51 protein-coding genes and 1 riboswitch are annotated in these 57,671 nt (G+C 44.0%); of the genes, 25 read left to right on the top strand and 26 right to left on the bottom strand.

The features are described 5' to 3' along the window. The first annotated feature begins 163 nt into the window (after nucleotides 1-163). Nucleotides 164-1,033 carry a LysR family transcriptional regulator gene (locus AB4232_RS05335; RefSeq protein ID WP_009846245.1) on the top strand — a complete coding sequence of 290 codons (870 nt, stop codon included), beginning with the start codon at nucleotides 164-166 and terminating at the stop codon, nucleotides 1,031-1,033. A gap of 127 nt (nucleotides 1,034-1,160) precedes the next feature. On the opposite strand, the gene AB4232_RS05330 is transcribed toward AB4232_RS05335, so the two are convergent. After that, nucleotides 1,161-2,822, bottom strand: coding sequence for a methyl-accepting chemotaxis protein (locus AB4232_RS05330; protein WP_372086487.1), 1,662 nt, complete (start codon nucleotides 2,820-2,822; stop codon nucleotides 1,161-1,163). A gap of 273 nt (nucleotides 2,823-3,095) precedes the next feature. Here AB4232_RS05330 and AB4232_RS05325 point away from each other — a divergent pair, with 273 nt between their 5' ends. Then, nucleotides 3,096-3,608: an RNA methyltransferase gene (locus tag AB4232_RS05325; RefSeq protein ID WP_009846247.1), complete on the top strand. Its 513-nt coding sequence runs from the start codon at nucleotides 3,096-3,098 to the stop codon at nucleotides 3,606-3,608. A gap of 111 nt (nucleotides 3,609-3,719) precedes the next feature. Here AB4232_RS05325 and AB4232_RS05320 read toward each other — a convergent pair whose 3' ends face one another. Then, on the bottom strand, nucleotides 3,720-5,780 hold the full coding sequence (locus AB4232_RS05320; RefSeq protein ID WP_372086485.1) for an alpha-amylase family glycosyl hydrolase: 2,061 nt from the start codon (nucleotides 5,778-5,780) through the stop codon (nucleotides 3,720-3,722). 278 nt (nucleotides 5,781-6,058) lie between these two features. On the opposite strand from AB4232_RS05320, the gene AB4232_RS05315 reads away from it, so the two are divergent. The 4 genes from AB4232_RS05315 (at nucleotide 6,059) to dgcA (ending at nucleotide 10,048) form a co-directional block, all read left to right on the top strand. Beyond that, nucleotides 6,059-6,895 carry an SGNH/GDSL hydrolase family protein gene (locus AB4232_RS05315; protein WP_372086483.1) on the top strand — a complete coding sequence of 279 codons (837 nt, stop codon included), beginning with the start codon at nucleotides 6,059-6,061 and terminating at the stop codon, nucleotides 6,893-6,895. A 119-nt stretch (nucleotides 6,896-7,014) separates the two neighbouring features. After that, nucleotides 7,015-7,905, top strand: a complete 891-nt coding sequence (locus AB4232_RS05310; protein WP_372086481.1) for a LysR family transcriptional regulator — start codon at nucleotides 7,015-7,017, stop codon at nucleotides 7,903-7,905. 91 nt (nucleotides 7,906-7,996) lie between these two features. Further along, entirely contained in the window at nucleotides 7,997-9,004 is a 1,008-nt protein-coding gene (gene dgcN / locus AB4232_RS05305) for an N-acetyltransferase DgcN (protein ID WP_372086479.1), read from the top strand. A 57-nt stretch (nucleotides 9,005-9,061) separates the two neighbouring features. Further along, a complete protein-coding gene (gene dgcA / locus AB4232_RS05300; protein WP_372086477.1) occupies nucleotides 9,062-10,048 on the top strand; it encodes an N-acetyl-D-Glu racemase DgcA in 987 nt (328 codons plus the stop codon). 383 nt (nucleotides 10,049-10,431) lie between these two features. Here dgcA and AB4232_RS05295 read toward each other — a convergent pair whose 3' ends face one another. From AB4232_RS05295 to AB4232_RS05280, 4 genes are all read right to left on the bottom strand, one after another. Further along, entirely contained in the window at nucleotides 10,432-11,316 is an 885-nt protein-coding gene (locus AB4232_RS05295; protein ID WP_082242590.1) for a hypothetical protein, read from the bottom strand. A 76-nt stretch (nucleotides 11,317-11,392) separates the two neighbouring features. Then, a complete protein-coding gene (locus tag AB4232_RS05290) occupies nucleotides 11,393-13,267 on the bottom strand; it encodes an alkyl sulfatase dimerization domain-containing protein (protein ID WP_050652863.1) in 1,875 nt (624 codons plus the stop codon). Between the two features lie 119 nt (nucleotides 13,268-13,386). After that, a complete protein-coding gene (locus AB4232_RS05285; protein ID WP_372086474.1) occupies nucleotides 13,387-14,286 on the bottom strand; it encodes a LysR family transcriptional regulator in 900 nt (299 codons plus the stop codon). Nucleotides 14,287-14,814: 528 nt separating this feature from the next. Next, the gene (locus AB4232_RS05280; protein WP_081324597.1) at nucleotides 14,815-15,036 is read right to left on the bottom strand and encodes a GyrI-like domain-containing protein; all 222 of its coding nucleotides are present in this window, start codon (nucleotides 15,034-15,036) and stop codon (nucleotides 14,815-14,817) included. Between the two features lie 413 nt (nucleotides 15,037-15,449). Here AB4232_RS05280 and AB4232_RS05275 point away from each other — a divergent pair, with 413 nt between their 5' ends. From AB4232_RS05275 to phnE (AB4232_RS05245), 7 genes are all read left to right on the top strand, one after another. After that, nucleotides 15,450-17,423, top strand: coding sequence for a sensor histidine kinase (locus AB4232_RS05275; protein WP_372086472.1), 1,974 nt, complete (start codon nucleotides 15,450-15,452; stop codon nucleotides 17,421-17,423). After that, nucleotides 17,420-18,772, top strand: a complete 1,353-nt coding sequence (locus tag AB4232_RS05270) for a sigma-54-dependent transcriptional regulator (RefSeq protein WP_372086470.1) — start codon at nucleotides 17,420-17,422, stop codon at nucleotides 18,770-18,772. Before AB4232_RS05275 ends, AB4232_RS05270 begins: the two co-directional genes overlap by 4 nt. Before the next feature lie 275 nt (nucleotides 18,773-19,047). Further along, nucleotides 19,048-20,268: a glycerophosphodiester phosphodiesterase family protein gene (locus tag AB4232_RS05265; protein WP_372086468.1), complete on the top strand. Its 1,221-nt coding sequence runs from the start codon at nucleotides 19,048-19,050 to the stop codon at nucleotides 20,266-20,268. Nucleotides 20,269-20,530: 262 nt separating this feature from the next. Continuing rightward, nucleotides 20,531-21,571, top strand: a complete 1,041-nt coding sequence (gene phnD, locus AB4232_RS05260; protein WP_004732989.1) for a phosphate/phosphite/phosphonate ABC transporter substrate-binding protein — start codon at nucleotides 20,531-20,533, stop codon at nucleotides 21,569-21,571. Between the two features lie 129 nt (nucleotides 21,572-21,700). Beyond that, nucleotides 21,701-22,471, top strand: coding sequence for a phosphonate ABC transporter ATP-binding protein (gene phnC, locus AB4232_RS05255; RefSeq protein WP_372086466.1), 771 nt, complete (start codon nucleotides 21,701-21,703; stop codon nucleotides 22,469-22,471). Continuing rightward, nucleotides 22,459-23,283, top strand: a complete 825-nt coding sequence (phnE, locus tag AB4232_RS05250) for a phosphonate ABC transporter, permease protein PhnE (protein WP_372086464.1) — start codon at nucleotides 22,459-22,461, stop codon at nucleotides 23,281-23,283. The genes phnC and phnE (AB4232_RS05250) overlap by 13 nt, the downstream gene beginning before the upstream one ends. After that, nucleotides 23,283-24,086 (top strand): phosphonate ABC transporter, permease protein PhnE, encoded by an 804-nt coding sequence (gene phnE / locus AB4232_RS05245; protein WP_372086462.1) that lies wholly within the window; start codon nucleotides 23,283-23,285, stop codon nucleotides 24,084-24,086. The genes phnE (AB4232_RS05250) and phnE (AB4232_RS05245) overlap by 1 nt, the downstream gene beginning before the upstream one ends. A gap of 175 nt (nucleotides 24,087-24,261) precedes the next feature. On the opposite strand, the gene AB4232_RS05240 is transcribed toward phnE (AB4232_RS05245), so the two are convergent. From AB4232_RS05240 to glgC, 4 genes are all read right to left on the bottom strand, one after another. Further along, complete coding sequence (locus AB4232_RS05240) at nucleotides 24,262-25,041, bottom strand: HAD-IIB family hydrolase (RefSeq protein WP_372086460.1); 780 nt, start codon at nucleotides 25,039-25,041, stop codon at nucleotides 24,262-24,264. Between the two features lie 96 nt (nucleotides 25,042-25,137). Then, complete coding sequence (locus tag AB4232_RS05235) at nucleotides 25,138-25,293, bottom strand: DUF3012 domain-containing protein (protein WP_004732998.1); 156 nt, start codon at nucleotides 25,291-25,293, stop codon at nucleotides 25,138-25,140. Nucleotides 25,294-25,579: 286 nt separating this feature from the next. Beyond that, complete coding sequence (gene hpf / locus AB4232_RS05230) at nucleotides 25,580-25,936, bottom strand: ribosome hibernation-promoting factor, HPF/YfiA family (RefSeq protein ID WP_009846260.1); 357 nt, start codon at nucleotides 25,934-25,936, stop codon at nucleotides 25,580-25,582. A 442-nt stretch (nucleotides 25,937-26,378) separates the two neighbouring features. Beyond that, nucleotides 26,379-27,599: a glucose-1-phosphate adenylyltransferase gene (glgC, locus tag AB4232_RS05225; RefSeq protein WP_065678951.1), complete on the bottom strand. Its 1,221-nt coding sequence runs from the start codon at nucleotides 27,597-27,599 to the stop codon at nucleotides 26,379-26,381. Nucleotides 27,600-27,999: 400 nt separating this feature from the next. Between glgC and ompW the strand changes: the two genes are divergently transcribed. Further along, nucleotides 28,000-28,647, top strand: coding sequence for an outer membrane protein OmpW (gene ompW / locus AB4232_RS05220; RefSeq protein ID WP_012601085.1), 648 nt, complete (start codon nucleotides 28,000-28,002; stop codon nucleotides 28,645-28,647). A gap of 217 nt (nucleotides 28,648-28,864) precedes the next feature. On the opposite strand, the gene AB4232_RS05215 is transcribed toward ompW, so the two are convergent. Further along, nucleotides 28,865-29,584 carry an SDR family oxidoreductase gene (locus tag AB4232_RS05215; RefSeq protein ID WP_009846263.1) on the bottom strand — a complete coding sequence of 240 codons (720 nt, stop codon included), beginning with the start codon at nucleotides 29,582-29,584 and terminating at the stop codon, nucleotides 28,865-28,867. A 250-nt stretch (nucleotides 29,585-29,834) separates the two neighbouring features. Between AB4232_RS05215 and AB4232_RS05210 the strand changes: the two genes are divergently transcribed. Beyond that, nucleotides 29,835-30,740, top strand: a complete 906-nt coding sequence (locus AB4232_RS05210) for a LysR family transcriptional regulator (RefSeq protein ID WP_135382747.1) — start codon at nucleotides 29,835-29,837, stop codon at nucleotides 30,738-30,740. Nucleotides 30,741-30,793: 53 nt separating this feature from the next. Here AB4232_RS05210 and AB4232_RS05205 read toward each other — a convergent pair whose 3' ends face one another. Beyond that, a complete protein-coding gene (locus tag AB4232_RS05205; protein WP_004733017.1) occupies nucleotides 30,794-31,132 on the bottom strand; it encodes a helix-turn-helix domain-containing protein in 339 nt (112 codons plus the stop codon). Between the two features lie 105 nt (nucleotides 31,133-31,237). On the opposite strand from AB4232_RS05205, the gene AB4232_RS05200 reads away from it, so the two are divergent. Both AB4232_RS05200 and AB4232_RS05195 read left to right on the top strand, forming a co-directional pair. Beyond that, nucleotides 31,238-32,005, top strand: coding sequence for an SDR family NAD(P)-dependent oxidoreductase (locus tag AB4232_RS05200; protein ID WP_135382748.1), 768 nt, complete (start codon nucleotides 31,238-31,240; stop codon nucleotides 32,003-32,005). A gap of 135 nt (nucleotides 32,006-32,140) precedes the next feature. Beyond that, nucleotides 32,141-32,794, top strand: a complete 654-nt coding sequence (locus tag AB4232_RS05195; RefSeq protein WP_135382749.1) for a cupin domain-containing protein — start codon at nucleotides 32,141-32,143, stop codon at nucleotides 32,792-32,794. A 75-nt stretch (nucleotides 32,795-32,869) separates the two neighbouring features. Here AB4232_RS05195 and AB4232_RS05190 read toward each other — a convergent pair whose 3' ends face one another. After that, entirely contained in the window at nucleotides 32,870-33,508 is a 639-nt protein-coding gene (locus tag AB4232_RS05190) for an NAD(P)-dependent oxidoreductase (RefSeq protein WP_135382750.1), read from the bottom strand. Between the two features lie 154 nt (nucleotides 33,509-33,662). Here AB4232_RS05190 and AB4232_RS05185 point away from each other — a divergent pair, with 154 nt between their 5' ends. Then, nucleotides 33,663-34,559, top strand: coding sequence for a LysR family transcriptional regulator (locus AB4232_RS05185; protein WP_102344376.1), 897 nt, complete (start codon nucleotides 33,663-33,665; stop codon nucleotides 34,557-34,559). Nucleotides 34,560-34,687: 128 nt separating this feature from the next. Here AB4232_RS05185 and AB4232_RS05180 read toward each other — a convergent pair whose 3' ends face one another. The 6 genes from AB4232_RS05180 to ribB form a co-directional block, all read right to left on the bottom strand. After that, nucleotides 34,688-35,551 (bottom strand): hypothetical protein, encoded by an 864-nt coding sequence (locus AB4232_RS05180; protein WP_017097986.1) that lies wholly within the window; start codon nucleotides 35,549-35,551, stop codon nucleotides 34,688-34,690. Nucleotides 35,552-35,953: 402 nt separating this feature from the next. Next, nucleotides 35,954-37,414 (bottom strand): ABC transporter ATP-binding protein, encoded by a 1,461-nt coding sequence (locus AB4232_RS05175; protein ID WP_372086457.1) that lies wholly within the window; start codon nucleotides 37,412-37,414, stop codon nucleotides 35,954-35,956. Continuing rightward, nucleotides 37,411-38,289, bottom strand: coding sequence for an ABC transporter permease (locus tag AB4232_RS05170; protein ID WP_372086455.1), 879 nt, complete (start codon nucleotides 38,287-38,289; stop codon nucleotides 37,411-37,413). The genes AB4232_RS05175 and AB4232_RS05170 overlap by 4 nt, the downstream gene beginning before the upstream one ends. Further along, nucleotides 38,286-39,299 (bottom strand): ABC transporter permease, encoded by a 1,014-nt coding sequence (locus AB4232_RS05165; RefSeq protein WP_372086453.1) that lies wholly within the window; start codon nucleotides 39,297-39,299, stop codon nucleotides 38,286-38,288. The genes AB4232_RS05170 and AB4232_RS05165 overlap by 4 nt, the downstream gene beginning before the upstream one ends. Next, a complete protein-coding gene (locus AB4232_RS05160) occupies nucleotides 39,292-40,827 on the bottom strand; it encodes an ABC transporter substrate-binding protein (RefSeq protein WP_372086451.1) in 1,536 nt (511 codons plus the stop codon). Before AB4232_RS05160 ends, AB4232_RS05165 begins: the two co-directional genes overlap by 8 nt. 326 nt (nucleotides 40,828-41,153) lie before the next feature. Beyond that, nucleotides 41,154-41,810 carry a 3,4-dihydroxy-2-butanone-4-phosphate synthase gene (ribB, locus tag AB4232_RS05155; RefSeq protein WP_004733029.1) on the bottom strand — a complete coding sequence of 219 codons (657 nt, stop codon included), beginning with the start codon at nucleotides 41,808-41,810 and terminating at the stop codon, nucleotides 41,154-41,156. A gap of 348 nt (nucleotides 41,811-42,158) precedes the next feature. Further along, nucleotides 42,159-42,309, bottom strand: a riboswitch (FMN riboswitch). Nucleotides 42,310-42,692: 383 nt separating this feature from the next. Between ribB and AB4232_RS05150 the strand changes: the two genes are divergently transcribed. Further along, on the top strand, nucleotides 42,693-43,439 hold the full coding sequence (locus AB4232_RS05150; RefSeq protein ID WP_372086449.1) for a phosphatase PAP2 family protein: 747 nt from the start codon (nucleotides 42,693-42,695) through the stop codon (nucleotides 43,437-43,439). 178 nt (nucleotides 43,440-43,617) lie between these two features. Here the strand turns inward: AB4232_RS05150 and AB4232_RS05145 are convergent, their stop codons facing one another. The 3 genes from AB4232_RS05145 to AB4232_RS05135 all read right to left on the bottom strand — a co-directional run bounded on the left by AB4232_RS05145 (nucleotide 43,618) and on the right by AB4232_RS05135 (nucleotide 48,075). After that, nucleotides 43,618-45,522 (bottom strand): methyl-accepting chemotaxis protein, encoded by a 1,905-nt coding sequence (locus AB4232_RS05145; protein ID WP_372086447.1) that lies wholly within the window; start codon nucleotides 45,520-45,522, stop codon nucleotides 43,618-43,620. A gap of 391 nt (nucleotides 45,523-45,913) precedes the next feature. After that, a complete protein-coding gene (locus tag AB4232_RS05140) occupies nucleotides 45,914-46,639 on the bottom strand; it encodes a sulfite exporter TauE/SafE family protein (protein ID WP_372086445.1) in 726 nt (241 codons plus the stop codon). Between the two features lie 224 nt (nucleotides 46,640-46,863). Continuing rightward, nucleotides 46,864-48,075, bottom strand: coding sequence for an MFS transporter (locus AB4232_RS05135; protein WP_372086443.1), 1,212 nt, complete (start codon nucleotides 48,073-48,075; stop codon nucleotides 46,864-46,866). A 639-nt stretch (nucleotides 48,076-48,714) separates the two neighbouring features. On the opposite strand from AB4232_RS05135, the gene AB4232_RS05130 reads away from it, so the two are divergent. Beyond that, nucleotides 48,715-49,329: a YitT family protein gene (locus AB4232_RS05130; protein ID WP_017065874.1), complete on the top strand. Its 615-nt coding sequence runs from the start codon at nucleotides 48,715-48,717 to the stop codon at nucleotides 49,327-49,329. Between the two features lie 126 nt (nucleotides 49,330-49,455). Here the strand turns inward: AB4232_RS05130 and sigZ are convergent, their stop codons facing one another. Together sigZ and AB4232_RS05120 are read right to left on the bottom strand one after the other, a co-directional pair. Next, a complete protein-coding gene (gene sigZ / locus AB4232_RS05125; protein WP_371727806.1) occupies nucleotides 49,456-50,070 on the bottom strand; it encodes an RNA polymerase sigma factor SigZ in 615 nt (204 codons plus the stop codon). Next, a complete protein-coding gene (locus AB4232_RS05120; protein WP_017097976.1) occupies nucleotides 50,054-50,350 on the bottom strand; it encodes a helix-turn-helix transcriptional regulator in 297 nt (98 codons plus the stop codon). Before AB4232_RS05120 ends, sigZ begins: the two co-directional genes overlap by 17 nt. Before the next feature lie 233 nt (nucleotides 50,351-50,583). Between AB4232_RS05120 and AB4232_RS05115 the strand changes: the two genes are divergently transcribed. The 4 genes from AB4232_RS05115 to AB4232_RS05100 all read left to right on the top strand — a co-directional run bounded on the left by AB4232_RS05115 (nucleotide 50,584) and on the right by AB4232_RS05100 (nucleotide 55,795). Continuing rightward, nucleotides 50,584-51,684: a permease gene (locus AB4232_RS05115; RefSeq protein ID WP_029223953.1), complete on the top strand. Its 1,101-nt coding sequence runs from the start codon at nucleotides 50,584-50,586 to the stop codon at nucleotides 51,682-51,684. A gap of 412 nt (nucleotides 51,685-52,096) precedes the next feature. Next, on the top strand, nucleotides 52,097-53,452 hold the full coding sequence (locus AB4232_RS05110) for a diguanylate cyclase (RefSeq protein ID WP_372086440.1): 1,356 nt from the start codon (nucleotides 52,097-52,099) through the stop codon (nucleotides 53,450-53,452). Continuing rightward, nucleotides 53,439-54,755, top strand: coding sequence for a glycosyltransferase (locus AB4232_RS05105; protein WP_372086493.1), 1,317 nt, complete (start codon nucleotides 53,439-53,441; stop codon nucleotides 54,753-54,755). Before AB4232_RS05110 ends, AB4232_RS05105 begins: the two co-directional genes overlap by 14 nt. Beyond that, entirely contained in the window at nucleotides 54,722-55,795 is a 1,074-nt protein-coding gene (locus AB4232_RS05100; RefSeq protein WP_372086438.1) for an HlyD family secretion protein, read from the top strand. Before AB4232_RS05105 ends, AB4232_RS05100 begins: the two co-directional genes overlap by 34 nt. Before the next feature lie 139 nt (nucleotides 55,796-55,934). On the opposite strand, the gene trmY is transcribed toward AB4232_RS05100, so the two are convergent. Next, nucleotides 55,935-56,534, bottom strand: coding sequence for a tRNA (pseudouridine(54)-N(1))-methyltransferase TrmY (gene trmY, locus AB4232_RS05095; protein WP_372049785.1), 600 nt, complete (start codon nucleotides 56,532-56,534; stop codon nucleotides 55,935-55,937). Between the two features lie 257 nt (nucleotides 56,535-56,791). On the opposite strand from trmY, the gene AB4232_RS05090 reads away from it, so the two are divergent. After that, nucleotides 56,792-57,316: a DUF3087 family protein gene (locus tag AB4232_RS05090; protein WP_372086436.1), complete on the top strand. Its 525-nt coding sequence runs from the start codon at nucleotides 56,792-56,794 to the stop codon at nucleotides 57,314-57,316. Between the two features lie 153 nt (nucleotides 57,317-57,469). Here the strand turns inward: AB4232_RS05090 and AB4232_RS05085 are convergent. Beyond that, nucleotides 57,470-57,671 (bottom strand): hypothetical protein (locus tag AB4232_RS05085; RefSeq protein WP_372086434.1); only part of this gene is annotated, 202 nt, incomplete at its 5' end.

Here is a 57,671-nt window from a genome sequence, read left to right as displayed (position 1 = left end):
GGTTCGAACTTTGTAGATTAGGTCGATAGGAGCCTTGTGGGGAATGCGATATTAGCTTCAATGAAGGCCTTTGTATGTGCATGGCGCATATTAAGCTAGGTGACACTGATCTATATCTTCAATACACTGTATGGGTAACCATAGTTCAAAATAGGGTAGAGGCATGGCCAATTGGGAAGGGGTAAGTGAGTTTGTTGCAGTGGCAGAGCGCGAAAGCTTTACTGGTGCCGCACAGAAACTCGCTACGTCAGTGGCTCAAATCAGTCGTAGAGTGGCAAATCTCGAGGAACGCCTCGCAGTAAAACTACTCAATCGAACGACTCGTAAGGTTTCTCTAACAGAGGCTGGGCAACTCTATTATCAGCAGTGTAAGTTGTTGGTCGAAGGTTTAGAAATTGCTGAGTTAGCCGTCACGCAGATGCAATCCACGCCAAAAGGTTTACTGAAAGTAACGGCACCTGTGACTTATGGTGAGCGTCAACTCGCCCCAATACTTCATCAGTTCTTAAAGCTCCACCCACAAGTCGAACTTGAGCTGATGTTGACCAATCAAAAGCTCGACCTTATTGATTCGGGTGTCGATGTCGCTATTCGTCTTGGTCGCTTAGAAGATTCGAGTCTTGTGGCAAAGAAGCTGTCTCAACGCCAACTCTACGTGTGCGCCAGCCCTGAATATATTGAACGTTACGGTGAACCGCATACGCTCTCTGAGTTGAGTAATCATCAATGTTTAGTCGGGGGCTTTGAGCATTGGCGTTTTAAAGAAAATGGGCGACCTCGCTCAGTTCGGGTCAATGGACGCATTAAATGTAACAGTGGCTTAGCCTTACAAGACGCAGCGAAACAGAGTATTGGCTTGGTGCAGCTACCAGAATATTACGTGAGTGAAGATCTTGAGTCTGGCGAATTGGTTGAGGTGTTATCTGATTACCGAGACGATAAAGAGGGGATTTGGGCGCTTTACCCACAGAACCGTAATTTGTCTTCAAAGGTTCGCTTGTTAGTCGACTTCTTGTCTGAGCAATTAGACTAGTTCTATCTGGCAAGACACTATGGACAAGAAAATGGGCTTCAGAACAAAGATTCTGAAGCCCATTTTTATTGATGTTCTATAGCTTTTACTTGCTAAGCACTAAGCACTAAGCACTAAGCATTAAGCATTAAACCGTGAAGCGATCAACCAAGTGGTACAGCTCGTTTGCTCGGCTGTTTAGGTTTTGGCTACCTGTACGGTTTTGGTTTGCTAGCGATGCCGATTGAGAACTTTGGTCTGAAATCACAACAATGCGTTGAGATATCTCTTGGCCAACAATATTCTGTTGTTCAGTCGCCGTCGCAATCAGTGAGTTCATGTCCATGATGGTATCAATCGAATCTTGAATTTTAGCAAGTGCTGCAGCTGCTGCATTTGCTTCTTCTACCGTTTGAGCACTTCTGCTTTGGCTCGAATCCATTGCTTTCACCGCGGCATCTGAAGCGGATTTTAGCTGTTGGATCATTTTGTGAATGTCGCCCGTGCTCTCTTGTGTGCGGCTTGCAAGCTTACGAACTTCATCCGCAACTACCGCAAAACCTCGGCCTTGATCACCAGCTCGCGCGGCTTCAATCGCGGCATTTAGTGCTAATAGGTTGGTCTGTTCCGCGATGTCTTGAATGACAGTCAGTGAAGATGAAATGTTCTGTACATCTCCTTCAAGGCGAGATACCACAGTGTTTGCTTCTGATACTTCACTTGCAAGGTCTGCTACGGAACCTGCAGCAGCGTTGACTATTTGCTGAGCTTCTTTTGCATTGTTCTCTGCAAGTTTAGCTGAGTCAGCGGCTTGGCTTGCGTTGCTGGAGATCTCTTGCGCAGTTGTCGTCATCTCGGTCATCGCCGTTGCTACTTGTTCTGTCTCTTCACGTTGACCTGTTGCTATCTCGTCGACCTGAGCTGCGCGAGAAGACATGCTGCTCGTTTCTGATACAACTTGCTGACCAACATCGCTCACGCTACGAATGATGGTCTGTAGGCTCGCAACAAAGGCATTAAAGTTCTCACTGAGTTTGGCGAACTCAGGCGCTTTGAAGGTTTCCATTCGAGCCGTTAGGTCGGCCTCACCACTTGCAAAGGCACTGATCGAACAGTCAAATTGCTCGAGTGGTTGCATGATTGTACGGTTCACTGCAACAGCGAAAACCGCTACCACTAAGGCAATCAAGCCACAGAAAATTGCAATGGCAGTTAGTGAGCTTTGTAGCGCAGCATTCGAGCTCTCTTTCATGTCACTGATCACGGCGTCAATATCATCGGTATAAAAACCCGTGCCGAGCATTAAATCCCATTGTGGAATAAAGATTGAGTAGCTGAGTTTTGGTAACGCAATGGACTGACCTGGCTTAGGAAAGTAGTAAGTGGTGAATTCCCCAATTTTTGAGTTCTTAATCAGGTCTTGGATTAGGTAATTGCCTTGTTTGTCTTGAAGGTCGTAGTAATTTTTACCAATGCCATCGGTACCTTGTCCGATGACGATTCTTACACCCTTAGAGCTGTAGCCAAAAATATAACCAGATTCACCATATTCTAGAGTTTTTAATGTGGGTAATGCTTCTTCAAGCGTGGCACCTTTTTCTAAGAAAGGAGATATCGAAGACTTAGCCATTTGCAGGTACGCTTTGAGTTCCTTTTCTTTCATCGCCATCATATTGCTACGCGTCGATTCTACTTGTTGTGCGGTTAGCTCAGTGCTCTTCATATACGTCACGCTCATCATCCCAATTGCCATTAGTAGCAAAGGGATAAAAGAGAGAATATAAAGGCGGTTTTTGATGGTGAGGGTCATTAGCACTTCCTATGTGATTGTCTCAGGCAATTTTCAACACATTATTAATGTGGTTTCGAAATGTAAACGGACTTGTTGTTGAATTGTTATCCTAAAACCTTTTTGTTTGATAAATATGATGGCGGTTAGGTTTTGAAGTGATAGGTGGTGCAACTAAGTACTTATCTGTAAAAAGAGCCGTTCGTTTCGATGCTTTTGAATTTGGCGCTGCTTTGGTAGAATGCGACGCTTTGTAGCACCCTGCTATGTCTATTCGTTAAGTGAGAAAGATTCATGAACAAAAGCCATGTGACTATTGGTTTAACTAACCCAAAGAGCCCGACAAACGTTGGCGCGGTTATGCGTGCGGCGGGTTGCTACCAAGTCGACGAAGTTAAATACACAGGGCAACGCTACGACAAGGCTGCAAAATTTCACACCGATACCAAGAGTGCAACGCGTACTATCCCGCTTACTGGTGTCGAGTCGTTTTTAGATAACCTTAATTCAGAAACTAAGATCGTATGTGTGGAGTTGGCTGAAGGTGCAACACCACTGCCACGTTTTAAACACCCAGAGAACGCTATCTATATCTTTGGGCCTGAAGATGGTTCTATTTCTCAAGATGTCGCTGACCGAGCTGACCATGTTGTTTATGTACCAACTGTTGGTTGCATGAATCTAGCAGCAACAGTGAATGTGCTACTTTATGATCGCCTTGCTAAGTCAGATGAAATGGACGAGAGCAACGAGCTGATCAAGAAAAGCCGCGATAACCGTAATCACCTGCAAGTGAAGCAGGGGTAGATATCGTTCTAATCGTGTCTGGTCTCTTAATATCCAATGCAGATTAAAGAAAACCCCTTATTCGTAGGAATAAGGGGTTTTTACTTGGTTGATCTCGGATCTTAGGTTTGGCTATTCAGCACATTTGGAAGCCATAATTTGCAGTGGTTGCCCCGCATCATCGAATTGTAAGCTCCATACATACTGCCCAGCATTCCGAATAGTGATAGCGGTATCTTGACCGTAACCACCTTTAATTAACGAGTTAAGCTGTCCTAACTTTAGGTTAAGCCCATCCGCTGTGAACTGAGGTGACCAAGCCTTGGATGCATATTGCATGCGATAACTGCCCGGTTTTTCAGTGGTGACGACTTGGTAAGTGTTGTCACCTTTATATTCAAACTCTCGTTGACCCACGTGTTTCCAACCTGAATCAGCAAAATTGCCAACCACATAAAGCGGGCTCGAAATAGGGCCTTCAGCTTTTATTGTTGGATTGTCACATTGAGCCATGAAGCCTTGTCCAACTTCATTTCCTGTCGCTAGTATCGCCGCAATTGGCCCTTTTTCACTTGGCTGTGTTATCGACAAGAAACGAGCTTCAAATGGGCTTAGAACGATAGAGTAGTGGCCATCAATAGCTGAGATTGATTGCTTGGATTCAATATCCGTCAGATCAGCTATGGAGCCGACTTTTTCTTTGGTTAGATTTATGGTTTGTTCTTTGTTGGTAACGTTCACTGCGTAGACAACAGCATCGCCTTCATAGGCTTTGTGATCGACATAGGCGACCTCATTGGCCATCAGGTTTGTACGTTTACCTTGTGATAGAGCGGGGTGCGTTTCTCTCAGTTTCATCAAGTTTGTCACGTATTGCTTTAAGTCTTTTTCGTGCGCATTGAGTTGGGCTGTGACACCTTCTACTTTACCGCTAGTACGGGCTACGTGATCATCACACAGACCATTTATAGCACAGTCATCAGTCCATACTTTGTCTGCAAAACCTTCTAGCTGATCGCCAATCTCGTCCCCATAGTAGGTCGTAATTGGGCCGGTATAAGCTGCTTGGAATGAAAATGCCGCTTTATAGCGCTGCCAATACTCTTTGTCTTGTGGAGAAGCGATATCACCGCGCTGTAATAAGTCACCAAAGCGCACAAGGTCATGGTTACCGATCATTAAATTTGGCTTTGCGTGGTCTGGGTATAACGAATGTAAAGACATGCCTTCTGCAAGCCACTCTCCACCTTTGTTCCCCACGCCAGCTTCGTTTACAGCAAAGGTTTCCGTCAGGCGGTAGCGCATCGGGAAATCAAACGCAGAACATAAGGCCGGTGCTTCATTTGAACCGTAGCCTGTTTCAATAATGCGGTTCTCACCTGCCCAAATTTCCGCGACCATATAACCCAGAGGGTTCACGGTTTTACCTTCGCTGTTTACGTATTCGACTTGAGAAGAAGCGGTGTCTACCGTTTCTCTGATTTGACTCCAAGCTTCTTTTGGCACTTGATAAGCTTGATCTAAGCGCCAACCATCAATTTTGAGTTCTTTGATCCAATACTCGGCAACTTCTTGATAGAAGGTTAGGCTCTCAGGGTATGAGACTGGATTATCCTCTCCTAGGGGCAGCTTACCTGTTGGTGACGGCACTACGTTTTTTTTGTGGTGGCCAAATACGCCATCAAAGAAGACATAAAGCCCTCGAGCATGCGCTTCTTCAACTAAGGTTTTAGCTTCTTCCATCGTGCCGAATCTCGGATCGATATTGAAATAATCGGTGGCAAAATAACCGGTTGCATCCAGTCTATCAGCCCAATGGTCTTGGTTTTCGATAGGCTCTGAATTAAAGATTGGGGTTAGCCAAATGCCGTTCATGCCAAGAGATTCAATGTAATCAAGTGAGTCGATAATACCTTGGATATCTCCGTTATGGTGACTGGTTCCATAGCCTGTCCCATGACCAATTGAGTCATCGCCACTGACAAAGCTTTCGACCATCACTTGATAGATCCTCAAGTCATTCACGTCGGCATTCGTATTCGTTTGGCATTGGTATGCTGTTGGTTCTTGAACTGATTCAGGTGCAGATTGGCAACCTGCAAGTAGGATGGCGGTAACGGCCAACGCGGTATTGGATAGAGAAAGTTTCACGTTAAGGTCCTTATTATTATGATTTAACTTATTATTCACCATCCTGATATTCTATAAATCCTCCGTTAAATAGTGGCAATAGGAGTAGACGGTAGGCTGAGAGACTGAGGTCACAATATGTGGCTAATTTCTTATACATATTATGATGAAGTGCTGATTTTTGAGTCGGAACGAGATTTGTACCGGAAGATATTTTTATGCGGTATGTAACCAGCCTTGTAGAGATTAAGTCATTCTTTGTTTCTAATGTTATCTATCCCGTAAGCAATCGGATATTATCTTGGGTTCATCATTAGATAATTGAAGGGTTAGATAACACCATGGAAGACAAGCAATTACTTGCCGCGCTGCAGCAACACCCTGTCCTCGATCTCTATCAGTTATTCCAAGAAGTTGGTCAAAACCGCTCTCTGTATGCATTACTAGAGAGGTTATCTTCCCTTAAAGAACACCACCAACTGAGCACTCGTCTTAGCCCTTTTAAGCCTCACATCGAAGGGTTGCTGGCTCAATTTGATAGCACTACACCGGACAGTGATATTCTCAAAGCGGTTGCTCTTCAGTCTGAGATTCAGCAACGAGGCCACAGTATGAGTCGTTACATCATGACATCGGACAATCACCGCCATTTTTCCCCAAATGCAGACTTAGTGATGTTTGGTGATTCGATCACCGAATGGGCACCTTGGGCGGATATTTTTCGGGATGTTTCGATGGTCAATCGCGGTCTCGCGGGTGATACCACAACAGGCATGTTGCGCCGCATTGATACCACGTTGAATGTGAATCCAAAGCTAGTGTGTTTTATGGCAGGGATAAACGATTTAGCGCAAGGTTATGATGTTGACCATATCTACCAGAACTACATTGATATACTTAAGGTGTGGCAAGAAAATGATATTCAGATTTTGGTGCAATCTACTCTTTATGTGGGCTCCAAACTGCAAGGTTTGAATCCGTCGGTTGAACTGCTCAATAGCAAAATAAGCGAGCACTGCACTCAGCAAGGCATTATGTTTTTAGATGTGAATTCAGCATTGTCACCTAATAAGCTTTTGTCGAATGAGTACTCGTGTGATGATCTGCATTTGAATGCTAAAGCTTACCAAACTTGGGCTCAGGTGCTTAAACCTGCGATAGCTGATCTACTAAAGTAGAGTCACGCAAACAAATAGATAAATAAGCAGCGAGTTAAACAGCTAGACCGATAAACAGCTTAGCTAATACAAGAAAAGCCAACCCCTAGATTTGTTTCGCGAACCATAAGGACATCAATGTGAACCTAAGACAGTTGGAAGTCTTTTACGCCATAATGCAAACCGGAACCGTATCTGGGGCAGCGCGCAGCTTGCATGTGTCGCAACCTAATGTGACTCGTATTCTGGCGCATACCGAGCAACAACTCGGGTTTGGATTGTTCGAGCGTGTCAAAGGTCGGTTGGTACCAACGGTTGAGGCGAAAACCTTGTTGCCAGAAGCGGAGAAGGTCTATCAACAACTGGGGCAGTTTCGCTCTCTGACCAACAAAGTGAAGCAAGGACATCAGCATTTACGTATTGGTGCACCACCGATACTGGCGACCAAATTGCTGACTCCGGTAATAGCCCAAATGTCTCGTGAACAAGAGCTCTCTTTTGAGTTGCTGACTGCAAACCGTGATGAACTGTGTGCTGGGCTGTTAAAGCATGAGCTTGATATTGCTATCGCGTTTGGGGACGAAACACCGCCTGCCATATTAAGTGAAACACTCTTAACTGAATCACTCAAGGTTCTGGTTCCTTCCCACACTGTTGAACAGTTACCGACGGAATTAACCCTTGATGATCTGATCAATTATCCCTTGCCAATCATCGGGCTTGATAGCCGCGATCCATTAGGCCTACTGTTACATCAAAGCCTTATTGCGCGAGATGAGCATTATCACCATCCGATATCTGTGCGTGGATATAGCGCGGCGGCGGAATTGGTGAAGCACCAAGCAGGCTTTGCGATTGTCGATCCGTGGACGGCAGAGCAGTATCAAAATGACGACTCGGTTTGTGTGCTTTCACTGCAGCCGGATATCCAATTTTCGGTCTCGATGCTTTGCGCAGAGCACACCCCTCAGTCGATTTCCGTTAAGCAATTTATCGTTTCATTGAAGAGCCACACTCACCCTATAACTTAAGGTTATAGGCTCGCCATAAATTGGTATTCGGCAGTTTCTAAGTTCTTAATTAAAGTAAACCCATACAAGGATTTATTAATTAGGAATACTCATGTCTATCGCTCAACCTTACCTTCTTTTTCTTGGGGATGTTACCGACCCACTTGCCGCAAAAACAGCTCGTGGTATTCACCAATGGCGACCAGAAATTTGCCTAGGTCAACTTCGTTTAACAGACGATACCGTTTCACTTGGCTTAACGGACATGACCTTGCAAGAGGCGCAAGCACAGGGCGCGAAAACGCTAGTGATTGGCACAGCAAACCCAGGTGGTGTTATTCCTGATTCTTGGCAGTCAACCATAATGGAAGCTGCAGAAATGGGATTTGAGATTGCATCTGGCATGCACCAGCGCTTGAGTGAATTTTCACCGCTTGCTGACATGCAACAGCGAGGATTGACTAAGCTTCATGATGTACGCCATTTTGATGGTGATCTAAAGGTTGGTAACGGCAAACCTCGTCAGGGTAAGCGCCTTCTTACGGTTGGAACAGATTGCTCAGTCGGCAAAATGTTCTCGGCGTTGGCGATTGAAAAATCGCTTAAACAAGCGGGAACGTCAGCTCAGTTTAAAGCGACAGGGCAGACGGGTATCTTGATTGAAGGTAGCGGGGTTTCGATTGATGCTGTGGTCGCGGATTTCATTTCTGGCGCGGTTGAAGCGATTAGCCCGGATTTTACTGACCACTATTGGGACATCATTGAAGGCCAAGGTTCGTTGTTCAATCCGTCTTTTGCAGGCGTGAGTTTAGGGTTATTGCATGGCGCACAAGCTGATGCTTTGGTGCTATGTCACGAAGTAGGGCGACCACATATTCGCAACCTTCCTCATGCGCAATTGCCAACGATTGAACAGACGATCGAAGCTAACTTGCAAGCCGCGCGATTGACGAATCCAGACGTGAAACTGGTTGGCATTTGTTTGAACACGTCGGCGATTAGCACTGAAGACGCTGAGACATTATGCCAAGAATGGACCACACTCTATCAAGTACCCGTGACGGACCCAGTACGTTTTGGTGTACAAAATATTACTGATCATTTGCGACATTCACTTTAACGATTTCATCATTTCTACGTTTCCATTTGTTAAAGCGAACATCAATCGAGTGAAATTATGAAGATTACAGCAGAACCCATTACTATCGCGATGCAAACGCCTTTTCGCATCTCTCGAGGCAGCCGAACTGAGTGTCACGTTGTTCGTGTCTACATTGAGCATGATGGCAAACAAGCTCAAGGCGAATGTACACCTTACCCACGATACGGCGAGTCATCGGAGTCTGTGTTAGCGCAAATTCAACAAGCGTCTAACGCCCTTGAAGCTATGTTTGCACGAGGCGTTACCGATCCCGCAGAGCTAAGAGATCATCTTCAGTCTTTATTGACCGGAGGGGCAGCGCGAAATGCGGTCGATTGTGCGCTTTGGGATTTTGAAGCGCAGCAAAACGAACAGACGTTTCCAAATAGCTTGTTTGAGTTACCTGCTCAAATCGTTACTGCAATGACAGTCTCCATTGGCACACCGGAAGCGATGGCGACACAAGCTCGAGATTATGTGGCGAATGGGGCGAAACTTCTAAAAGTGAAGCTTGATGGCGAGCAGGTAGTAGAGCGTGTTCGTGCAGTGCGAGAAGCGGCGCAGGATGTTCAGATTGTGCTGGATGCTAATGAAGCCTGGACAGGGTTGAATCTCGAAGAGTTGTTCAATCAACTTACTGAGTTTGATATCGCGATGATCGAGCAACCTTTGCCGCAACAACATGATGCGTCACTGGCACATATCAATCACCCGATCCCACTGTGTGCTGATGAAAGCTGTCATACCACTTCGCAACTTTCATCTTTGTTAGGCAAGTATGAAATGGTTAACATCAAGCTCGATAAAACGGGCGGTTTGACCGAAGCCTTGGTACTTGCTGAAGAAGCTCAAAGGCTCGGCTTTACTCTGATGTCGGGTTGTATGCTAGGCACCTCATTGGCGATGCGGGCAGCGCTGCCTATTGCGGTTCAATCTAAAATAGTCGACCTTGATGGCCCTGTGTTACTCGGGCAAGATGTTTCGCCAGCACTGACTTATCGAGATGGAATGATCATTCTTTAAGGTGAGTTAGCGTTCAGTATTGATGATGCAGGTTATAGGTAGGCACGCGAACTTCTGGACAGGAATGAGTTACAATCTTTACTAAATTCGCATGTAACGGATTATGTAGGGTATTAAAAGAATTGCCATGATGTAAAAATGCCAACTCAATAAGCAAGCTAGGTACGCAAACATCGAAGTCTAGGTAGTTGCTTCTTTAACAATAATCCTAATATACAAGCAAAGGCCAATTTCGCTATTCAAAGCTGCATCTTGAAGTTAAACGTGTATGTCACCAATTTAACCACTCTCTTAGAGAGTGGTTTTCTATTTGGCTAGTTACAACAATAAAATTACTTAGCTCCGAGTCATTCGTATGAAAGAGCTACCAACGACTTCGTGAATTAAAATTGATAGTTCATTTCTACGCGCTGATCACCGTCAAAGTAGTCTTGGTCTTGTGTCCAGTTCGCATAATAACGAAGATTCAATCTAGGTGTGAATTGGTAAGAAACGGTAAATTCATTGGTAAATATATGATTATCACCGCCAAAACCTTGCTCAACAAACGCATCAGAACCTGCAATTGAAGTCAGCCACATTGGATTGTAGTTAATCCAAATATTGTCTGTGACTGTGATTCGGCTGTACATTCCAACCACACCATATACGCCAGGAATCGTGTAGCCAATTGAACGGTCAATTTCATAGGTGCCTGATTCTGTATTAATGGCTTCGTCAAATTTACCATTCATGACGCGAGCTCCTAAACCTGCTAGAGGGTAGAGCTGAATAGGTCCCCACTTTGGCAGTGCTTGCATAAGGCTGTATGACGCATCAAGCTGTTCATGTTCAACGTTATAATTTAAATCGATTTGTTGACCACGGCCATTAGTCGTATCAACCGTGAAATTGCGAAAGCGTACGCTATCGATCGAATCGTCGCGCTGACTTGAACCAGCCCAACCTAATTGTTCACCGGCAATGCCTTTCAATTCAATTACATTCATGCCCATGGATGTATCACTGCCAGTGTCGTAAGCCTGACCAATTTTTACATTCAATCCTTTGTCTGTTACCCCAAAACCCGCCTGAGTATATACCGCTAATGGGTCAGACATGTCTTGCACTTGGTCGTCAGAATCAACGGGCGCTTTTGAATCAGAAAGCACGTTGGAATCAGATCGCTGAGCAGTTGCTAAGGTTGATACTTCAGTTTGTTGAGCAAACGCGCTTGATGCAAAGCACAGTAATGCGATTGTTGTCATCGTCGTTATTTTGGTATCCATGTTACTTCTCTCTAAAATCTAGCCGCTCAAAAAAAGCGACTCCTTGCGGAGTCGCTGGGCTCATCAAAAACATTCATTAGTTTGGTAGTACAAGGTTGATATCATTCGCTTTGTTATGGTCAAACAAGCTAAAGAATGTCTCAACAGAATGGCTATCACCGTCAATATTGGCGTGGCTCACATCTCCTGAATGGAAGTAACCCAATATCTCTAGTTTGTTGCCGTTCAGCGTAGCGTCTGCATCAGGATCTTGCTGTAGAGAGAAGACAGCAATTTCATTTCGCACGGTATAGTTCGCTAGCTCTCCTGTATCCGATACAGTAATGTTGATTGATAACTCTTTTCCTTGAGCACGTTCAGCATTTAAGTTGACGCGTTCTGTCTCTAAAATCTTTGTTGTTGGTAAGACTTTAACGATAGCTGGGTTGGCAAAATCCCATGCTACTGAGCGATCTAATGAACCATCTAGCTCTCCCGCATTAGAGATGGCAAAACCTCTCCAGTAGATATTGGTTTGCTCGTAACCCCATTCACGTAATGCTTCTGCTTTTAACGTACGTGCTTCCATATTTTCTGGATCGGCATTATTGACATGCGTAAGAACCTCAGCGGCCCAACCGTAGTTTTCATCTTCGAACGCTTTCTCAGCGATATCGATTACATTGTCTTCGCCACCCATCGCATCGACGTAATCTTGTGCCATATTTTTCACACTTGGGCGCGCCAATTTGGTTGCATCGCCATCCCACCAACCAAGGTAACCGTTATAAATATTACGAACAGAGTGCGCAACAGTGCCGTAGTATTCACCAAGCCATGGGTCATTCGCTAAGTTAGCTGGAAGCGTCACTTTTTCAGCCAGCTCATCACGCTTGATTCCACGGTTAATGTGATAAATAGACTGGTCGTGCACGTATTGAATTGCATCACGATAGTTGGTAATGCGTTCATTAATGAAATCGTGACCCACCCAAGCTCGCATGTGTGAACCACTGTACGTATTCGATTTTTCAGCGTACTCCGACAAGGTATCGATACCTTGATACCACTTTTGAACGTCGCGGTATTTTGTGCCACGCAATGTATATAGGTTAGGGAACGTTTCGCCCTGAATGGTTTCGCTACCATGAACGTGTTTGAACTTCGGGAAATAGATATCTATTTCGTCGTCACCCGCATCACCGTAGGCACCAAACACTTCCATTTCTATGCCTGACACATTAATTTTTAACGGTTCGTCGTTGCTCACCAACACATTTGGCATGAAAAAAGAAACCGGGCCTGCGGTGAAGGTAGGGCCTAAGCCAAAGTGAGCAGGACGCCCTTTTTCACCTTGAGGCAGATACACACTCGCATAGGCAGTGCGTTGCGTTAGGATTTTTCCGGTCACGCCCACATCGTTCACAAGGTTGGGAATAAAGTTATCAGAAGCAATGATTTTAACCTCGCCAGATGCCACTTGCTCTTCTGTTACCCCCCATCCCGCGGAACCAAACGCGTGATCAGGGTGACGGTGAGTATAGATAACAGCTTTAACTGGAAGCTTAGAAAACTGGCTAAATGCCTCCATGGATTCTTTCGCGGCCGTATCATTTTCACCAGGGTCGACGATGATTAAACCATCGTCACCGACAGCAACAAGTGTTGATGCAAGTTGAAAGCCCGAGATTGAATACAGTTTTCCTGGGGCAATCTCTTGGATTTTTGGCGCCATTTGTTTGGCAAACTCAGTCATTGCAACAGGCATGTAGTCTGAGCTTTCTGTGAATGCTTTATTGTGCTCAGCATCTTCCCATACCACTTTTGCTAAATGACTTTGCACCGCTTCATTGGTGAAAAAAGAAGGATCAGAACTGCGAACTAAGTTTTGATCCATCGCGAGTGCTGAACTTGCAGTAGTCGTTAGAAGTGCGAAGCAAATTGATTGTGTTAAAAATTTAGAAGGTTTCATGGAGCATATCTCTCTTAAGCTTGGCGGGTGCGACCATTCGGCCCGTCGATGAGAGAGATATTAAATGTGGACTGTTAATTCATCGATAGCTTGAAACTTAAACAATAATTAAGCAAAGCTTAATTCATCAGTTCGGTATTTTTAACCAAAGCCTCTCGCAGCCATTGGTGCCCCGTATCATTACGCTGAGAATGATGCCAGGTCATATAGACAGGTACAGGCTCTGCTTTAAATGGTAATTCCAAAATCTGATATTTACCCGTTGATAAAACGTTGGTCGCTAACCTTCGTGAATTAACACATAACCAGTCTGTGCAGCCTGCTAATGCCAGCCCAGTTAAACCCGAACCCGTTTTGTAAGCGACTTTACGTTCTGCCAATGGTAGATGAGTGACGGAGTTGAGCGTGTAATTGTCCATTCGTTGAGTTTGCCACAGAACATGATACTCGTTGAAAAACTGCTCGACACTGATGCTGCCTTGAATCCTGGGGTGATCAAGACTCAATACCACAACAAGTTCTTCTTCAAACAGTTTTAAGTTGTGGTAACCGTGCTCATCCAATGGGACGGTCGACAAAATAAGATCCACTTTACGTTGTCGAAGATCATCTTGCCGAGCTTGTTCACTGATGTGTTCAATATCAGCTTCTATCTTGGTGTTTGGTGCAAACTCTGCTCGATACTTGGTTAAGCTGGGAACCACGAGAAGGTCGATATCTTTATGGCTCGAAATTCGAAAGGTCCGACGGCTCGTTAAAGCGTCGAAGTGCTTGCGCGATTTCGCCCCATTGAGCAATAAACTGAGCGGTTCTTGAACCTCGGCGTGCAGCTCAACGGCAAAGTTAGTGGGCGTAATGCCTCGACCTTTGCGAATGAAAAGCGGGTCATTGTATTGTTCTCTTAGGCGATTTAATGATTGGCTCACCGCAGGTGCAGAGATATCGAGTATTTCTGCCGCAAGATTCACACTGCGCGCTTTCATGACCACATCAAAGGTTTTCAGCAAATTAAGGTCCATCACTACGGCTCTAATAACGAGAATGATTAAGTAAAAATTAGCATTCAATGCCATTTATCGAAAGTATTCGTTACTTATTTATGTGTAAAATGCCTTCGAGTGATGGGAGTACCTATGGCATAGGCCGCGAGTGTTTATCATTTTGTCATTGTACGATAAGGCATTTTGGTATGGGGAAACTAGCTTTGTCAGAGGTTACAGTTGCAATATAGAGTGGCGAACAGTTGAAATGCATCACCTCACTTTGTATGGCTGACTATATATAAGTCTTCAGTCCCGCCAACTGGGTTGCTCTGATATAACGTTATTTCAAAAAGTATTCAGGGATCGACATATATTTATATAAAAGCTTCAATACAACTCCCATATTGAATAGGGTTTGATAAGACCGTTGTCCACAACCACTACACGGATTAGAAAAAGTAGTTCAAATACCTCCCCCTAAAGTGTGACGGATAAGTAAGCTAGCTTGGAATGGGGCAAAAATGAGCCAGCCGTGATTGACTGACTCAAGGGAAGCTCTCTCAGTTACTTGATCGGAATATAGATTTCGGTTTTCAAATTCTCAGGTTTAGTTCGTCTTGGGTCTCGATTCAGGTACACCTCAAAGCATGGTTGGTCTCGCAGTTCAAACCCACTGTCTGGTAGCCATTTCAAGAGTAAATAACGGTATGCTTCAGAGAGTTTCTCGTAAGTACCTTTGTGCAAGGCCTTGGCATATTTGCCACCCAAAATTGTCTTGCGATCGATACATCCATCCTATTTCGACATAGGTAGTGTCCTACACTGCGAGACTCCATGATTTTCCATTATTGCTAATTTGTCTGAAAGTTTAGATTCAAGACCGTTTTGCGAATGATAAGCCCAATACGATCAATCTCTATGATAAATGATCAGACTTTATTGGAAGTGCTCGAACTAAAATGCCCTCCGACAGGGATTGATAAAGTAATCACGTTTCTGTCGGTGAGGTCACTTTCTATTATCGCAAAACAGACAGCTCAAGCTTTATATAATAATTGTTATGATATCTTATGTGAAATGTTAATGATTACTCTTCGTTTAATAGTTTCACTAAAGCTATTAGAGGTGAGATTAAATAGGTAAACCACCTAACTGATTGAATCATTGACGGATCCTGTTGATTTTATGATGAGAAGAAGGTGGGGCGAGTGAGTAGTCATGTCTCCGAGGTGATAGAAAACAAAGACAGTTTTGAACGTCCGTTTACGATCAAAATCCCGCGTCGCAAGTGGTTTGGTTGGAAAGGTATTGAGCTGCGTTTGGTGTTGGCATTGGCTATGTTATCGATGACCACCATCTTCCTCTCAGTTGTCTCTAGCTTCACCTTTGACGATTTAAACCAACGCCTTGTTGAATTAAAAGAGAGTGAAATCCCCGCCTTAGATAACGCTGCACGCCTCAATGACATGGTGCGTGTGATTATCACGACCTCATCTCAGCTCAGTGACGCTGAATCTAATTTAGAGCGTAAGCAGGCGATGCTCAAAATTGAAGAGGCCATTTCAGTGATGAATAGCGTTATGGTTCAATTCCCTGATTATCACGCCTATTTTAAAGATCTTATCGCCCAGGTTAATAATAGTCTGAGCCTGTTGTATCAAAGTGAGATTGAGTCCGAACAACTCAATCAAGAACTTCGTAATTTGCTTGAAGGCTTTTATCCTCTATTGCAACAAGCCAGTGACTCACTCGATAGTTTGCCTGACCCAGCCAAAGATCAAATCCAATATACTCAGTTGAAATCTCTGCTTTATTATCAATTAGGCTTAGTAGAGAAGCTGTATAACGACTCAAGCTTTAATGAGCTCGATTACACCAGTTACCGTCTAGAACAAGTCGGGGAAGAGTGGTGGAAGCTCTGGGTCAGTGGTGATTTAAGAAGTGATTTTCCTGAGTTAGATCATCAACTCACAGTGATCTATAACCTTGCCTCAAGTGATAGCAGCTTGTATGGGATGAAAAACAAAGCGCTCGATCATCTCTATCAAGAGCAATACTTCCTGCAAAACAGCCGCGAGCATTTGAACCAATTAACCGTGCAGATCGAAAGCAACACTAGCAAGGTGAATAGCAATATTGACCAATCGATTCAGCTGGCGCAGCTGTCTTTACAATCGAACCAACAACTCTCTCTTTTTCTTTCTCTGTTTAGCGTGTTGGCTGCCGCTGCCATTTCATGGTTCTACGTGCGTAAGAGTATTTTAGAAAGGCTTTTACAGCTCAAAGACAACATGTTCGCGATTTCTACCGGCCATTTAGATACCGAGGTTTCCATTCGTGGCAAAGACGAAGTAACACAAATGGCTAAGTACCTAAAGGTATTCCAGACCACGGCTAAAGTTGTTAAGCAAACCAATCGTAAATTAGAGGCGGAGGTAGAAGAACGTACCTTAGCCGAAGCTAAACTACGAGTGACTCAAGATGAGTTGATCCAAGCAGGAAAACTGGCTGCATTGGGACAATTAAGTGTCGGGATCACGCACGAGATCAATCAACCTCTGACCGCAGTAAACAGTCACGTTCGAAGCGCGCAGCTTTGGTTAGGCAAGCAAAGGCCAGACAGGGCAGAAGAGAACCTAAAAAAGATCGAGATTTTGTTAGACAAAGTGGCTGCGATTACTCGTCACCTAAAGGCCTTCTCACGTAAGAGTGATGGCAAGATTGATAACGTTGAATTGAATAAGGTGATTGGTGATGCGATTGACCTGTTTGCAACTAGGCAAAGTAGAGTCTCGATTCAGTATTCGCCCCAAAGTAGCCAGACGGTTCGAGCTAACAGCATTCGCTTAGAACAGGTACTGGTGAATTTGATCAGCAATGCTCTGGATGCCATAGAACACAGAGAGCAACCAGAGCTCAGCATCTCTACTCAAGAGCATTCGAATACCATCCAGATTTTGGTGATGGACAACGGATTAGGCATACCTGAAGAGGACATTCCGCATCTGTTTGACCCATTTTATACCCGCAAGACAACAGGTAAGGGGCTTGGGCTCGGTTTGTCTATCGCATACAACATCATAAAAGACTTTGGCGGCTCGATTCACGTGGAATCAGTTGAACACCAAGGCACCACTTTTATCGTCACTCTACCGAAAGGTGTAGCCTCATGACTGCAGAAAAACACATAGTTCTTATCGATGATGAAATCGATGTCGTTGAAGCCGTGAGCGAAATGTTGGAGCTAGAAGGGTTTAGCGTCACTGCCTTTACCGACCCTAACCTTGGCCTTAAATCGCTCAAAGCAAACAGCCAGTCGGTTGTATTGTGTGATGTACGAATGCCACAGGTGGATGGGCTTACGTTACTGAGTTCAATTCAACATAGAGCCGCTAACGTCCCCGTATTGTTGATGAGTGGCCATGGCGATATTCCCATGGCGATAGAGGCAATGAAGCTAGGGGCGTTCGACTTTTTAGAAAAGCCACTGAATGCGAGTGAGTTGGTAGAGAAGCTCGATTTAGCGTTGGCACAGTCTCAGCACAATTGCCCAGCAGCTACAGACGGTGATGAGGAAGCTGAGTTACCGATTGAAACGGTGGTTATTGGCCAATCAAAAGCGATGGATACGATACGCAAGCAAGTGCTCGCACTGTCTCATACCGGTGTTGACACCATCATCAACGGCGAAACAGGAACGGGCAAAGAGGTGATTGCTCGCGCGTTGCATCAATTTAGCCGTCGTAAGGCGAAGCCCTTTGTCGCGATCAACTGTGGCGGCATGACAGAGAGCATTATCGAAAGTGAGTTGTTTGGTCATGAAGCGGGTTCGTTTACCAGTGCCAACAAGAAACGCATTGGCAAAATAGAACAAGCCAATGGCGGAACTCTGTTTCTTGATGAAATAGAAAGTATGCCAATTGCGGTGCAAATTAAACTGCTGCGCGTCATTCAAGAACGAATGATTGAGCGCGTTGGTGGTAACGAGTTAATCCCGGTCGATATTGTGGTGGTAGCCGCCAGCAAAGCCGATCTTGCGAGCTTGAGTGAAACGGGGGAGTTCAGAGCCGATCTCTTCTATCGTCTTAATATTGCTAGCTTAAACCTTCCCGCATTGCGTCAACGCAAAGAAGACATTCAGGTGTTGTTCCGCCATTTTGTGATTCAAGCGAGTCATAAATACAAGACGCGTCCGTCAACGATCTATCCCGAACAAATACAGCAGCTATGTCGACACGAATGGCCGGGTAACGTGCGTGAGCTGCGTAATGTCGCTGATCGTTTTGTGTTGGGTATCGTTGGTGATGGTTTCGATCTTCAATCACCAATTTGTGAAACGTCCGGAGAAGATTTCGCCTTTGAAAAACAGATGGAACAGTACGAAAGGAATGTATTGACGGAAGCGCTAATAGAAAGCGCAGGCAACATCAATGAGGTCTCAAGCAAGCTGAACCTGCCACGCAAAACGCTTTATCGAAAAATGAAGAAACACCAATTGGATAAAGAGAGCTTCAAGGCCTAACTGGTTCATTCATTCGCTTAATAAAAGCATAAGACAACAATGACCCATTTAACTTTTAGTCGAATGGTTAATCGTTTCAAGTGATTGTAATAAAAGGGCTTTAACATTTGGCATAAAGCGTGCAATCACTACGTTGTGGCATACGTTCACATGAGGTTATTCGGTGTTGAGTCAAAATATATATGACAGCTATCTATATATGACAGCTATCCAACACCGAATGATCGAATAAAGGAAGTTAGAAAAATAATTGCTTGTTGCAAGGAGATACAAACATGAAGCAAATACTGAAAGGTTCGATTGCTCTGATACTAGGCGTGAGCTCGATGACGGCATGGGCCGCAGCAGAATCAGCCGACTTAGGTCCTCGTCCCCTCTTTTTAGTGAACAATATGGATGAGAGCCCTTTGAAAACCAAGCTGTTGAGTTGCAGTGAAGGACCTTTTCATCGTAGTGATTTTTCTATTGGACATCGCGGAGCTGCGATGCAGTTTCCTGAGCACACCAAAGAATCCTACTTAGCGGCCATTCAAATGGGCGCAGGCGTCGTGGAGTGTGATGTGACTTTCACCAAAGACAAGGCGTTGGTATGTCGTCACTCGCAAAGTGATCTGCACACCACAACCGATGTTTTGGCGCATCCAGATCTCGCTAAGAAGTGTTCAACACCGTTCACGCCAGCCAACCCGGCGACAGGCGAAGATGCGCAGGTTGAGTGTCGTACCTCTGATTTCACGCTGGCTGAGTTTAAGACGCTCAAAGGTAAAATGGATGGTGCGAACCCAAAAGCAACCACGGTTGAAGAGTACATGAATGGCACACCTGGTTGGAGAACCGATCTTTACAGCCAAAGTGGCACACTGATGACGCACGCAGAAAGTGCAGCACTGTTTAAAGAGCACGGCGTGAAAGTGACTCCTGAATTGAAATCAGCCGCGGTAGATATGCCTTTCAATGGATTTAGCCAAGAGATGTATGCGCAGAAGTTGGTGGATGAACTGAAAGAAGCGGGTTTCAAGCCTTCTGAGACTTACCTCCAGTCATTCAACTTGGATGATGTGAAGTATTGGATCAATGAAACGCCGAAGTTCGGCAAACAAGCGGTTTATCTTGATGACCGTGTTTATGAGCAAGCGGACTTTGTCGCGTCTGTTGAAAACATGAAAGAGCTACACGATGCGGGCGTGAATATCATCGCACCACCTCTGTTTGCTTTGGTTGAACTTGATAAGAACAACGAATTAGTGGCGTCTAACTACGCGAAACTGGCTAAGGATGCAGACCTCGACATTATCGCATGGACACTGGAACGTTCTGGCCCGCTAGCGCAAGGCGGTGGTTGGTATTACAAGAGCGTGAAAGATGGCATCAACAATGATGGCGATATGATGAAAATGCTTGATGTGTTGGCACAAGATGTTGGTGTGATGGGCGTATTCAGCGATTGGCCTGCAACGGTAACTTATTACGCTAACTGCATGGACAGCGACGCATAGGCGATTCTGAGAGCGCTTAGCCAAAGAATAATAAGAGAAAAAGCAGTGAACCAAAGGGCCTTCGGGCTCTTTTTTTACCACCGAAATTGACGGGACATAAATGACCCAAATAGACACTTCTTGGTTGGACAGTAATGACACAAAAGTAATTTTCCAATTTAGGGTTGGTTTTAAGTTATTGAAATTAAAGAAGTTGAAAGGTGGCACAAAGGCTGCAATAGCGAAGGTGACTTTCAACAATAAGTAAAAGTAAGGTTTGAATATGAAAATCAGTGTTAAAGGACTGTTAATCGCTAGCTCATTACTACTTCCTTCAATGGCTATGGCAAGCGACTGCTCTAGCCGTGGTGTGTTAGACGATCGATACTGTGATGAAAACCAAGATTTGGTGGCCGATTCACCAAAGAACCCAGATGAGTGGAACGACCCAAGTACGCTTGTGTTTACTTATACGCCAGTAGAAGACCCTGCGTTGTACAAAGATGCGTTTGCGGATTTCCAAGCTCACCTAAGTAAAATTACGGGTAAGCGAGTGATTTACTACACAGTTCACTCGAACTCTGCACAAGTAGAAGCGATGCGTTCTGGTCGACTGCATGTTGCTGGTTTTTCTACGGGCCCAACAGGCTACGCAGTTAACCTCGCGGGTTACGTTCCAATCGCTGTGAAGGGCGATGAGTCTGGCTTCCAAGGCTACAACTTAATCACGATTGTGCGTAAAGACAGCGGCATTAACAAAATGTCTGATTTGAAAGGTAAAAAGGTTGCACACACTTCTGCATCTTCCAACTCTGGCAACCTAGCTCCACGTGCGTTATTCCCAGCGAAAGGCCTAGTGCCAGATGAAGATTACAAAGTGCTTTACTCAGGTAAGCATGACCAATCGATTCTAGGTGTCTTCAACGGAGACTATGATGCGGCACCTGTGGCATCTGACGTTTATGACCGCATGGTCGCAGCAGGTCGTGTCGACGATTCTGAACTGAAGATCATCTACCGTAGCCCACGCTTCCCAACGTCTGCGTTTGGCTATGCTTACAACCTAAAACCAGAGCTAGTTGAGAAGATCAACGAGGCTTTCTTTAGCTACCGCTTTACACCAGAAATGAGCGCATCGTTTAAAGGTGCCGACCGTTTCTCTCCAATCAGCTACAAAGAAGAGTGGGATGTAATTCGTGATATCGCTCATGCGACAGGTACGGCTTACACCAAAACTGGCTTGAAGAAATTGGCTGAAAAAGATGCGGCTAAACGCGCAAAGAAAAAAGCCGCTGAGCTAGCAAAACAAGCAAACAACGGCTAGTTCTTAGCTCTGTTGGAAGGATAAGTTTTAGAAAGACTTAGCCCTTTAAAAACACCTACTTCAACTAAATATCTATGCCCTCGCGGGTAGGGCATAGATCATTCGAAAATTCGCACAAGGAAATGCAGTATGGCCGTAGCAAGCTATGAAGGAATAAAGATAAACAACCTTTTCCACGAATACGTGGCAGGCAAGCCAATCCTTAAAGGCATTAATATTGATATCGATGAGCCAGGTATCATCGCGATCATTGGTCCATCTGGTACCGGTAAAAGTACGCTTCTGCGCTGTATCAACCGACTCAACGATCCAAGCCAAGGTGAGATCATATTTGATGGCGCAGACCTGACTCAACTAAAAGGCCAAGCGCTACGTAAACAGCGTCGACATATCGGTATGGTGTTTCAAGAATATAACCTCGTGGAACGTTTAACGGTTATCGAGAACGTGTTGAGTGGCCGTTTGGGTTACATGACTGCTTGGAATGCATGGCGTCGTAACTACTCTGCGCAAGACCTCGCCAAAGCGTTCGAGTTACTTGAATTTGTTGGCCTACAAGACTTTGCTAACCAACGTGCCGACAGTTTATCGGGCGGCCAAAGACAGCGTGTCGGTATCGCTCGCGCAGTCATGCAAGACCCATATATCTTATTGGCGGATGAACCGACGTCATCACTCGACCCAAAAACCGCGGTAGAGATCATGGAGTTGATGGAGACATTCGCAGAACAGAAAACCATCCCAGTGTTGGTGAATATCCACGATGTGAACTTAGCCAAGCGTTATGCCAAGCGCATCATCGGCATGTGTAACGGTAAAGTGCATTATGACGGTAGCCCTGAAGGGATCTCAGAAGAAGACCTAAAAATCATTTATGGGGGTGAGTCATGGCTGGATTAAACCCAAGCTCGTCGCCAAGCATACCGTCAAACCAGTCGCCAGCGAAGCATGAAAACCCGTTCAAAACCTCATGGACTAACCGTGCAATTATCGCTGCAATCATTGGCTACCTGTTTTACAGCTTTTCGACGTTAGGGCTGACCTTTGAGCGTTTGGTCATCGGTTTTGGTGAAAGTGAGCGGTTACTATCAAGAATGTTCCCGCCAGATTTCTCGCGTACTAATCTACTGCTAAGTGGCTTAGCCGAGAGCTTACAGATAGCGATCATTTCGAGTTTCTTCGGCATCATCATCTCATTGTTTCTTGGCTTACTTGCCGCAAGAAACATGATGCCTTCGATTGTATCGACACCTATTCGTGGCTTCATCGCACTGTGTCGCTCTTTCCACCCAGTGATCATTGCCATTCTATTTGTGAAAGCGGTGGGTTTCGGTGCCCTTGCTGGGATCCTGACTTTGGTATTCGCATCGATTGGTTTTATTGCCAAGCTTTTCGCTGAAGCCATTGAAGAGATCTCTTTTAAACCGGTTGAAGCGATTAAAGCAACGGGGGCGAGCTTTGTCAGCGTCATTCTGTACGCGGTTATGCCACAGGTATTTACTCGTTTCATTGGCTTTGCTAGCTACCAATTGGACTCAAACTTACGTAACTCAACCATGGTTGGCATCGTGGGTGCGGGTGGTCTTGGCGGTACGCTTTTCTCAGCATTCCAACGTTTTGATTACGACTTCGTTGCCGCTATTTTGATCACCATTATCGCATTGATTCTTGTGGGTGAATTTCTTTCCAACATTGTTAGGAGAATCTTCTAATGACAACTGCATCTATCGATAAAGAGTGGCAGCGCTTTACACCAAACGAACGCGTGGCTCGATTTGCCGTTTACCTTAGCTTAGTGTGTGCGATTGTTTGGTCTTGGCAAACCGTTGAAGTGATTCCTGAGTTCCTATACGACGCGCCAGCCCAGTTTGCCGACATGTTCGAGCGTATGGTACCAATGGACTACGCGTTCTATCCTGAGTCGATTCACGCAGCGATGATTGAGACACTGCACATCGCGACGTTAGGTACCTTGTTTACCTTGGTATTTGCTATCCCTTTGGCGCTGATGAACGCGCCAAATATCACTCCGAATAAAGCTTTGAATTGGATTGCTCAATTCTTTCTCGTGTCTTCACGCTCTGTGAACTCATTGGTTTGGGCATTGCTGTTCATCGCACTTTTTGGCCCCGGTGTTCTCGCAGGCATTATGGCAATTGCTATTCGTAGTATCGGCTTTGTAGGGAAGCTGTTCGCGGAAGCAATCGCTGAAGTGAACATGGGGCCTATTGAAGCTTTACGCGCGACAGGCGCTTCTTGGATGAGCGTTTTACTTAAAGGTTATTGGCCACAAGTAATGCCAGCGTTCTATTCCATCGTGCTGTTCCGTTGGGACATCAATGTACGTGAATCTGCGGTATTGGGGTTAGTGGGCGCTGGTGGTATTGGCGTGGTGCTAAACGATGCGCAAAACCTTTTTGAGTGGCAGAAAGTATCAATGGTGTTGGTGAGTATCTTCGCAGTGGTTATCGTTGCAGAAGCAGTGGTGATCCACATCCGTAACAAACTCATATAAACATATGGTGCAATGCAGCGTGTTTTGTGTGATGTGTCAAAGTTAAGAGCTTATCTAGCATTTTGAAGCTCAAACGACCCTAGGTACTTCGGTCTACCTAGCGGTCGTTTTTTTATGTCTATTGAGTGACCTAAGACCTTGTTAGAAGTAGAAGGGCGTGACTCGTTTTAAGTGTCTAGCTTTTAACTGCCAGCAGCGCATCCACAAATTCTGCAAACCCATAGCCACCCGGCTGCGACATCACCTTACTTGGATGATGATCTAACTTATCCCAATAATGCTTGATGTTTGCCACGCCAACGGTGAGTGGCAGTGATTCGAACATCTGTTGATCGTTCATTGAATCGCCGACATAGCAGGCCTGATTTTGGATTTTCTCAAGCGATAAGCCTTTATCAGCCAGGAAACGGTGCACGGCGTTTTTCTTTGAGTGTTCGCCATACCAAGCATTGATATGAATCGAACTTGCCGTCGCGTGTGCGCCTAAAGCGTGTATTCTTTCGAGTACCGCTTGAACAGTTTCAGGATCAACAGGCTTACGGTTTTGGCCGATATCAATCGCGACCTCACACAAGCGGTAAGATTGATCCAAAGTTAGCGAGAGGTCGGGGTAACTCAACAAGATCGCTTCAACTTCTTGTTTTAGCTTTGCTTGGTTCTGACGCACTTGTTCTAGCGGTGTTTCAGATGAGAGTTGTAATGCACCATCTTGCTTCTCTAGTAAGAAGGCGCCGTTCTCTCCTAGCACTGCATCGACAGGCCAAAGCTGCGCAATATGGTCACACCAACCAGCACAGGCTCCCGTTACAGCGACCACTTTGATTCCATTGTCTCTTAGCTTTTGTAACGCAATCAAGGTTTCAGGAGGGAGTGAGCCTTGCCAAGTGAGCGTGTCATCGACGTCGGTTAATACCCAGTTGATGTGTTGCCAGTCATTACCTAGTTGGTGTTCCATCTAAAAACTCACTATTCCATTGATTGTGTTGCTTAGAGTGAGCAGTTCGTCGTTAAACGTCTACACTCAGTGTTGCTAATTAATGCTGAGCTGTGTTTAGAAAACACAATGCTTAGCAAAGTCACCGGCTTCATTGGCAGTCCAGTCGCCTTTCGGTTTCTCTTTCATATCAGTACACCAAGCTTCACTGCCCACTTCTGTACAGGCCATAAGTTGAGTCGCGAGAAATAGAATTAATGCAATTTTTTTCATAATAAACATTCCTTTCTTGTTTAAATTCTTGCTTATAACTGTATCAAATACTACTAGGGATTGTTATAGCAGTCAGTGACATAAGTTGGTCAAAAAGATCTAGGATTGGGCTGTGTTTTAAGGTTGGAAGCGAACGCGTGTTAGACAGTCGCGATACAAAATTAAAGTGATTAATAGGTTGATTGATAAATGGATTGAGGTGTAGATCGAAAAAGCCAGCAACGCATGCTGGCTTTGGAATTCTTGTGCGCTTCTATTCGTCAGTGCGCTTTAACTATTAGTCGAGTTATACCAGTTTCATCTCTTGGATGATGTCTGAAGCAATTTCTGGCTTCGTGCTCGTTGGTTTCTCGTGTAAGTCTGATTTCAATTGTCCCTTACGGTTACTTAGGCCTGCTTCAAGTTTCTTGAGTGCTGAAGCGATAGCTGGATACATAACGTCATCTGTAGCTTTTGCGTTTACACGTACACCTTCGTAGTTGGTGAACACTTCAACCTGGTGTTGACCATGTTCTTTTGTGATGATGATGTCGCAGCTGATCAGTGATGGGAAATGGTTAGATATCTTCTCGAATTTACCTTCGATGTCTTTGCGTGACTCGTCGTTAATTGATACATGATGTGTTTGAACATTTATTTTCATAAATCATACCTTTCCAATGACTGTGTCATTTAAACGTAGCAAACATCGGTTAGTTTAACCAACTGCGATATAGCACATGTGTGATTCACTTCAGTGTTATCAAATAATCTCCCTTTACTCCCTTGAAAGTCCGAAGAACTGATCGCATATTATGTTTCGTGTTTTCAATACATGTTCAAAAATACCTCACTCGCGAAGCATTCCTCTAATCTACCTTGCCAGCCTAGGTTTTATCGCCTTAACCAAACGTCAGCTCAAATACTTATTCTAGTTTAAGTTTTATAAATCATTGCTAGTTTGATGCCGATATTGCTTTCTTATTAAATCACTGCAGTTGATATAAAAAGTATGGTTTATATAAAAAAGCAAAGCTCCGTGAATGCGACTATTGAATAAGGCAACTCTTGGTTGCCTTTATAGCGCCATCTGGTTTTAGCAATAGCTATTCTTCAAATTGGTAAGAAGAGGGCACCACAATGACGCCTTGTTTCGATATGTGAAAGCGTTTAGCGTCGGCAAGGTTATCAATACCGATTTGGGTGCCATCTGGCACTTTGACGTTCTTATCTATGATGCAGTTTTGTATGTGGCAATTTTTCCCAATCTCAACATCTTCAAACAGAATACTATCAATCACAATCGCGGCATTACTGACTTTCACTTTAGGAAAGAAGATAGAGTTTTGCGCAGAGCCGCCTTCGATCACTACGCCATTCGCTATCATCGAGTTGATGAATATTCCTTGGTTTCCTTCTACAGAAGCAATGGTGCGTGCAGGTGGCAGTTGTGGCTCGTAGGTGCGAATTGCCCAATCTGGTTGGTATAAATCTATAGGTGAGGCTGGCTTTAACAGATCCATATTAGACTGGTAGTAAGAGTCGATGGTACCCACATCTCTCCAGTACGCATCTTGGGTCACTCGGCCTTCTTCGTCGCCAAACTTATACGCGTAAACACTGTTGTTGCCGACCAATTTAGGAATAATGTCTTTACCGAAATCATGGCTTGAATTCGGATCTTCGGCATCCGCCAGTAGTGCTTGAGTCAGAACTTCCTTATCAAAGATGTAAATCCCCATTGAAGCCATGCTTCGGGTCGGTCTACCGGGCACGCTGGCGGGGTAGCGTGGCTTTTCGGTAAAGTTATTGATCTCTAGAGATTCATCTATCTCCATCACACCAAATTCTTTGGCTTCATCAATTGAAACCTCCATGCACGCTACGGTTAGATCGGCCTCGTTCTTTTTATGTTGCTTGAGCATTGGCGCGTAATCCATGCGATAGATATGGTCGCCTGATAACACCACTACATGCTTAGCTTCGCTACGAGAAAGCAGATACAAGTTTTGATAAATTGCATCGGCAGTACCGCTATACCAACTATCACCTGTACGCATTTGTGGGGGGACATTGGTGATGTATTCGCCGAGCTCGGGGTTAAGCACCGACCAACCATCTCTTAAATGTTTTTGTAAAGAGTGAGACTTGTACTGAGTCAGCACCAAAATTTGGCGCAGCCCAGAGTGTAAGCAGTTCGCGAGCGTGAAATCGATGATTCGATATTTACCGCCAAAAGGTACCGCAGGTTTTGCACGGTTATCGGTAAGGGGAGAAAGCCGAGAGCCAACACCGCCGGCCAGAACGATTGTAAGAGTGTCTTGCATGGTCAGAACCTCAATGTATTTATGATTATGAACATAGACTTGCAAGCGCTAAGCCAAATGTAACCCATTGAATATTAAACGAGATGAGAATGAATTTTGCGAGATTGCACCAAGTTGATGCGTACGAGGTGTTGGCTTGCTCTATTTTGATCCAAACAGATCCGGGCAAGGTGAATGGGTTAAATTAACAAAATGACGCACGGGAAAGCTGCATTACAAAATTGTCAATAAAATGAAGCAATAAAGTGATCAAGTCGATGCAAATTTACATAAGTTCTCACAAGTTTTCACAAATTGATTTCCATCAATAAAGTAGGGTTATTATATGCTACCTTGCACGCAAAATAAGAAATGATTACTCATTCACCAATAACGATTAAGCCCTCAAAAGGAAATTATAATGAAAAAAACAGTATGTGGTATTGCGGTTGTTGCGGCTCTTATGTCAACTAGTGCTTTTGCTCATAAAGAAGGTGATTTCATCATCCGTGCTGGTGCCGCAATAGTGTCTCCTAACGATAGCAGTGGAGATGTTTTGGAGACATCGGGTTCAAAATTTGGTGTGGATTCAAACACCCAACTTGGATTGACATTTGGCTACATGTTTACAGACAACATCAGTCTTGAGATTCTTGCAGCGACGCCGTTCTCCCATACAATTTCTACAAACCATGGTGGTTTAGGTGATATCGCCGAGACAAAACACTTACCACCAACGTTGATGGTTCAGTACTACTTCGGCGAAGCAAACAGCAAGTTCCGTCCTTACGTAGGTGCTGGTATTAACTACACCGTATTCTTTGACGAAGAGCTTAATGGTGCGGCTAAAGATGCTGGTTTAAGTGACTTGTCCCTTGATGATTCGTGGGGACTGGCTGCGAATGTTGGTATGGATTACATGATCAACGACGACTGGTTTTTAAACGCATCCGTCTGGTACGCAGACATCGATACTACAGCCAAGTACAAGGCTGGTGGGAAACAGTACTCAACTGACGTTGATATTGATCCATGGGTATTCATGATCGGTGGTGGTTACAACTTCTAATCAACATCTTTAGTTTGTTAAAAGCGCTCAAGCTCCAGCCAGCTTGGGCGCTTTTTTCTTTTGATCAACAACGTCACAAACAACGCAAGCAAATCATGCATGAGTAAAAATTGATGTGGCGATTGCAATCATCGTTACCACCAAAACGAAAGCGCCACTACTTGTTAAGTAGTGGCGTTTTTTAGTTCATCGCTTATTTAGTAGCGATAGCAAAGGCCTATGGCTGTTGCTTAGTTGGTGCTAGAGCAATCTCACGGATACATACATTCTGTGGTTGTTGGTAAGCGTACGATACCGCGCGAGCAATATCGTCAGCAGCCAGTACGCCGCCCATGTCTTCTTTCCAAGAATCGTAACCGTCTTTGATTTCTTGAGATGTAGTGTGAGACAGAAGTTCAGTCTCTACAGCACCCGGTGCGATAGTGGTAACACGAACATTTGAAGCCGCCACTTCTTCACGAACGTTCTCAGAAATAGCGTGTACCGCGAATTTAGTACCACAGTAAGCAGCGTGGCTTGGGAATGTTTTCTTACCCGCGATTGAGCTGATGTTGATGATAGTACCTGTATTGCGTTCCATCATAGGAGCAAGTACAGACTGCATGCCGTTTAGAAGGCCAATCACGTTCACGTCGAACATTGTCTTCCACTCTTGAGCGTCTTGAGTATCGATTTGACCAAGAAGCATTGCACCAGCGTTGTTGATAAGCGCGTCTACAGGGCCAAATTTCGCTTCACCTTGTGCGATTGCTGCATCAAAAGACGCTTTGTCTGTTACGTCTACTTTTACTGACAGTGAGTTTGGTAGGTTCAGCGCTTCAAGGCGGTCAACACGACGAGCTAAAAGTAGCAGAGGGTGACCTTCATCGCTTAGACGACGAGCGATTGCTTCACCAATACCAGAGCTTGCACCTGTAATTACGATTAGTTTTTTCATTTTATTTCCTCTGTACTTTTATTGCGTCGGTTGGCTACGACGTGTTGTTTAAGTGCATTCGAATCAAGTGCTTGTTGCCTTGCTTCGTTGCGATGGAGGTATATTAAGGAAAATAGCATTGTTGATATATAGCGCTTTACTTGAAACACTGTTGCTGTGATGCAACAATAAAGGTGTTCACTTTATAGCTTTATAGCGTCATAACTCTATAGCTTCATCACTTCTAAATTTCACAAGTAAGCTGGCGACCATGCTCAATCAAATTAACCTATCTGATATTCGTTCTTTCGTGCTTATCGCTCGTTTAGGTAACTTCACCAAAGCGGCGGAGGAGCTTGATGTGTCTCGTTCCCACGTATCACGCCAAGTGAGTAGCTTAGAAAAGCAGATGGGCGTGACGTTGTTTATCCGCACCACTCGAACTTTAAGACTGACGCATGCAGGGCAAGATCTGTACGCGAGATGTGAACAAGCCTTAGATAATATAGACCAAGCTCTGATTGCTGCTGTGGACGATGTCGAAGAAGTACGTGGCGACATAAAAGTAAACTGTGTCGGGGGTTATCTTGGTGAAGTGATCATCGCGGATCTGGTCAATGAGTTTATGCAGCTCTACCCAGACATCAGTATTAGCCTTGATTTTAGTAGCAACCGAGTGGATCTGATTGAAGATGCTTTCGATATCGCTTTTCGCATGGGAAGCTTAGAAGACGCGGGCTTTATCGCAAGAAAGCTTTTGGACATTGAGATGGGAACACTCGCGAGTCCTGAGTATTTCGCTCGCAAAGGAAAGCCAAATCACCCTAAAGATCTAATCCATCATGATTGCTTAACGGGGTCAGTGCGTAAGTGGAGTTTTCAAGCGTTGGATGACACCAAGAAAACGGTCGATGTGCATGTGACGGGCAGGCTGCAATGTAAAAATGGCCGAGTGTTGGTACAGGGGGCGAAATCAGGCAACGGAATTATTCGTGTGCCAACCATCTATTGTTTACAAGAACTCAATGACGGACAACTAGAGCAGGTGTTTGATGAGTGGGTGGTGCCTAAAGTGGACTTTTCAGCGATCTACCATCGAGACCGCTATCAACCAAGTCGAATTCGAACCTTCATTGATTTCGTAAAAGATCGCTTTGAGCGAATGCCAGTCAGCTAAATGGCGCGGCCTACCTTCCTCTTTCTTTTCGCAATAGTTGGACTGGCTTGGGCTTACATCTCGTCGATTTCGTTTTGTAGGTTTTCCAGCTGGTCTAGAATCAACAAGAACTTCTCGCCGAACGGCGTCACTTGGTACTCAACTCTTGGTGGCAGTTCGTTGAACATTTGCTTATCTAAAATCCCGAATTCTACATTTCGCTTCAAACATTCATTCAACACCTTGGTCGATAACCCTTCTACTGAGCGCACCATTTCACCGGGGCGATTAATGCCATTTGCCAATAATTGGTAAACCGTTAGCGACCATTTACAGCCATAGATGGTTTCGACCATGCGAGCTGAACGCTCTGGTGCTGATTTTCTTGAAAAAAAGTTTTCCTGATTTTTCATAAAGATGTACCAATAAGTACCTACCTAACCGATTTGTACTTACTATTCATAGTGTTAGTTCAAAGCCTAAGATTACCACGTTCACATGACTTAGGAGATAACAAAATGAACTTCACTAAAAATGGTATTGCAGTAGTAATCGGTGGCACAAGTGGTATGGGCTTTGAAACAGCGAAGCAGTTAGTTGCTCAAAACATCCATGTGTTGGTGGTCGGCAATAACCCAGCTAAGTTAGATAAAGCGGTGTCAGAACTTCAATCACTAGGCCACGCCTCTGGTTGGCAAGCTAACCTTTATGATGATGCAAGTGTATCGAATCTTATTGCGCATCTAGAGTCACTTGAAGAGGGTATTGGTTACCTTGTTAATGCGGCTGGCTATTTCAACCCTAAAGCGTTTATTGAGCATCAAGAGTCTGATTACGAGCAATACATGCAGCTCAACAAAGCAACTTTCTTTATCACTCAAGCTGTCAGCAAGTTGATGATCAAAAACGGTGGCGGAAACGTGGTAAACGTGGGCTCTATGTGGGCTAAACAAGCGATAAAAGCGACGCCATCTTCTGCCTATTCAATGGCTAAAGCTGGCTTGCACGCATTAACACAGCACATGGCAATGGAACTGGCTGAACATAATATTCGTGTGAATGCGGTTTCTCCGGCTGTGGTTAAAACACCGATTTACGAATCTTTCATTAAACCTGAAGAAGTGGATCAAGCGCTAGAAGGCTTCAACGCATTCCATCCGATTGGTCGAGTAGGTTTGCCGAAAGACATCGCAAACAGCATCTCTTTCCTATTGTCTGACAGTGCCGATTGGGTAACGGGTGCAATCTGGGATGTTGATGGTGGCGTGATCGCTGGCCGCAATTAATCAGGATTCTTTTTAGGTGGCTGTCGCGCAGGCAAAATAGCAGCGAGATGGCCTCCTTGATGAGTATTCGCGTAGAATAAAAGCTAGAAAGATAATAAGAATAATTAAAACGATAACAAGAGTAAGGTCGCCATTATGTTCAACATGGACTTTTCAAAGAAACTGGTTATTGAAACCGAATCATTAGATTGGATTGCAAGCCCTGCTAAAGGGGTGTGGCGCAAGCCGTTAGAAAGAGAAGAGAAAGAATCGGGTCACACGACTAGCGTGGTGAAATACGACCCTCAATCTTCATTCTCCGAACACCCACATCCGCAAGGAGAAGAGATCTTCGTATTAGAGGGTGTATTTTCTGATGAAACTGGAGATTTCCCTGCGGGCACTTATATCCGTAATCCCCCGGGCAGTGCGCATTCTCCATCGAGTAAAGATGGCTGCACGATCTTGGTTAAGCTCAACCAGTTTGACGCGAGAGACTTAACTCAAGTTCGAATCAATACGCTAGAAACGGAGTGGCTTCCGGGCATTGGTGGCTTACAAGTCATGCCACTGCATGAGTTCGAGCACGAACATGTCGCTTTAGTGAAGTGGCCTGTTGGCGAACGTTTTCAGCCGCACCGTCACTTTGGTGGAGAAGAGATCTTCGTGTTGACTGGCACTTTCAAAGATGAACACGGCGTGTACCCGAAACATACTTGGATGCGTAGCCCTCACATGAGCGAGCATTTCCCTTATGTGGAAGAAGAGACGGTTATCCTAGTGAAAACGGGTCACTTGCCATTGGATTAAAGGAATGCTCAATATAAATATGAGAAAGCCGCATTGTTTTGAACAAGCGGCTTTTTTAGTTTTTATATGAATTGACTAGTAAGCGACACCAATACGTTGGCGCGGGAACTTGCCAGCTTCGAGCTCATCAATCATCGCGATAGCGTAATCGCTGACTGAAATTTTGCTGTTGCCATCTTCGTCGGTGAGCAGCTGGTCGCCACCAGTACGGTAGGTCGATAGTTTCTCACCCGGGAATATTTCTGCTGCAGGGCTAACAAACGTCCAGTTCACTTCGCTGTTCGATTGCTTGAACACTTCAAGAGCTTCACCCTGTGCTAGCGCTTCATTTTTATAATCCGCAGGGAAGTCCGGAACGGTCACTAGCGGTACGTTTGGCGCCACTTCTAGTGAGCCTGCACCACCAACCCAAAGTAGGCGCTCGATACCAATGCTCGGTAATGTTGCCAGCAATTTAGCCGCAGTATTTTTTACGATTTCGTGATTACCCAGAGCACGTCCGCCAATCGAAGTAATTACTGTATCAACGCCGGATAGTGCGTTTGCTAGACTAGCGGCTTCATCTTGTAAATCAAATGAACGAACTTCAATGCCCTTGGTTTCCACGCGGTCTGCATCTCTTACAACAGCAACTACGTCGTGACCACGAGATTGAGCTTCTTGAGCGATGTGACTACCAATCCAGCCTGATGCGCCTAATACTGCAATTTTCATAATGTCTCTCCAATTATCTAATTTATTGAGTCTGTTTCTCGACAGCCATTGCAGTCTAATAGCTCACTAGGTTGCGATAAATATCGTAAAATGATGTAGATTGTATCTATACAGTTATCTAATAGGCTTGGTTAAGTCGGCAAGGGAGAGTGTGATGGACAGGTTGACGGCGATGCGTAGCTTTGTTGAAGTCGCAAATTGCGCCAGTTTTACTCAAGCAGCAGAGCATTTGGACATGAGCCGTTTACAGGTTTCACGGCATGTTCAAGAGATCGAAGGGTGGTTAAAACAAAGGTTACTGCACAGAACGACTCGTAAGGTCAGTTTGACAGCGGCAGGAGAGATTGCGCTGCAACGTTGCGAGAAGATACTCCATGAAACCGCAGAGCTAGAAGTCACTTCACTCAATCAAACCGACGATCTTTCAGGGGTAATTCGAATTGCAGCGCCGATTGGTTTAACTCAAAACATGCTGTTGGATGTGGTCGAGCAATTCACAGAGCTTCACCCTAATATCACGGTCGAGTTGTTTGCATCGGATCGTTTTGCGCAGCTGGTGGATGAAAGAATCGATATTGCCCTTCGCTATACTGACCAACCTGACGATAGCTTGATTGCTCGAAAGCTAATGGAAATTGATTCAGTGGTGTGTGCCTCTCAAGTCTACCTAGACAAGCACGGAGAACCTGAAACGGTCGAAGCACTTCGACAGCATAACTGCTTTCGCCATTTGAGTGTTTCTAAGTGGGATTTCGTTAAGGATAACCAGCACTATTCGGTTGAGGTGTCTGGCACTATCAAGGCTAACGATGTTGGGGTATTAACTCGCGCCGCACAGCATGGAAAAGGGATTGTTCGCTTACCTTGTGATTTAGCCAATCCGTTGATTGCAGAAGGGAAGTTGAAACGAATTTTGGATGATTTTGTTTCACCGAGTAGTGTGCTTTGGGCGGTGTATTTATCTCGCAGTTACCAGCTTCCTATAGTTCGTCAGTTTATTGATTTTGCCGCGGAAGTTTGGTCTAGCGATATTAAGTCTGGTGATGTTTGAGGTTATATATCTTAAGTACACAAGTACACAAGGCATAAACACATAAATACAAAAATCCGATATCAAAGGTGATATCGGATCTGAACTCAATCATTCAGAGTTCCACACGCTCTCCTCTCACGAAGTCTTTACACGTATCTGTGTACCGATAATCGGGTGTTTATCGCCTTATCGTTGATGTCAGGTAAAGGCTGATACAAGTTTCTAGTAATGTCGGATAATACTTGGTCGTAAACTTGCGATACGACGCTAGAAATATCACTGGTTAATTCGTATAAGCTATCTGTCGGTTGGGTTAATTCGTTGCTCGATGCGATTTCTGCGAGTGCATGCATCGCTCGAGTGCAAACTGGTGATCCACTGCTAATAGGGCAGATAATTGACAATTGGTTGAGTTTACGGTGAGTCTGAGATGCATAGAATTTGAATCTCGCATACTCCTCAGGTATTTCCGTATTCGACTTTTCTATCCCAGGGATGGCCATTCTCAACTTGGTAAGGATCTCCATACAATCTAAGATCTGTTGCCAGTTCATGTGGTACTCACGGCTCATGTCTTCTCGTTCTGATTGAATCAGCCAGATGATCATCACTTCATCCATCAAGAACATGCTGTGACGAATCGTTTTTCCATGAATCGATTGATTACGTACTAAGCTACGGTTTTGCCAGTCATTGTGCATAGCGATGAGTTTGAGGTGATAAATGCGATACATCGGACGGCTGTCAAACGACACATGAGATTGAAGCAGTTCAGATACCTCAAGTATGTTGTCGTAAATCTGATTCACTTTTCGAATTGAGTCGCTCGTCAATTGATACGCCAGAGCATAATGCGTTGCCGCGCGATGTTTGCGTGATAGCAACAATAACTGTCTGAGTAGAACTAAGGTTTCAAACCGGTGTGATAGCGCTGTTTGTCTCTTCTTTGAGAAATGAAACAGCGCTGCAAGTACTAATAGGGATAAACCCACTGAAATAACGACCAACATATTCAACTCCTAATATCTGAATACCTACTTAGTGGTAGTTCACGATTTGTGCCAAAATTGATAAACATTATATTTCAACGACTTATATTTTAAGCCCGCTTGTGGATGACCAATACTGGTGCATCACCTCACCATTCGAGTGAGTGCGATAGAAGAGGTTAGAGGTTTTTATAGTTTCTAGACTTTGCTATGGCTGAAGCACAAATAGCTTCAATCTGGCTAACCTCTTATGCAAGGTTAGTCAGATTGGGTTACACAGAGATGTACATTCAGTGAGTATATAGTGAAGGTATGACTAAAGATTTACGGCGAATGTACCACTGAGAAGACAGATAACCGCGAAGCTCGTTTAGGTCGATAGCCCAATAGCCCAATAGCCCAATAAGTCGATCGTTCCAGAAATCAATAGCGCGATAAGTCGATCACTTTATGACACAGCTTACTCAAAGCCAGTTGATCATGGCTGATCAAAATTAGGCCGCAGTTAGCTTCTTTCGATACTTCAACAATTAACCTTAGCGTTTGTGCTGCAGTGATGGGGTCTAATCGTGATGAGGGTTCATCTGCAATTAACAGTTTTGGGCTCATCAGTAGCGCTCGTAAAATGGCGAACCTCTGTAATTCTCCTCCGGATACTTGGCTTGAAGGACGCTCAAGCAATGCAGAATCAAGGCTCAATCTATCTAGAAGTACGGGTATCTTGGAGCGATTTAGCTTGTGAAGCGCACACAAGTCATCAAGCAACGTTTTTAGTGTTGTGTGAGGGGAGTGCGCACTGGGTGGATCTTGGTAAAGCTTAAGGCGTTGTCCTTTTTCGATTTTTTGAACCCAGTCGATATTGCCGGAAAAGTCGTGATGCAACCCTAGTAAAGTATCGGCGAGAGAAGATTTTCCGCATCCGCTGTCACCATAAACTCCCAGTATTTCACCGTGTGATAATGAGAACGTCAGATCTGAAAAGAGTGTTCTTTGATCGCGGTAAATAGCTAAACCTTCAACTTCAAGAAGTAGCTTCTGCCCGCTTTGTATACCAACCTCTGAGGGAGCAGCGTGACTATTTGATTCATTTGAAGGTTGCGAGGAAGCTGGCTGCTCAAGAGACCAATACTCAGGTTGCGCTTGTATTAGCGCTTTTGTGTAGGCCGCTTGTGGCTGATCTAAAATGGCTTTAGCGTCTCCCCTTTCAACAATTGCCCCTTCTTTCATGACAATGATGTCACCACCTAACATTTTAGCCAGTTTAATGTCGTGAGTGATGGTGAGCAGGCCACCGGGTTTGCCATTTTCAAGTTGTTGGCAGTGAGAAAGGAGAAGTTGCCCAACGTGATCACGTCGGCTTTCGTCTAAGCCTTTTGTGGGTTCATCGGCAATTAACAGTTTGCCTCCAGCTTGTGTCGCACATAAGTACGCAGCACGTTGCGCCATTCCGCCCGAGAGTTCAAATGGGTGTTTATCTCCATCTTTGCCCAGATCCATTTGTTGAAGTGCATGATGGGTGAGTGTGTCACTCTGGGAGCGATCTTCGTTTAAAACCAGCTTATGAACTTCGCTTATCTGCGATCCTATAGTCCGAAGCGGGTTGAGTGCTAACCAAGGTTCTTGAGGTAGCAAAGCGATTTCTTTACCCCAAAACCGTTCTCGATTTAAAGGGTTAAGCTCATTAAACAAAGTAATGTCGCCCTCTGGTTTTAAGGCATCAGGCAATGTGCCGGCGATAGCTGCCGCGATTAGGCTTTTCCCCGCCCCTGTTTCGCCCAAAATGGTGAGCGGACGCTGAGGGTATAAGTCTAAGTTTAAGCTCTGGACTAAGATTTGAGCATCAGTATGAATCGACAGGTTTTCAATTTTTAACATTGCGTTCATGCTGTTACTCCTTTATCCGTTTGTTTGACTAGTTGGGTTTTTTCTTGTTTAGCTCCCGGTTCTCTATGCGCATGGTTTTTTGAGGATTGCGTGTGACGTTTTCCTTGAGCTAATAAATGAAAGCTTAATACCAGAAGAAAAACGGTCAGTACCGGTTGAATCAAAACCCAAGGGGCTTGGTGGTAGTAACGGAATAGTTCAACCATCATTAAGCCGAGCTCAGCTTCTGGCGGCTTGAGCCCAACATGCAGAAAGCCTAAAGACGCGAGTGCCAGTATTGAATTACCCGTACCAAAACAGAACAGGGTGAATAAATCATTTCGGCAATCTGGCCATAAGTGACGCTTGAATATATACCAGTGGTTGAACCCATAAAGCCGAGAGGCTTCTACTGCAGGTGACTGAATGAGTGACAACGTTCGGTTGCGTGACACGCGGAAAAAATCCACCCACAGCATGAGCGATATGGCGATATATAGAATGAGGAATGATCCAGGAACCATTGCCGCAAAAAGTAAAACAAGAATTAAGCCGGGCATGGCGAGTATCATGTTCACGTTGAATGAAAAGATTTTATCCCACCATCCTTGTTTCCAGCCGGCTATTACTCCCATTGACGTCCCTAATAGCGCAGCCGTGGTAATACTGATTAATGCCATGGAAAGTGAGGTGGTAATGGCGTGGCTTAATCTCGCTAAATTACTGCGTCCAAAATGGTCTCTGCCTAAAGGTTCTTCAACAGAAGGCGTTGTGAATGCAAGGTCTAAATTTTGCTTGGCAATATCACCTTGATAGACAGTCCGTTCTAGCATGACTAGGCATAATAAGGCGGCTAAGATAATCAGACCTAACCATTGCGGTTTTGTTAAATTCATACGATCTTAACCTTCTTTTTTTCGGGTTCTGCTTGTTGTTTATTAGGTGCAAATTTTGAAAATAAAGCAGAGGGTTTATTCGCGCGTTGCCTTGGATCCAATTGGTAGTTAACAAGATCGACTAAGGTATTGATGACCACAAACAAAAGTCCCATCAGCAGAGCAGAACCTTGAATCATTGGAATATCTCGACGGAAAATCGCATGCGCCAATGCATGCCCAATACCTGGCCAGGAGAACAATGACTCGATCATAATGATCCCTTCAATTAACCCGGTTGCTTGAACACCAACAAAAGTAATAACAGGTAAAGCGATGTGTTTATGAGCGTGATGCTGAAAAGCTTGCGCCTCACTGAGTCCTTTTAAACGAGCGAATAAAAAGTGCGGTGCTGTGATGGCATCGTGAGTGGCGTTTCTTATAAGACGACTAGACATTGCAGCCAGCGATAGTGCCAAGGCGAGGGCGGGCAAAATGATAAACTCGACTCGACCAAAGCCTGCCACAGGAAGCCAATTCAGCTGTAACGAAAATATAATCACCAAGGCCAAACCTATTAGAAATACAGGCTGAGCTCTTAAGATGATGGAACCTAATAGCGAGAAGTTGTCTGCAAAAGAGTCGGTCCGTTTTCCACAATAAATACCGATTGGGATGGCAATGAGAAGAGAAATGACGGTCGCGACGACTGCTAATAAAATGGAGTGCCCGAGCTGGTGGCTGATTTCATCAATGACGGGGGTACCACTAATCAATGATGTTCCTAAATCAAAATGGAGAAGATCCCACAACCATTCGAGGTATAACTGCAAGCCAGAGCGATCAAGCCCTAACTCTTGGTAAACCGCTTGTGCCGCATCTGCATCCACATAATCGTACCCATAACGACCCGCTGCAATTCGAAAAGCAAAGTCGCCGGGTAACAAGCGCATTAAAATGAAAGTGAGTGTTCCGATACTCCAAGCCACAAAGCCGGCTTGGAGTACTCTTCGGATTAAGATATTAATCATTAATCGTCATCTCTGAGATACGATAGTTGATTTCAAATGGGTCAAATGAGAAGTGGTTAACACGTTCATTCACCGCGACTAATTGAGTGTAGAAAGTCACAGGAATCAGCGGCATTTCTTCCGCTAATATGGATGAAGCTTCTTGAGTCATTAGATTATATTGTTCTTGGTTTGGTTCAACCGATAGACGTTGAAGTAAGCTGCTGAACTCATCAGAAGACCAGTTCATTGGTCCCCAGTCACTGCCTTTATGGCTAGCAAAGTCGCGCATTAGTAAGGCTAGGGGATCCGCCGTAGTGCCAAAATTACGCGCCACGAGCGCCATTTCTAAGGTGCCGTCTTTGTGCTTTGATGGAATTGCACTTGAGTTATCGATAGAAACATTCACTTGAATGCCGACTTCTTTAAGCTGAGCTTGAATCGCGGTAGCTACGATAGGCAGTTCTGGTCTATCTGAGTAGGTAGTTAAAGTAATATCGAATGTTTTGCCTTCTCGCGAAAGGAGACCTTCCTCATTTTCCTGCCAACCTTGCCCTGAGAGTAATGTTTTCGCTTGGTCGATATTGCGCTGAGTTTGCTCAAGGTTATTGATGTGCCATGCGCCAAGAGAAGGGGCAAACAGTTGATAGGCTTCAGAGCCTGGAACGCGGACGATTTGTTTTGAAATACCCGTTCGGTCCAAAGCTAAACTGATAGCTTGACGCACATCTGAATGATTCAAAAATGGGTGTTCATTATTCAACTTAATTAGGATCGTTCTTGGGATTGACTCCATCACTAATTCAACATTTTTTGCTGACTCAAGTAGGTCGATACTGGCTGGATCGAGTGTGTAAACCAGATCGGCTTGACCGGTTTGTGCTAACAAAGCACGGCTTTCAGAGCGATGACCTGCAAGGTAGTGAACATGTTCAATCGAGGCTTTTGTGCCCCAGTAGTCAGCATTTTTGACAACATGCGCTTTATGAGGAGCTTGTAACTCTTGGATTTTATAAGGACCTGTACCACTCAGCTGTGCCACATTTCCTTGTTGATCAAACGAACTTGGTGCTGCAATCGCTGCCGTGTAATGCGCTAACACGGCCAGTAATGGTCGATAAGGTTGAGATAGTTCTATCACTAGAAGGTTGTCTGAAGCTGATATCTCTTTGATAGGTACACGCTTTAATACGCCAGGTTTTTTTAAAGCGTGAGAAAGAGAAGTTTGAACAGCTTGCGCGGTAAGCGGGGAGCCATCGTGGAAAACAACGTCTGGGCGCAATGTAAATTCCCAGCGTAAATTGTTTGCGCTAGTTGTCCATTCTTTCGCTAATAAAGGTGTGACGTTGCCTGATTTATCGATAGCGGTAAGCGCTTCAACGACTTGTAACCGTGTAAATAAATAGCCGTTTTTAGACAAATCTTGGTCGGTAAATTCGAAGGGACCAGAAATGTTGAGCGTTGTTGGTTGTGTTTCTTTTGATGGTAAAAATATCCATATGAGTAGTGCACTGATGGAAAGTAGCGCCAGTGCGGCAAGCTTTTTCATGCTTTTGTCCTAGTTATGAGTAATTACTTGATATGTTATAACATAACAGTTGCGTGTTGTTAATGATAATAGTTGCTAATTGGCTCGGTTTTTTATCGGACGTGAGTATGAAAAAAGCCCCACTGAAATCAGTGAGGCTCTAATTTTTGTATGCGGTTCTGATTCTAACAGGGTTTATTGGACGGTATCAGTCAGCTGTAAAAGCTGTTTGAGTGACAGTCACTATGCCCTGTTTAAAATAAGCTTGGCTCCATTGGTGAGCCTAGATCTGTTTAGGTCAATGCGCTTGAGTTAATATCGGGATACTAAGCACTAAGCACTAAACATTAAGCCAGTTTTAGGTCGAACTCAGTGCGGTACATCACCATATCTTCAATGGTCAGTACAGGCATGTTGTGCATTTTACCGAAAGCAACGATCTCTGGCGCTTTTGCCATCGTGCCGTCTGGGTTGGTAACTTCACACAGTACACCTGCCGATTGAAGACCTGCCATTTGCATTAGATCCACAGTACCTTCTGTGTGACCGCGGCGAGCCAGTACACCACCTTTACGCGCACGTAATGGGAATACGTGGCCAGGGCGAGCTAGGTCAGTAGGCTTAGCCGTTGGGTTTGCAGCTGTCTTGATCGTTGTTACACGGTCAGCGGCAGAAACACCTGTTGTTACGCCCACTTTCGCTTCGATAGTCACCGTAAACGCAGTTTGGTTTGCGCTGTTGTTATCAACAACCATAGGTGGAAGTTCAAGTTGGTTTGCTTGCTCGTCGGTTAGACACAGGCACACAATGCCGCTGCATTCGCGGATCATAAGCGCCATTTGAGCATTCGTTAGGTGTTCTACTGAGTAGATGATGTCGCCTTCGTTCTCACGATCTTCATCGTCAAGTAGAAGCACGCCACGACCTTCGCGCAGAGCTTGCAGTGCGTTTTCAACGCGAGTGATTGGTTCGCCAAATTCGGCAAGTAGTGAAGACTGATTCATGGTTAAACTCCTAAAATATCACCAGAATCAGGGCTGTATGAGGGATCTCAACCGAGCACAACAAAGCAGACTCATTACAAGTCGACTTGTACCAATCGTAGTAAACAACTGGTCATTCTAGCTGGTTAAAACCCTTGATAACGGCGTTAAAATTTTTGACTGTAGAATAACTACTTATCGAAAAATTTTGCCTTGTTCTCAAGCGTTTTTCCTGCGCTATCTCTGATCATTTATTTACTGTGATTGGTATTAGCTCATTATGGTTTTATCCAAAACGAAATGCACCCGTCTAAGTTGGAGGCATGAACCTAATAAATAGGTACACCTTTCCAACTTAAACGAGTGTGTTTTCATTCTCTCTCATCCGGACTATGACCGTCGGCTCTGGCATCTCACCAGATCTGCTGACCTCGACGAATCGAGCGCTCGCGGGCTTATCTTTAGATTTTGCTAAAAACATACCGCCGGTGGGGAATTTCGCCCCGCCCTGAGAATAAAAATTAATAATCTGTTTTGCTTTGAAAGCAGACCAGATGGTAATCCTTTCAATAGTGGATTTAAAGGACTGACAGCAAAGTTTTTCAGATTCCAGCCTTATAATCGGGTAAGTGTTCACTTTATCAGCAGAACGTGTCCGGCAGTCTTTAGTGGGATAATGCCTTTGTCTCAGCTGGTTTGAGTGGTCTTTGTTGCTCTATGAACATCAGTGTATGTCGAACATTATTGGTGCTGGCGTGGCCGTTCACTGAATCAATACTCAAGAGGTTCATCAATCGAACATTGTTAGACCATGACGGCTTAATGACCGTTTTGACATAAAATTGATATTGGCAGTGCTAAGCTGCGCTAGCATCCATCCACTTTATCCAAAAGATCTTAGTCATGACATCTCCGTTCTCTAACAAATCCAAAGGCTTACTACTGCTCGTTTTAAGTTTGTCTTCTCTCGTACCGTTTTTGATCTTTGGATCTTATTTTGACCTTGGGGCTGCGGTTTCGCCTTTCCAAGGCGCCTTCATAACGTTTGTGACTTACTCGGCGGGTAATCAAGGGTTCTTGGTAACGCTAGCTGTTTTGTCTTTGGTATTGCTCACGATGAAATTTTCCAAAGCTAAGCTCGTCAGCCTTTGTATGCAGCTCGGCTTGTTGTTGGTTCTCAGCTTTGCAGCAAAAACTTTCTTAAAGCACTCTACAGAAAGCCCGCGTCCTTATTCTGAGTATTTGGTGACGCAAGAAGTCGTTGACATGCCAGAGCTGTTTTACGAACTGCCATTGGTAGAAAAGAACGCAGCGATTGCATCTGTGAAAGATAAGGTGAGTGAGTGGCGAACGCGTCACTGGTTGGGTGAGACTGACTATTCTTTCCCATCTGGGCACATGATTTTCGTTGGCGTGTGTCTGGCGTTCTTTGGCGGCTTGTTCCTAGAAGCGAAACGTTTTTACTTAGTTGGCGGTTTGCTAGTTTGGGCTGGTGGCGTTGCTTATAGTCGTGTTTGGCTTGGTATGCACCGCCCTGAAGACTTAGCTGCGTCTATCGCCTTTGCCGGTTTGATCTACCTATTGGTGCCACTGATTCCGACGCAAAGAATAGAACCTTTGTTACCGATGTTTCTAAGAGGTAGCAAATGAGTAATAAACTTGCCTAGAAGAGCAATAGTGGGGCTTTTGAGAGAGAGGAATAAAAAACCGCCTTCGGAGAAGGCGGCTATTTTAAACGATGACTGCTATTGAAAAACTATAGACGCTATTTGAAATCATAACCGCTACACACTACAAGTTTCATTTTAAATAACTGTTTTAGTATGAATTAACGCAGTTTAAACATACCAACCATTGATGCCAGTCGTTCGTTTACTTGGGAGATATTGTTGGTTTGCACCAAAGCTTGATCTCCATTTTTGTTGAGTTCATTTACAATGTCACTCAGAGCCACCATGTTACGACTAATTTCCTGAGTGACGCTGCTTTGCTCTTCTGCGGCCGTTGCAATTTGAATGCTTAGGTCATTGATACCCGTTACTTGTGACGTTAGCTCATTTAAGCTGCTGCCCACTTTCTCGGTGTTATTAAATGTTTCGTCACAAGTCCCTTTCGTCTTATTCATAGACTCTTCAACACTCTTGTTCACTGAAAGCAAACGAGTCAGCGCTTGTTCAATCTGTTGTGTACTCGCTTGTGTTCGACTCGCTAAGGCTCTCACTTCATCAGCTACTACTGCAAACCCACGACCTTGCTCGCCCGCTCGTGCGGCTTCAATCGCTGCATTTAACGCAAGGAGATTGGTCTGTTCAGCGATTTCACCAATCACTGTCAAAATATCACTGATCCCTTTAGTTTCTTGGCTCATGCTTTCTAGGTTCGATGATGTGTTCTCTATCTCAGAAACTAGTGCATTAACCTTCATTTGTGCATCACCGACAGCATTGAGTGATTGCTCCCCGATATCCGACGCGACTTTAGTTGATTGCGCCGTTTCACCTGCATTTTGGGCAACGGCGTCAGCTGTTGAACTCATTTCTTCAATGGCAGTGACAATTTGTTCAGTTTCTTGCACGTGCTGATTCAAAATGTGGTTATTTTCATCTGATTTATGTTCAAGTTGCTGCACATTTTCTTTCAGTTCAGACGATGCTGCGTCAATCTTTAGCATCAAGTCTTGTATATGCTCGATGAATTGGTTTACACCAGATGCGATTTGCCCTAAATCATCGTGTTTCTTTACTTCGAGTCTCTGAGTTAAATCACCATCACCATTTGATAGCCCTGTAATGGTTTCTTTCAACGCTAGGATGGGTTTGTAAAGAATATTGAGAATGAATAACGTGGCAACTACGCTGATCAATAGGTAGACAATCGTGATCATAATTGCTTGCTGCTGAGCGACTTCTAGCGCTGCGAATACGACGCTTTTGTCTAATCCAACAAGTAGGTACCACTCTTTATCACCATAGCTAACCGCATGGCTGAACATCACTTTCTCAACGCCGTTGATACTATAATTAACGATTGTGCTTTCTGAATTTTGTGCTTTTTTTGCAACGTCTTTCAAAGAAGCGTAATCCGTTAATCTAGTGCCCACCTTAACCACATTGGATGTGCTAGCCAGCACCGTCATGTCATTGGTCATCATCATCGAAATAGCACCGTTGAGGTCGATTTCAGAGACAGTGTCACTTAGAACATCGAGTGGAATGTCTGCCAATACCACACCGTTACCAACATCTTTACCAATGCTCACCATTAAGGTACCTGTTGTGGAGTCTGTATATGGGTCTGTATATACAAGGCTTCCTGAACGCTTACCTTCTTTGTACCAAGCTTTACTACGAGGGTCGTAGCTTGGTGGACTTTTGTGATTATCCCAGCCCGGGTAATCGAATGACGCATAAGCATCACCATTGTCAAAACCTATCATTAGGTTCGCGACATCAGCACCCAATGAGCCCACGCGCATTCGCTCGGCGTGTCTATCTTGATAATTATTTTGACGGTAATCAGTGGCTATTTTTGCTACTGCTTGTGTTTTAGCTTCCAGGTAAGTCTCAACCTTATTCCCTTCAATGCGAATACGGTCTTGTGTGCTCTGATAAATAGTGTCAGTGAGTGCTTCCTTCTTACTCTGATATGATAAATAGTTGGCTGAACCAACACTTATTGCGATTATTACTGATACTGCGACTAAAAGAACTTGCTTAAATCCAAGTTGTCTCATATGAATGTCCTTAATACTGAGCGTGCTCATCTGCCTGGCTAATGATTGCTCGAGTATATAGAGATATAGTGAATGCAACTACGCTCTCAATTGAACATTTAGTCTAATTTGAACAGTCTCAGCTCTGTATACAAAAAGCTCATGAAAAAATGGTTTATGCAGTAATGGTTCATTGATGCTGAATGAGAGGGGATCGTGACCGCCAGATAGAGATGTTTACGACAGTGTGGTACTGACTTTAAAGCTTAAATAAGGCGCCGCATTAGGGTATTTGAGCATAATGGATAACGTCACTAGTCAGTCATATGCGCTTGCTTATCGAGATGAGTGAACTGTCATCAAAATAGTTACAAAACGTAAGCAACTATTCCATACTTACGTAACCGGAATATTATCCCACAACCCCTTGCCAGATTGCCGTAAAGCCACTGATAGAACATAACAGTAAAGAACCAATTCGTATCTTCTCTTTAGGAATGCTTTGCGTGGTCATCAACGCCACTTTGTAACCCAACCAAGCAGCAGGCAGCAAAGGTATGGTGATGATCAAATGGTGCATAGTGAAGAAGCCAATTGGGATCTGAACAATCAACGAAATGATTGAACTAAAGACAAAAAAGGCAGACAAGTTGCCACGCAGCTGATTGGCATCTTGGTGTTGGAGTAGCAGTGCCATAGGTGGACCACCAATACCTGAACTGGTGCCAAAAAATCCTGAGAAGAATCCCGCGATGCCCATTTTGGCAGGCGTCGGCTCTAACCTAAATGGAAGCAAGCTGACAATCACTGCAAATACCACTAATAAACCTAACCATAATGACAACACGCTCGTTGAAACCATCACCAATAATGCTCCGCCTGCCAATGAGCCCGGAATGCGGCCCAGCAATGCGATTTTTAACCCGCCAATAGAAATGTTTGCACGGTGTTTAAAGGCGTTGAATAAAGAGATAAACAGGCCAACCAAGCAGATAGGCGCAGGTACATAGTCTGGGGAAACCAAAAACAGCAGTGGGGCTGCAACAATGGCCAAACCAAAGCCGATTGCGGTTTGCACAAATGAGCCAGCAAAAATGAGTGCCATTGCGATAAGGACAGTCTGATCTATGTATTCCATAAGCCTGCGGATTAGTTTTAAAGGAGCGAGTGGATACTATAAATTAAAACGAAAAGGATAGTCTTATTATTCAGTGAGGTTTATGCAAATATCGACCGTTTTAATTGGTGAAATAGTGACTAACAAAAAAGCGAGTGAGTATGTCAGGATGTTTCCCTTCAATACTCACTCGTTTTATTGGAACGACTTGTTGTTTACGCTAGTGGGGGAGTCAGCGTTAAACGCTAAGCCATTGCCAATTTCAGTCGCTCAATCGGCTTGTCATTGATAGGTAAATGGATAAGCGCTGCTGCAAATGCCAGTACCACCGTTGACCACCAGATTGGCTCGTAAGAACCGTAGTAATCGTAAATACGACCACCAACCCAAGCGCCTAAGAAGCTACCCACTTGGTGAGTAAAGAATACCAAGCCGTACAACGTCGACAGGTAACGAGCACCGAAGATCTGACGAACTAAACCAGACGTTAGCGGAACCGTACCCAACCAACAGAAACCAATGGCTGCGCCAAAGATAGCTGCGGTTGATTCCGTAACTGGCAGAGTCACAAACGCACCGATAACCACAGTACGCACTAAGTACAATGCCGACATTACATGACGCTTGCTGAACTTATCGCCCATTACACCCCAGAAGTAAGATCCGAAGATGTTGAAGATACCAACGTAAGCCAGTGCCATCGCTGAGCTGCTCGCAGGCAAGTTCTTGTCTGCTAAGTAACTTGGTAAGTGCGTTGCGATAAACATCACGTGGAAGCCACACACGAAGAAGCCTGCGTGAATCAGCCAGTAACTTTTGTTAGAGAACGCCTCAGACAACGCTTCTTTTAGCGTTTGGTTCTCTTCAGCTTGCGCTTGTTTGTTTGAGGCTGCTTTAGGCGCTCGCATAAACAGTGCAAACGAGATCATCAAACAACAAAGCACGCCAAATACTTGCATCGCACTTTGCCAATCAAATTCGTTCAACATGTATTGCGCGCCCGGAATTACCGCGAACATACCAAATGAACCTGCTGCTGTGGTTAAACCAAATGCCTTAGCCGCGTGCTTTGCAGGTACTACTTTTGCTACCGCGCCTAGCACGATCACATAGCTCGTCGCACTCAATCCAAGGCCAACTAATGCGCCTAGTGAAACGTAAAGCATGCTTGATTCGGTAGACATTGAGGTAAGAAGTAAACCCAAACCGTAAGCACATGCACCTGCAATAATGATGCGTCTTGCTCCCCATTTGTCAGCGGCCATGCCCACAAAAGGCTGGAACGCACCGAACAGCAGGTTTTGTAGAGCAATGGCGAAGCTGAAAAACTCACGGCCGGTGCCGAAATGCTCTGAAATTGGCATCATGAAAATGCCGAATGATTGTCTGATCCCTAGACTGATAATAAGTGTGCCGATCCCAAGCCATACCAGTAAAGGAAAACGGAAAATGCTCATTCTAATACTCTTAAATTAATGGTGGTGATGTGAGTGGTCTTGCGCTGACATGTGTTGGTCAGTCATTTTATTGTGGTGTTCGAGCCCGGAATGCTCATGCGCTGACTGCTGGTGGCATCCACTGCTAACGGCATGCTGAGCCAAGAGATCGATCAATGGCTGATTGTGATGCACAATTACCAAACTAATGACAAGGAATAGCGTCATTCTGGCGAGTTGGGCAAAAAGAGATTGTGAAAACATAAGGTGTTTACATGCGCTCAATGTTGTAAGAAGTCGCGCATCATAATGACGAGTAGGGTATGTATCAAATGACCTTTTGTGATTTAGTCTATGCGTTTTATGCATAGATTTAAGCATCGCTGGAGTTGGAATGAAACGTAGCTAATAAATAGGAAAACACGAAGCTCGCTGATTATGTGGTAGAAGCGGAGAATTTAGGATGGATATTTAATTTTTTAGATATAACTGCTTGTTTTAGTGAAGTATTTTAAAGCCTGTAAAAGCTAGTATACAAATTAATCACTCAGTAACACTGCGCATTTACTCGACTTATCTGTTAAACATCGTAAATTTGTACTTCAATCGTTTCAACGGGACTGAAACGCGATGTTAAAAGATTCAGGGAGAGTCATTCACATGGATAAAGATCATAACCTTCGCGAAAACTTACTGGCACTGATCTTAGGTAGCGCGCTAGTGTCACTCGGCGTTATCTTTTTCAATCAAGTCGGTTTGCTCACCGGAGGCACGGCTGGTCTAGCGATCTTCATTACCAAAGTGACAGATTTGAGCTTTGGCCAAGTGTTCTTCGCACTTAACCTACCTTTCTATATTTTGTCGGTTGCTCGTATGGGCTGGCGCTTCACCATCAATACGTTTATCGCGGTTTCGATTGTTTCGTTCGCCGTGGATCACTTGTATCACGTGATTCAAATTGCCGAAATTCATGCATTGTATGCAGCTTTACTTGGTGGTGGCTTGATTGGTACCGGCATGTTGGTGATCTTCCGTCATAAAATGAGCTTAGGTGGCTTCAACATTCTGGCGCTGTTCTTACAAGAACGTTTTGGGATTCGTGCGGGTAAGGTTCAGATGGCACTAGATTGTACGATTGTTGTGCTTTCACTGTTTATCGTTGATGTGTCGCTGGTTCTTCTGTCTGTACTGGGTGCGATAGTAACCAACTTGATTTTGGCGATGAACCATAAACCGGGACGCTATCAACCGGTCGTAAAAGCGGAAGCGGCGTAGTTCGGTACGATCAAGCACTAGGTTCGCTTAAGTACTCGATTCGCATAAACAAAGCGTGATTTGCAGATTATGAAAACAACAAAGCCAGCATCAACTGCTGGCTTTGTTCTATTTTAGGGATGGCTATTAGCACTTACTGCAATCGTTATCTGGTTTGAGCTCGCAGTCAATCACATTGCCTTGTTGATCAAGTGACAGGTTACAGCACTCTTCAAACAAGTTCTTAAGATCCCCGCGGCTTTTCTGAACACGAGACTTAACGGTTGAGTAGCTGATGTTTTGAGCCTCTGCGATCTCTTTTTGGCTTTGACCTTTGATATCGACAGCAAGCAGTAGCGATGAACTTTGTTCTGGCAGTGCCTGAATAAAAGGTTCAATACACAATGAGAGCTTCTGCTTAAATTCAGAGTCGTGGTCTAAATCGGTAAACCACAGATCTTCAGCATCAATTTGGCTATCACGTTGTTGGCGTGCATGTTTACGGTAGAAGTCGATAATGGTGTTGTTGGCTAACTGGAACAGCCAAGCCTTAACACTGCTCGCATCTTGTACCTTGTCTAAGTTCTGATAGGTCTTAATCAAGATATCTTGGAGCAAGTCGTCTACATCCGCAGAATTGTTGACCTTTGAATGCAAGAATGACTTTAATGCTTGCTGATACTCGGCCCAGACTTGTTCGAGCTTTAAAGGTGCCTTATTCAAAGGTGCCCCGTTCAAAGGTGCATCAGTTGCACTGATCATTTACGCAACACTCGTCTTGTAAGAAATCAATCACACCTTCTAGGCATTCATACTCCGCCACGCAGAATAGAGTTCTCCCTTCTCGTCTTTGGCTGATTAGGCCCGCAGACGCTAGGCTTGAAATGTGGTGAGACAAGGTGGAACCAGGGATACCTAGCTCTTCTTGTAGGCCGCCAACTGCAATGCCTTGGTAGCCAGCTTTAACGACACTCTTATAAATAGTTAGGCGAATAGGGTGTCCCAACTCTTTAAGTGCTTTCGCTACGACTTCTAAGTTCATATTAACTCCTCAAGATTTAATTTCGATGTTAGTCGAAATGTATGTCGAATTCAAATTTAAAAACGGTGTCTGTATAAGTCATTGAAAAACCGTGTTTTCGAAAATCATTTCGATTTTTATCGAAATAAAGCTTGATCTGGAGCTGTTTATTTCTATAATTCGAGAATATTCGAAATTAAGGGTTGGTTACTTTTCTCATAGAGCCCGACCTTCAATCCAGTTTGGAGTTAATTATGAGCAATGAAATGTTAACAATGCTAAAAGACGCACTTGATATGTTCGCTTTCTTAGCAGTAGAGTTAATTATCCTTTTCTTAGCGATCAGCTACATTGTTGGGATTCTGCAAGAGTTCCTTACACCAGAAAAGATTCAATCTATCCTGAGCTCACGTAATGGTAAGGGGTATGTGGTTGCTGCACTATTGGGCGCAATTACACCTTTCTGTTCATGTTCGACCATTCCTTTCCTAAAAGGATTGCTGCGTGCAAGAGCGGGTTTCGGTCCAATGATGGTATTCCTATTCGGTAGCCCACTATTGAACCCAGTGATCATTGGTTTGTTCGTGATTACGTTCGGCTGGCAAGTCGCTGTGTTCTACTTCCTTGTAGCAATGACAGTATCTGTAGTGGCTGGTTACGCACTTGAGAAGTTAGGTTTTGAACGCTACGTCAAACCTGAAGCGTATGAATCGACAGGTTCTGCTTCAAGCTGTGGCACTAGTTGTGGTGACTCTACTCCTAAGAAAGCAGCAACGGCTAAAGCGGAATCTTCATGTGGTACAAGTGCATGTGGTGAGCCTGCGCCAGTAATGGCGAAAGAGACATCTTGCTGCGATTCTAAAAAAGAAGAGCCACAAGTCACGGTTTCATGCTGTTCTGCGGATGGAAGCGCGACTGCTGAAATTGTAGAGAAGAAAGAACCTAGCCGTTGGATGAGAATTTGGTTCTCAACTTGGAAAGACTTCAAACAAGTTTTCCCTTACCTAATGATGGGTATTGCGATTGGTTCATTCATCTACGGCTTCATTCCTACAGACCTAATTGCACAGTACGCTGGTGAAGGTATGTGGTATGCGATTCCAGTAGCAGCCGTGATTGGTATTCCACTGTACATTCGTGCTGAAGCGGTAATCCCATTAAGTGCTGCTCTAGTTCAGAAAGGCATGGCGTTGGGTTCGGTAATGGCATTGATTATTGGTAGTGCAGGTGCAAGTTTAACGGAAGTTATCCTGCTTAAATCAATCTTCAAGAACCAAATGATTGCAGCATTCCTATTCGTTATCCTAAGCATGGCGATGGGGGCAGGCTTCCTATACAGCTTCATCTTTGGTTAATCGGGTCTGATTCCTAGATAACTCCATTGATAGCAAGATATAGATAATAAAAAAGAGCTCACTTAGTTGAGCTCTTTTTGTGTTTAGGCGGTCAAAAAATCATGGGCATTAGGCTTAATTTTTTTGAGAACGCTATTATTCCGGAAGTGCTGCTATCGAAAATAACACTCATCAACCCCTACTTTTAGACTTGAATGTAACCGCTTTGATGCCAAGTATTAACAATATTCATGTTTCGTAGGTGTTAATTAATTGGTGAGCTTATTTAATCTTTTTGGCTAATTATTGGACGGTTTTCATATCGATATCTAGTATTTATGTAAGGGTGAATAATGAAATAGCATCGTTCAAAATTAACGTTTGTTTAGCTTTAATTCAACGATGACAGCGTCAAAAGACTTGGAGTTAATGAATGAAAGATAAGTTGAAAATTTACTGCCTTGGAACCCCTACACTTGAAACCAGAGAATCATTTGAGCTCGTGCCAGTCAGTGACATTAATCAACTCCCTGAATTATTGGGCGGCGTCATAGTTCTAAATGGCGATCTTAGTTCGCAAGACGACGTGATGAGCCAACTCCACCGTAGCAGGAAATTTTGGTCTTGGAAGATTTATATTTTAGAAGATAGTGCATTATCAGAGTGTTTATCAGACGGCACTTTAAATCCAGAAAGTGTTGAAGAAGAGGTGATTCAACACCGCAGAACGTTAGAAAGTATTATCGACACATCGGATACATTAGACCCTCTTGTTGGGTGGTTAGGCTTGGATCAAAGACGTCGATTATCACCTCACAAATATTTGTCTCATAAATCGATATATTCCTATCCGTTAGTGGGGCTTTACTATCCGGAGTTAAGTTCAACTTATCGTTTTGTATTATCAGAGACTAAGCGAGACACTTTTGAAATTGAGGATTTAATCGATCGAGTAAGAGTGTGTCATGAATGTGCCAGTGCCCACTTAAACTACATCGAAGCGTGTCCTTCTTGCAAAGACATTGATATTACTGAGCGTACCTCTCTCCATTGTTTCACGTGTGGCCATGTTGCTGAACAAGGGCTGTTCAAACGCAACCAAAAATTAGAATGCCCGAAATGTTTGACTCAGCTTCGACATATTGGAGTGGATTATGATCGCCCTTTAGAAACTCATACATGTAACTCATGCTCTCACTCTTTTTCTGAGGCGGAGACATTAGCTTCTTGTTTCGAGTGTGGTACAAAAAACGATATTTCAAAGTTGGTTGTTAGGAAGATTTATTCGCTGAGACTTGGAGTTCAGGGAGAGTATATATTCCGTCATGGAGTGAAGCTATCGGCGCCTGAACTGACCTTAAGCGGGAAAGTAGACGGCGGGTATTTTTCTAATCTTCTTAGCTGGGTTAATAGGATTGCACTTCGCCACGAAGAAGAGCACTTATTATTGGGGTTACACCTGCCTGATTTAGCGCAGTATGTGTCTAAAAATGGAGACGCAAAAATGTTTGCTTTGATCGAGCAAATTACAGAGCGTTTAAACGGATTGTTTAGAGATTCTGATATTTGTTGTCAGTTTAAAAGCGATGTTCTTCTTGTATTTATGCCTAAAGCTAAGATGGAACATATAGAAGTATTACGCGGGAAAATAGAAGCACTTTGTTCTCTAATCGAAGATGACGATTTTACGCTGAATGTCTTTGCATGGGGTATACCCGATGCAACAATGAAAGAAGATGTTGGTTATTGGTTAGAAAGTAAAGTCAGTGAAATCTATGCTGTCGGTTAGCCTTGATCTCCAACAGTACTTCTGGGGGATGCTTTTAGAGAACTCTGAGCTTTGGCTAATGCTTTTCCCCATGATGATTATGGTGGAGCTCCCACTCTTTCTGCTTGTGTTAAGTGGAATCTTTCGCTGGTCTTATTCGGGCAGTGACATAGAGATAAAAGAATACCCAAGCATCTCGTTTGTAATTACTTGTTATGGAGAAGGAGATGCAATTGAGATAACGATCGACACGCTTGTTGAACAGCTTTATCCCGGAAAGATTGAGATTTTAGCCGTAGTCGATGGTGCAACTCAAAATGAAGATACCTACTTAGCTGCAATGCGAGGGGAGCAAAGACATAAAACGGTAAGAAACAGAGATGTTCGTGTCATTCCTAAGTGGCAAAGAGGAGGTCGCGTATCAACGTTAAATGCTGGTTTAGATAACGCTACTGGTGACTTTGTTATTAATGTTGATGGTGATACTTCTTTTGATAACGACATGGCGTTACAAATGATGAAGCAATTTACTGATAAGAATGTGATTGCTTCTGGAGGTGCTTTACGCGTTAGAAACTGGCAAGAAAATGTGCTTACGCGAATGCAGTCTCTTGAATATATGTTATCAATGCAAGCTGGTAAGACGGGGCTATCCAACTGGGGTGTTCTCAATAATATATCAGGAGCATTTGGTGCCTTTCGAAAGAACACTCTGAAGCAAGTTGGAGGGTGGGATACCCATACTGCTGAAGATCTCGACTTAACGATGAGGCTCAAACAGTACAAGAAAAGACATCCAAACAATCAACTCGCTTTTACACCTAAAGCTGTGGGCCATACTGATGTACCCGATACACTGAAAGGGTTGGTACAACAAAGGCTAAGATGGGATGGAGACTTATTATTTCTGTTTTTAAGGAAACACAATGAAGGTCTAACCCCTAGATTACTCGGTTGGGGAAACTTTATATTTACTTTAGTTTATGGCGTTCTACAAAACGTATTGCTGCCCATTCTAGTTTCGCTATTCATGTTTTACATATTTTGGGCTTACCCCTTCGATTTTGTTGCTGCACTTCTGATCCTTATCTACTGCGTCTATTTGTCGACAGTGTTGTTGTTTTTTACTGTCTATATTGGGTTGGTTTCTGAAAGAGCGAAAGAAGATCTTAAGATGGCAAAATGGCTAATCTTGTATCCGTTTTATCAGTTCTTTATGCGGTTGATAACGGCGTTCTCTATGGTGAATGAGTTATTTAGAAGAAGTCATGAAGAATCCAGTATGGCTCCTTGGTGGGTATTGAAAAAAGGCAAAAGGTTTTAACAATGAAAGTGAAATTTCATCTTGATAAAAAGAATAACCCTCAATCGGATGATGGTGTCAAAGTTGCTTACGGACAAGCGAAAAGAGGAGGCTACCGCTTTCGTTGGTATTTAATCTTAAGCTTAGTGGTTAGCCCTCTATTATTCGTAGCGTATTTTTTCTTAAAGACAAATTTTCTGGTTATTGCTCCGGCAATCATTACCTCGCATCCTGTAACCTTAACCTCTAAAGTTGCAGGAGTAGTCGGCCCAATTCCAGTAGACGGTGGAAGTCAAATCCTAAAATCAGAGACAGCGATTCAGTTGACTAATATGGAAGTGGAAGCGCAAATCGAATTTCTTCATGCTGAGTTATTAGATTTAGAAATCAGGTTTCCTGATGATATTGGCTTACTGCACTTGAAAGGTATTGAAGAAACGCGCAGTAATTTAAACACGGTACAGCAAATTCAAACGCGCTATGAAGAATACAGGAAGAAAGGTCAGGTATCCGATGTGGACTACGCAAGTATAGTGGGAATGAGTAACTCACTTAATAATCAGCTTAATGGACAAAAACTTGATTATCAAAATGCGAAATTAGCTGAACAAGAAAGAGAATTAGCGGGTCCGGTTAGTCAGGCTCGACGTGCTTTAATGAAAGATCTAGCACTTAAACGTGTTGTTGAACAAGAGCTGTCGATTAAGTCTCCCTATGCAGGCCGCGTTGTCGATATCCATGTCGTTGAAGGACAGAGAGTGTTTGAAGGTGATGAACTGGTAACGATAGCGAAGAATACCACCCCGCAAGTGGTCGCGTATTTAGACCCTAAATATTTAGAGAATGCGATAATAGGAGCTCATACCAAGGTAAGGTTTCCTAATGGTAGTACTTTTGAGGCTGAGATTGCAGATTCGGTAGAAATCGTCAGTAAGTTGCCTACTCAATTAGCAAGCCCTTTTGAAGGGCAGCCAGCATATCTCAAAGTAGCATTGAACTTTACGGCTGATTTGCCTAGAGAATATTGGATTGAAGGGATGACCGTCGAAGTGCGTTTTTAATTAGCACGCTAACTTGACCATAAATGGAGCGTATATCGCTCCATTTATGGTTTTAGGGCTAGCTATTTTTTATAGCGAACTGCTGTTTTAGAGAGACTTTCTGTTTTAGAGAAAACTATCGTAGAGAGAGCTGTGGATATCAAAAACCACGCACATCCAGTTCATTGTTGATCAACACAACACACTGAGAAGCAAACAGCATGTTTGGACCTAAGCTGATTTTCTCTGTCCCTAAACGCTTCAAGCTGTTGTAGCTTTTCTTCGGCATAGGGATATGGTCAGTTAGAAGGAAACATGGGTTTTCCGCAATCTCTGCGTCACGGATAAAGTCGCCTTTCTTATCCATCATGTACAGCTGGTGGTCTTCAGCCAGTTCTTTAACCAACTTTTCAAAACTCATAGTACGAACAGTGATGCCCGGTTCAACCTGACGTGTCTGTTCTTTTGTCATGCCTTGAGATGTATCAACCGCTCTTACTACCGCTGATAACAATGCCGATTCATGAAAGCCACCAATGTTAGTGATCTCATTTGAATCGAAAGTGATCGTACGTGAAAAGTCTTTAGTACTTTCTAACACAAGGTGCACGGTGACATTCTCACGGTGAGATTGAGCAACGAAGATCGTGTTCATCAGAGTATGAGCCAGAATCTCAGTATGAGCGTCTTGCCCAACACCTTCTAAGATAAGTTTGCTCTCTGTAGGGGCTGCGCGAGCGCGTAATACAAATGAACGCATGGGATGTACCTTGTCAGTATGTGATAAAGCGAAATAGGCTTAATCAACATGAATTGATGAATAACTAAAAATTATGGCGGTATGTAACTCTTTTCTATTAATGAAGTCAAATGGAGTTATGTATAGTACTGACCACAAGAACTCTACGTATTAAATAGAGAGTGACCACATTACAAGATGGTAAAGGTTGAAGCGAAGCAAGGTTTACATAGATAGTATGCGCAAATTATTAGGTGACTTACATAAGGAAGTAGTCGATGAAGTTACAGAAGATTAATAAAGAAGAATATAGAAAGAAGATGAACCTACTGTTGGTTTCATTGGTTGGGTCACTAGCCTTGTTTGCCATTGTATTCGGTAGCGTTCTGATTGAACTTTTTGGTTCAGCTGGCTCCGTTACTGGGGAATCGACGGGTAATTTCCATTTGAATGTACTCGGGGTGATTTTATCAGTCGCCTTGAATGCGTTTATTGCGAGCCGTGTGAAAGGGCATGATTACTTTAAAGAAGCGCTTTATGTGTGGAACCTGAAACAAATTCACAATCAAATCTATCGTAAGCTTAAGCGTATTCAACCGAAAGCTGAGCAAGGTGATCGAGAAGCATTAACTATCCTTTACTTCTATTACACTACGCAAAAACAGGTATACGACCTAGATAACAATACATTGACGATAAAAACGGTTCAGCAATCGCTAGATAACATAGTGGAGCTAAGTGAAAAGTGGAGTATCGAACTGGATATAGAGGCATTTTCGAAAGATCTAGTCGCAAAATTCTAAGTTATATGCTCTTGATTGTATTAGCTTTAACCTGTGAAAGAGGGTTTTGACGTAAAAGTAGACGCTTAAGCAATTTTTTTGAATTTTTATCAAAAAAGGGGTTGCCATGTTTTCGATGATCTCTATAATGCCGCCTCACTGACACGGCAGTCGCTACAAGGCTTCAGCGGTAATCAGTAAGACGGAAAGTTCGAAAGGAATTAATTTTAAAAAGTGTTTGACACTTAAAATTAAATCGCTAGAATTCACGTCCGCTTTCAAGGGTTTCTTTGTAAAAAGAAAGTTTCGACAAGCAAAGCTCTTTAACAATTTAAACCTATCAATCTGTGTGGGCACTCGTTGATGAATATCAAAA

The sequence above is a fragment of the Vibrio sp. 10N.286.46.A8 genome (genome assembly GCF_041470165.1).
Taxonomy (GTDB): domain Bacteria; phylum Pseudomonadota; class Gammaproteobacteria; order Enterobacterales; family Vibrionaceae; genus Vibrio; species Vibrio tasmaniensis_A.
This window is presented reverse-complemented; position numbering and strand designations above follow the sequence as displayed.

Bases quoted from the DNA above. Each gene is read 5' to 3' on its own strand.
- AB4232_RS05335 (WP_009846245.1), top strand. From the start codon at position 164: ATGGCCAATTGGGAAGGGGTAAGTGAGTTTGTTGCAGTGGCAGAGCGC.
- AB4232_RS05330 (WP_372086487.1), bottom strand. From the start codon at position 2,822: ATGACCCTCACCATCAAAAACCGCCTTTATATTCTCTCTTTTATCCCT.
- AB4232_RS05325 (WP_009846247.1), top strand. From the start codon at position 3,096: ATGAACAAAAGCCATGTGACTATTGGTTTAACTAACCCAAAGAGCCCG.
- AB4232_RS05320 (WP_372086485.1), bottom strand. From the start codon at position 5,780: ATGGTGAATAATAAGTTAAATCATAATAATAAGGACCTTAACGTGAAA.
- AB4232_RS05315 (WP_372086483.1), top strand. From the start codon at position 6,059: ATGGAAGACAAGCAATTACTTGCCGCGCTGCAGCAACACCCTGTCCTC.
- dgcN (WP_372086479.1), top strand. From the start codon at position 7,997: ATGTCTATCGCTCAACCTTACCTTCTTTTTCTTGGGGATGTTACCGAC.
- dgcA (WP_372086477.1), top strand. From the start codon at position 9,062: ATGAAGATTACAGCAGAACCCATTACTATCGCGATGCAAACGCCTTTT.
- AB4232_RS05295 (WP_082242590.1), bottom strand. From the start codon at position 11,316: ATGGATACCAAAATAACGACGATGACAACAATCGCATTACTGTGCTTT.
- AB4232_RS05290 (WP_050652863.1), bottom strand. From the start codon at position 13,267: ATGAAACCTTCTAAATTTTTAACACAATCAATTTGCTTCGCACTTCTA.
- AB4232_RS05285 (WP_372086474.1), bottom strand. From the start codon at position 14,286: ATGGACCTTAATTTGCTGAAAACCTTTGATGTGGTCATGAAAGCGCGC.
- AB4232_RS05270 (WP_372086470.1), top strand. From the start codon at position 17,420: ATGACTGCAGAAAAACACATAGTTCTTATCGATGATGAAATCGATGTC.
- AB4232_RS05265 (WP_372086468.1), top strand. From the start codon at position 19,048: ATGAAGCAAATACTGAAAGGTTCGATTGCTCTGATACTAGGCGTGAGC.
- phnD (WP_004732989.1), top strand. From the start codon at position 20,531: ATGAAAATCAGTGTTAAAGGACTGTTAATCGCTAGCTCATTACTACTT.
- phnC (WP_372086466.1), top strand. From the start codon at position 21,701: ATGGCCGTAGCAAGCTATGAAGGAATAAAGATAAACAACCTTTTCCAC.
- phnE (WP_372086464.1), top strand. From the start codon at position 22,459: ATGGCTGGATTAAACCCAAGCTCGTCGCCAAGCATACCGTCAAACCAG.
- phnE (WP_372086462.1), top strand. From the start codon at position 23,283: ATGACAACTGCATCTATCGATAAAGAGTGGCAGCGCTTTACACCAAAC.
- AB4232_RS05240 (WP_372086460.1), bottom strand. From the start codon at position 25,041: ATGGAACACCAACTAGGTAATGACTGGCAACACATCAACTGGGTATTA.
- AB4232_RS05235 (WP_004732998.1), bottom strand. From the start codon at position 25,293: ATGAAAAAAATTGCATTAATTCTATTTCTCGCGACTCAACTTATGGCC.
- hpf (WP_009846260.1), bottom strand. From the start codon at position 25,936: ATGAAAATAAATGTTCAAACACATCATGTATCAATTAACGACGAGTCA.
- glgC (WP_065678951.1), bottom strand. From the start codon at position 27,599: ATGCAAGACACTCTTACAATCGTTCTGGCCGGCGGTGTTGGCTCTCGG.
- ompW (WP_012601085.1), top strand. From the start codon at position 28,000: ATGAAAAAAACAGTATGTGGTATTGCGGTTGTTGCGGCTCTTATGTCA.
- AB4232_RS05215 (WP_009846263.1), bottom strand. From the start codon at position 29,584: ATGAAAAAACTAATCGTAATTACAGGTGCAAGCTCTGGTATTGGTGAA.
- AB4232_RS05210 (WP_135382747.1), top strand. From the start codon at position 29,835: ATGCTCAATCAAATTAACCTATCTGATATTCGTTCTTTCGTGCTTATC.
- AB4232_RS05205 (WP_004733017.1), bottom strand. From the start codon at position 31,132: ATGAAAAATCAGGAAAACTTTTTTTCAAGAAAATCAGCACCAGAGCGT.
- AB4232_RS05200 (WP_135382748.1), top strand. From the start codon at position 31,238: ATGAACTTCACTAAAAATGGTATTGCAGTAGTAATCGGTGGCACAAGT.
- AB4232_RS05195 (WP_135382749.1), top strand. From the start codon at position 32,141: ATGTTCAACATGGACTTTTCAAAGAAACTGGTTATTGAAACCGAATCA.
- AB4232_RS05190 (WP_135382750.1), bottom strand. From the start codon at position 33,508: ATGAAAATTGCAGTATTAGGCGCATCAGGCTGGATTGGTAGTCACATC.
- AB4232_RS05185 (WP_102344376.1), top strand. From the start codon at position 33,663: ATGGACAGGTTGACGGCGATGCGTAGCTTTGTTGAAGTCGCAAATTGC.
- AB4232_RS05180 (WP_017097986.1), bottom strand. From the start codon at position 35,551: ATGTTGGTCGTTATTTCAGTGGGTTTATCCCTATTAGTACTTGCAGCG.
- AB4232_RS05175 (WP_372086457.1), bottom strand. From the start codon at position 37,414: ATGAACGCAATGTTAAAAATTGAAAACCTGTCGATTCATACTGATGCT.
- AB4232_RS05170 (WP_372086455.1), bottom strand. From the start codon at position 38,289: ATGAATTTAACAAAACCGCAATGGTTAGGTCTGATTATCTTAGCCGCC.
- AB4232_RS05165 (WP_372086453.1), bottom strand. From the start codon at position 39,299: ATGATTAATATCTTAATCCGAAGAGTACTCCAAGCCGGCTTTGTGGCT.
- AB4232_RS05160 (WP_372086451.1), bottom strand. From the start codon at position 40,827: ATGAAAAAGCTTGCCGCACTGGCGCTACTTTCCATCAGTGCACTACTC.
- ribB (WP_004733029.1), bottom strand. From the start codon at position 41,810: ATGAATCAGTCTTCACTACTTGCCGAATTTGGCGAACCAATCACTCGC.
- AB4232_RS05150 (WP_372086449.1), top strand. From the start codon at position 42,693: ATGACATCTCCGTTCTCTAACAAATCCAAAGGCTTACTACTGCTCGTT.
- AB4232_RS05145 (WP_372086447.1), bottom strand. From the start codon at position 45,522: ATGAGACAACTTGGATTTAAGCAAGTTCTTTTAGTCGCAGTATCAGTA.
- AB4232_RS05140 (WP_372086445.1), bottom strand. From the start codon at position 46,639: ATGGAATACATAGATCAGACTGTCCTTATCGCAATGGCACTCATTTTT.
- AB4232_RS05135 (WP_372086443.1), bottom strand. From the start codon at position 48,075: ATGAGCATTTTCCGTTTTCCTTTACTGGTATGGCTTGGGATCGGCACA.
- AB4232_RS05130 (WP_017065874.1), top strand. From the start codon at position 48,715: ATGGATAAAGATCATAACCTTCGCGAAAACTTACTGGCACTGATCTTA.
- sigZ (WP_371727806.1), bottom strand. From the start codon at position 50,070: ATGATCAGTGCAACTGATGCACCTTTGAACGGGGCACCTTTGAATAAG.
- AB4232_RS05120 (WP_017097976.1), bottom strand. From the start codon at position 50,350: ATGAACTTAGAAGTCGTAGCGAAAGCACTTAAAGAGTTGGGACACCCT.
- AB4232_RS05115 (WP_029223953.1), top strand. From the start codon at position 50,584: ATGAGCAATGAAATGTTAACAATGCTAAAAGACGCACTTGATATGTTC.
- AB4232_RS05110 (WP_372086440.1), top strand. From the start codon at position 52,097: ATGAAAGATAAGTTGAAAATTTACTGCCTTGGAACCCCTACACTTGAA.
- AB4232_RS05105 (WP_372086493.1), top strand. From the start codon at position 53,439: ATGCTGTCGGTTAGCCTTGATCTCCAACAGTACTTCTGGGGGATGCTT.
- trmY (WP_372049785.1), bottom strand. From the start codon at position 56,534: ATGCGTTCATTTGTATTACGCGCTCGCGCAGCCCCTACAGAGAGCAAA.
- AB4232_RS05090 (WP_372086436.1), top strand. From the start codon at position 56,792: ATGAAGTTACAGAAGATTAATAAAGAAGAATATAGAAAGAAGATGAAC.